The following is a 49,488-nucleotide window of genomic DNA, read 5'->3' as shown; positions in this document are numbered from 1 at the left end:
TTACATGGGGATTAACTGCCCGTATAAGCCCGATTGGTGAACACTAATAATCAGTGGGGATAATGCGTCCCCACTGATTAAAGTTTCACTTTATCCCGCTTTAACGGGCAGTACTACTCCAAACTTTAACATTAAGCTATAGCGAAGTAGTTACATGGGGATTAACTGCCCGTATAAGCCCGATTGGTGAACACTAATAATCAGTGGGGATAATGCGTCCCCACTGATTAAAGTTTCACTTTATCCCATTAGTTCTTTCATTACATTTTTATATGCTGTTAAAATATCATTTTTATGAACAGTATCTTGCCCTACATACTGTTCAACTAGCTCCCCTAATGTTTGAGAAGTACTTGTATACTGCTTTTCCATGATTTCAAATTTTAACAGACTTTCATAATACTCGATTACTTGTGGATTCATGTGTAACACTCCTTCATTTTTAGCATAAAAAAACATCTTTCTCTCTACAGAAAGATGTCTAATATGACAAATACACGACATAATACGGTGATTGCCACCACGAATCAATTACGCCTTGGCGTAATTGCGTCCGGATTTTGAATTGTGCCCGCACAATTCATTCCTTTCAAAATCCGTGACATCCGCCGGAGGCTTATCTTCATTCAATAGGTGTTTGGTAACCCATTAAAAAAGATCTTATCTGCATTCATTCACCACCTTCAAAGGTGAGAGTCTTCTGAATGAAGATAAGGCTTTCTATTAATAATAGAAGCTTCCTTTTCAGCAATCATCGTACTATGAGCATGCAGGAGAAGTTCTCTAGTCACACTCAACACCCCCTATCCTCGTAGGTTTTTTGGTTGTACTAGATAAAGGCAGGTCTCCTGGCTTATGTTCATCACACTTTTCACCTTCCCATTACAATGCGTAACAGTGGTCCTTTGAAACGTGCTCCCATTTACAGTTGCGGGACAGCGTCGGATTTGCACCGATCTTCCCTTTTAAACAAATCAAAATATGATTTGTACCTCTATCTTATTATTCCGTTTTTATTATTATACCATAGTGGTTTGTGTTCATTGACCTATCCTAATAGATTACTAATAACGAATGTAATGGAGTCAATTTATGACCTTTCATTAAATTAGAGTAATCTAGACAGGTTTTCTCTGTATTTCATCTTGATAAATAAAGAATAAGGTTCTATGGTATTTAGACGCTATCGACTCGCTTCGAGATAATGGTCAATCTCTTTCAATGCACATTTACCATTTATCTACCAAACAATACTTTCCTATGGTATCATTTCTACATAAAAAATTTTTCATTTTAAAAATAGCAATATAGGAATACTTTTATAGGAGAGATTCAAATGGAGAAAAATACTAGTATAGCGATTGTTTTATCAAGTATTATAATTGGTGGCTCTTTAATATATAGCACAACTAAACTATCAAATAGTATAGATTATGCAGGGAGCACTATTACAAATTCAAATCTTCAAATGGCGAATTCAATAAATAATAGGGAAAATGAAAATTATGAGTTAGTTGTTATCGATGGATGGTTATATTTATACGACTCAACAAGTGGACAGATTTGGAAAAAAATAGATAATGATAATCCTGATGAAACATGGAAAATTGTAAAGCATTTTGGTGAGTAACGGGTTATTATCAACTTTTCATCAATCCAAATAATAGCCCATCACTCATCACTCTAAGGACTTGTGCGTATGATGACAATTCATTACACACAAGTTCTTTTGTTATGCTTTCACAACCTCTCCTGTAGCTCCACACTTAAATACACCGACTAAATAGAAAAGGATGGGATAAAATTGAAATTCAGATATTTTAGTACCCTGTTTATTACGTTGATCTTGCTTTCTGCTTGCAATACTGGATTAGAACCAAAGGAACATTTAGGAGAAATATATACAATTGCATTAGATTCAATTATGGAACAAGATGAAGCATTAAGTAGTGATATGAAATACATAGCTATTGATATGAATAATTTTGAGGGAGTAGATGAAGGTGGTAAAGAAGAAATTTTAAGCTATTTTAAAGAAAAATACAAAGTAGATGTAATGGATGCAACATTTGAACAGCTGAAAGAAAAGGGATTGTATAATCGAGATACATTATCTTTAGATGGCGTACTCCTTAGAATAGAAAAAGTTGAATTTAAGTTCAACAATGACATCTTTTTTGAAGGTTCTATGTATCGTTCGGGTTTAGGGGCAGTTGGAGTAAAAGTTACAGTTCATTACAAAGACAATAGATGGAAAACCAAAGAAGTGAAACAGACTTGGATTAGTTAATTATTAATGTGTTCACGAGGATTTTAGTTTAATAAGAATAGGACTTGTGTTTATGATTTAACCTCTTACACGCAAGTCTTTTTTTATGCTTTCACAACCTCTCCTATGGCACCACACATAATGTGTATCCACCAATGTCAAAAACACACTTGTAAATTAAGGAATATTTTGCTATTTTATAGTTAGTTATTCAACTAACTAATAATTAAGGAGGTGAAAATGAATGGCAAAACCTACTGGTATCGAAAAGTCAGATTTAATAACGGCTGCTAAGCAAAGTTTAGTAGAAAAAGGGATTGAAAAATTCACATTAAAGGCTGTTGCTGAGCAGGCTGGTGTGACACAAGGAACTATTTATTATCATTTCAAATCAAAAGAGCAAATAATTCTCGAAATTGTCCAAGACATCTGTGAAAATTCTTGGAATGAGATGGTGACGATTGATCAACAGATGATTCAATCTGCACTTCTCTCTGCAAAAAGCCGATATGAAAATGATGCCTTTTATCATAAATTATTTTTCACCTTAATCGTCTTCGGCTTTACTAACCCGGCTATTAGACAGCAAGTTGGACAAATTTTAACGGCTGAAAATGAACATTTATGTCACGTTTTAGAGAAATTATGGGATACATCACCAATTGATGGTGTCTCAGTGGAAACTTGGAGCATTTTTCTCAACGCCCTTATTGATGGTTTAGCCATACAAGTGATGATGCGGGACGATTTCGATGTAGATGCATTCTATCAACAATTAGAAAAAATCCTTCAAACACTGTATCGTCTGGGAAAATAATTTGAGGAGGAAACACAATGCCATTCTTTTTATGTTGGGGGTTTGCGATTTGGCTTGTAGCAAGTGCTGTATTCCGATTAATGGGGCATTACTTTTTTATCCTTGAAAAACCTTTATTCATGATAGCCGCTTTCATTTTAGCCATTCCACTCATTTGGATAGCGACAATACCTATTTATTCTTTGAAAAAGATAATGGGTACAGAGCGATTACTGGCTGCTTTCTGTATCGTATTACCTGGAATGCTCATTGATGCAGTCGTATTATTTTTTTTCGACGATGTTTTTCCGAATTTATCAGCTGATGTAGATCGTTATTTCGCTTCATGGCTTCTATGGGCCTATTCCCTAATACTTATTACTGGTTTTACAAAGGCTTCATTCGTGAAGAAAAATACTATTCATTCGTGAAAATCAATTATGCCTCGGCATAATTGCGTCCGTAATCGGCTTTGTGCTTAGTACTGCAGATGTTTTTTGCGCGAAAGCGTAGCGGCAGGAACAGCATGATGTTGCTCACTCAGTCGTTGCCACAGGACGTGGCGTTCTTAGACTGAGTTCCTCTATTTCAGCGAGTGTTTAGACACCCGCTGAAATAAATTAAAGGATTTTCCATTATTATCCTAGAAGTAAGTATTGATTAGAATTAAAGGAGGAGAAAAAATGGTTATAGGCTTACATCACGTTCAAATAACAATTCCAAAAGGTGAAGAAGAAAAAGGGAAACATTTTTACTGTCAAGTATTAGGATTAAAAGAACTTGAAAAGCCTGATTCGCTTAAAGGACGCGGTGGATTCTGGTTACAAGTCGGCAATAAAGAGGTACATGTAGGGACAGAAGATGGCTTTGATAGATTAACGACTAAGGCTCATATTGCCTATCAAGTTGAAAATATAGAACAGTGGAAAATGACATTAGCCGAACATCATATAGAAATTTTCGACGCAGTTCCTATTCCTCATTTTGAACGCTTTGAATTTAGAGATCCATTCGGTAATAGAGTGGAGATGATCCAGGAAATTTAAAAAGAAACAGTTGAATAGAAATTAAATTCTATTCAACTGGCATGTTGTCAAAAGATGACTATCACATGACAGACGTTTTAACAAATGTCATCCAACTTTTTAATTTTATCGGATTACTTTTACGTTTTATTGGCCAAATGTTTTGTTTTATCGATTAACTTTCGCGTTTTATCCCCCAACTTTCTGAATTTTATCGACATCTGCCTAGTCTGATTATCGCTAAGTATTACATGCTAATTGTATCGTCGTTTCCCCCACCGTCATGTCTTTCAAGGCCTCTATGACCTTTCGTTTCTATCAATACTTCACCCAACTGAAACATTTGTAATAAAACTGTAAATTAAGGCGATGAAGCCTTTTATATCAGGTGTTTACAGCGAATTCCCATTCGTCGTGGTAACAATTACCTCCAAGAAGCCTTACTTTTTCATGCTACGATTAATTCCAGTGGAAAGCCAAAACAGGTTTAATCTTAACAAATAGCTTCAGGAGGAATTTAACAACATGAATAAACGATTTTTAACAACAACATTAGCATTGACGATAGGTTTTAGTACATTGGGAGTGGTACAACCAACTGTCCATCCAATAGAAGTAGAGGCTGCAACAACTAATGCTCAAAATAACGCACAGGCTGTTGCTGCGAAAGCAGAGCAATTAATTAAAACTGGAAAAAGCTTAATTGGTCAAGCGACATACAGTAATACTACCTACAAGGCTACATATCCTTATAAATTTTCTTGTGCATCATTTATAATGTATATTTTCGAGAAAAATGGTGTCGATCTTGCGACTTATAATGAAGATTATATGATACAGCAAGGAATACCCGTTAACAGAAATCAATTACAAAAAGGTGATTTACTTTTCTTTAAGAGTAAAAAAACAGGAACAGATCCTGATCATGTGGGAATGTATATTGGCAACAATCAAATGATTCACATGGCTGATACGAAGCAAAATATCGTTATTTCGGATTTAAACGGTAAAGCATATTATACAGATAATTATGTAGGTGCCCGAAGAGTATTACCTACACTACTTTCAGCAAATCCTGCCACGAAAGGCGATAAAATAGTTGAAAACGCCTTTAATTATAAAAATAAAGTAACGATCAGCTCTACTAATAACGAAGCTAGTCTTCGCTTTACAGCACCAGGATTTGTAGACTTTGTCTATCGTAAGAGTGGAGTTAAACTTGGTACAACTACTTTAAAAGAACAAATGAATGTTGGCACAACGGTTTCACGTGCCAATTTGAAAAAAGGTGATTTAGTGTTCTTTAATAGTGTTATAGGCTCTAAAACTCCTTCACTAGTAGCTATCTATGCAGGCGATCAACGTATTATCATTCCAAGTTCTAGTGGTATAACTACAAGAGTACTTATGGTTGACTATTATAAAGAGCATTATATTACAGCAAAACGAGTTTTTTAAGACAGCTTTAAATTGGATATAGAAAAAAGAAGCTTTCCTTAAGGAAGCTTCTTTTTCTATTATATATTTTTTAACTGATTCGCAAATTCAATCATAGATTTGCTGGACATTGGACCTTTAATAAGAACAACGGTTTCACTGCCAAGCTTAGGCTTTAGTACATCTAAAACTCCTGTAACATCTTGAAAAATATGAACATCTGCCTTTGTACCTTCCTTCAACGCTTGGTTCGCGATATTTTCTGCTCTTTTGCCAATTGTAATAAGCGTATCAATGTTTCTTTTCGCGACCATTGTGCCAATCTCTCGATGATATTTTTCTTCGAAACTACCTAATCGCTTAATGTCACCTAAAATTAGAATTACTTTTTTCCCTATTCCAATCGTATCTAAAACCTTTAGTGCTGCTTCAACAGAAGTCGGGTTGTTTGTCCATGTATCATCTACTATCGTACTTTCACCGATACCAGTAGAAATCTCTAAGTGCCGTGCCATCGCTTTGAACGTTCTTAATTGCGAAATAGCGACAGCAATGGAAAGTCCCATTTCCTTTACGGCTGCTATAGCCGCTAATGCATTATATACTTGGTGTTCTCCGTATCCTGGAACAAATACATTGTACTTGTCATTTGACACTTTTAGTACAAATTTCATGCCGCCTTTTGTGAATTGGATATTCGTAGCTTGATAATCTGAATTTTCGTGAACGCCAAAGGTAATGATCTTCCCATTAAATTTACGCAAGGGGATCTTCTTAGTGTTTTCATCATCACCATTAATGATTAACGTGCCATCTTTTTTTATTCCTTCTAAAATTTCTGCCTTTGCTTTTATATACCCATCAAGATTAAGACATCCGTCTAAATGATGGACACCGATATTCGTAATAATACCAATCGTAGGCTGATAGATCATACACTGGTGTTTAATATTCCCACTATTCCCCAAACCTAATTCAAAGATAGCTGCTTTTGTTTCCTGATCGATTCCAGTCAAGTACGGTAAGGATTGCCGTGGCTCGTTTTTACTGCTTACAGATGCTTGAACATTCCATTCCTTACTAGCTATGTGTTTAATCATTTCTTTCGTAGTAGTTTTGCCACATGTTCCGGTCAAAGCGACGACGGGTATTTGAAATAGATTCCTGTAATATTCAATGAATTTCCAATAGGCCTGCACAACACTCTTGACGCGAATAACGGTCGTATTCTTCAGCGATTTTTTCAATTCTTCTGATGATTTATCCGAAATGACTAGAGATGGGCCCTTTCGATCTATCTCGTGCCAGTTGATTGTATCACTTTTACTAACAAACATAAGTGTATGATGTTGTGTCAGTTCATGTCGGTTATAATAAATTGCATGTTTTACAGACCAGAGTTCAGAACCGCTTATTAATTCTCCATGCAATAATTTTCTTATATCGCTAACACTTATATGTTGCAAGTTAACTACGCCCCCTTTCTATAAAGTATATTTCTGTATAAGTGAGTTAATATATGACCACGCTTCTGCATTTCTTAGCAATTGGCTATTGGCATGCTCAATCTAGTAAATGATGGAAAATAACATTTATTTAGGTGAAAAGATGAATCTATTCAGAAGTAGATGATTTTTTTATTTTTAAATCATCTGCCAACTTAGAAACTTCTTTACTATACATATCACCTTTAATGAAAAGAACCGTATTTTCATCTACAATATCTTCTAACAACTTATAGACGCGCGTACTATTTTTAAAAATATACACAGGTGAACTCAGTCCTGCCTCAATGGCATGAAGCGCCATAATGCTTGCATGTTCCCCTATCGTAATAAGTACATCGACCCCAATTTCACTAATTAATTCTCCCGCTTGCTCGTGAATAATATATCCCCAAGACCCTAAATCTGTAATCGTTCCAAGAACGGCAATCTTTTTCTTGCCTTCTCCGAGAGCATTCAAAACCTTTAATCCTGCCTCCAAAGAAGTGGTCGTAATATTCCATGTATCATCTAATAATATGGAATTATTAATACCCTTAAATACTTGAAGCTGCTTATTCAATTTTTGGAATGATGGCAGTCGTTTTGCTGCCAACGAAATCGGCAAATCCATTTCATCAATAGCTGCAATAGCAGCAAGGGCATTATATACTTGGTGCTCGCCAAAACCTGGTACAAAGATTTCATATAGTTTCTTCTTGTGATGAACGTTGAACAACATACCATTTTTGTGGTAGCGAATATCACTTGCTCGAAAATCACAAGATTCATGCTTCCCTACTTTTATGATATGTCCTTGAAACTTCGATAAATCTAATTTATTTGTGTTGATATCTTCAGCATTAAGGATTAATGAGCCTGTGGGACTAATAATGTCCAACATTTCACCCTTTGCTTGGATATACCCCTCTAAAGTTTTACAATAATTTAAATGATGTGCTCCTATATTTGTAATAATCCCAATAGTCGGCTTGAAATATTCCCCCGCAAGTTTGATGTCCCCCGGTGAACCAACAGCAGTTTCAAAAACGGCTGCGTCGGTATGATCATCTATATTCAGTAAATATTGTAAAGAAGCAGTTCTAGAATTACTACTAAGTGGCGTGGATGCTACATTTTTTTCTGCTGAAAGTATATGTTTGATCATCTCCTTTGTCGTCGATTTACCAGAAGTACCAGTAATAGCTACGATAGGGATATCAAATTGATTGCGATAATAATTTACAAATTTCCAATATGCCTCATCTATATTATTTACTTTAATGATGATGATTTGCTCAGGTATTTCCTTTTGACTGTATAGTCTATCTGTTACAAGCACTATAGGATAAAGCGTCTCCATGTCTTTCCAGTTGACAATACGCTTATCTGTAAAAAGGGCGGTATTTGGTTTTTTCACTTGCTTCAGTCGATAAGCTCCATGTTGAATCAACACTTCCTCCGACCCTTGCACTAAATGGCCTGCAGTAATGACTGTTAAATTCTGCACCGTAAGAGGCTTCATATTATTTTTCCCTCCTTTCCACTCTAGTATATGTACCTTCTTAAAAGTTGCTTGGATGTATACGAGATACATAACTAGAGGAAATCTATTTTTACGCATATATATATAGTTGATAAAGCATCTAAGTACCAATAGAAGGAGTGATATACCTGAAAACGATTATATTTATCGGCACAAACAAATCCGGGTCAAGTCGTGAAGCAACAAGAGCAGCAGAAAAATTAGGTTATTTTACCGTCCTATTTACAAACAACGAAAAGCAGTTACAGCAGAGAAAAGCCTACCCAGATATTCATAAAATGATTCTTATTGATACTTCGAATATAGAAGACATGAAAGATGAAATTTATAATTTAACTAAAACTGGGTTAGAAATAAAATCTATTGTTAGTTTTGTTGATCCTTTTGTCCATATAGCCTCAATTTTATGTGATGAATTTTGTGACAACTATACATCTTCAACAGCTATTGAAATGATGGAGGACAAAGAAAAAACTAGAAATTTTTTAAAGAACCAGCCTTATTCTCCTAAGTTTTTTCTTCTCAAGCCAAATGAGTCCTTCTCTAATAACATGGCATTTCCACTTATTGTGAAATCTCCAAAATCAACAGGCTCCAAAGATGTTTTGTTAGCAAACGACTCAGACCAACTGGAGAAACACTTGAGCCATCTGCGAAGCAAAAATCCTCGTGAAACAATAATGATTGAAGAATATATCGAAGGTCCGCAATATTTAGTAGAAGCACTTGTCTATAAACGGCAAGCTAATATCGTCGGTATGATTGAACAAGAAATTACTCAAGGTAAACGTTTTATCATTACTGGTTATGGTGTTCTCGTTAAAGCTCCAAAAGAAATTCAAGCTGGTCTTGAGGAAGTTCTCCAATCTATTGTAAAAGCGTTTAACATCGAAAATGGTGCTCTGCATTTAGAGCTTCGTTTAACAAAGAACGGATGGAAGCTTATTGAGATTAATCCACGAATCTCAGGGGGAGCAATGAATACTATGCTTCACGCCGCTTTTGGATTTAATTTAGTGGAAGAAACACTTAAATTATTTTTAGGTGAGCGCCCCGATATCAATCCAAGGCATAGAAAGTTTGTCTATACAAAATACGTCATTGTTGAAAGTAAAGGTATTTTAGAAAAAGTTATTGGAAGAAATAAAGCAACGAATTCACCGGGAGTTGTGGATGTATATGTGAAGCCGAGAAGAGGGACATTTCTAACCCCTCCTTTATCGATGGGACATCGTTATGCATATGTAATTGCGGAAGGTGCGACATTAGCTGAAGCTAAAAGTAAAGCGATTAACGCCGCGAAAGAAATAAAGTTCATTCTAAAAGTATCATAGATTTAAAATACCTCTGATAATGCTCTCATTATTTAGCTACAAAAAATATCCCGAATAATTGTCCCCTTTCAAAGGTCAATTATTCGGGCTTTTTATTTATTCTTTAAATGTTTGATCTAAAAATTTTACCGTATCAAACATATTGGTTTTACTAGCACCTTTTACTAAAATGGTGTCGTGAGGCTTTATGACTTTTTCTAAGAGTACATGCAAGTCATCCTTATTAAGGAAATGATAAATCTTAGAAGGATCCATCCCTATAGCCTTCGCTGCCGCACCCATTTCCTCCGTTCTAAAGCCATAAGTGATGAATAAATCTATGTCTTGCTCATAAATGTATTCGCCCAATTTACGATATTCCTCTTCTCTCAAATCGCCTAACTCTCGCATTTGACCGATAATAGCAACTTTACGTTTCTTTGCTATATTTGTAAGAACATCAATAGCCGCACGTACGCCCTGAGGATGAGAGTGAACGGTATCGTCAATAACCGTAATGTCATCGCTACAGTTATAAATGGTTAGTCTTCTAGGTGGTTTTTTGAAATTTAGTCCTGCTTGAATATCTGCTGGGGTAAATCCTAAATAATCTGCAACCGCAACGGCATTCAGCGCATTATAAACATGATGCTCTCCTAAAATCGGGATATACATGGCCATTTCCTGTCCTTGTAGCCTTATTCTAAAGGTCATACCGATGTCTTTATATTGGATATCATACGCTTTATAGTCCGCATTGCCATGAATACCAACCGTTAAGATTTTTCCTTTAAACTGCTGCGTCTCTAAATATTTCGAATTTTCATCGTCCTTATTTACGATTAATAAACCATTTTGGTCCATGCCATGTATTAATTCCGATTTTGCCTTGGCCACTCCTTTAATATCTCCATCAAAGTTGCCCACATGAGCTAAACCGATATTCGTGATGATACTAATATTCGGTTGAATAATGCTACAGTGATTCGTTATGATACCTGGATAAGCCATCCCATACTCAAGCACAACAGCCTCATGCGAAGCATTAATTTCTTCTTTATGTTTCATCGTATGCTCTGTTGTATTCCAATAATCTTTTGACTCAAAAATATTCCATTTTTCCGATAAAATAGAGGCAAGGAACGCTTTTGATGTCGTTTTTCCAGCACTGCCGGTAATCGCTATAATCGGTAAAACCTTTTCTTCGACTACAGCCTTATTTATCGTTGGAATTTCACTTTTAACTTCGACTACATCCTTATTTATCGTTTGTTGTGCAATTTCACTTTTAACTTCAACTACATCCTTATTTTTCTTCCGTTGATTAATTTCCCTTTTAATTTGCTTTTTGTTTTTAGCAATGTACATAGCGTACCTTATCGTATTGATGACCACATCTAATTCTAAATAAAAAGCAGGAGGGCAACCTGGTCGCCAGTTTACTTCATACATCCAGATTTTTTGATTCTCATCTAGGCCTATATCAATGCCAATTTCATCAATAACTTCTCCAAATTGCGCCATCTGAATTTCATCTAAATGTTGAGCTAGGGACAAGGAAAAATGCTCTAACATACGCCGAATATCATAAGCATCATCTTTAAATTCCTGCTCTAGAAAAGGATCTAAATAATTCGTAAATCCACCATTGTTAATATTCGGTATGATTGAGCCATTTGGTGCAACTCGCGGATAAATCGTCGTTATAATCCATTTACCTTCACCATTTTTTTGAACGTGAAGACGAAAATCATATATTTGACCTGATTTTGTTTTGGATTGGATATAAGGCTGCACGATAAAGGTGCCTGTAGAAAGTTGCCCTCTAATTAGTTCATCTAGCTGGGACTTTGAATAAACAGTAATATCCCTATCCTTCTTTACCTCAAAGTTAGTTCTTCCTACTTTCGAAATAAAATAAATCCCTTTTCCCTTCCGGCCATCTATCGGTTTAAATACGACTTTTTTATGATAATCCATAAATTTGTGGAGTAAATCAACATTTTCCACAATTTCAGATGGAATTAAATACTTATCGAATTCCTTCGCTTCTTTCAGTCGCTTCATCACATTCCATTTATTCCCTATAGAATAGGTTGTAAAAGGGATTTCCTTTTTCAATTTCTCTATAATGTCCTTTGATACTGATAATTTTTCTGGACTTCCTGCATTATATATCACATCTGGAAAGGGCATCGTTCTTTCATTCCAATCACCATTTTCATATACCTTTCCTCTAATAGAACGTTTATCGAAGTCAACACTTTTTGGTGTAAAGTAAAAAAATTGAGCCCCTTCTGCTTTTGCAACGGCCGCAAATGCATAAGACTTAATAACTGTTCGAGGATCTAGACGATGATGCAACATTCCAATAATTGTCATTCATTTATCTCTTCCCTTCATACGATTCTCTATCTAATAAATTCAGTGATACAACGTGCATATAGACAGATGCTCTAATTATTAGTAGTTTAATATTTCATCACCATTTGGGCTCAATGATAAATTTCCCTTTTAACATGTCAGGCTTTAGTAATTGAATCGCAGAAATTCCACTTAATTCAATGGATTTTACTGTGGATGTTCGCTCTAACCTGACAACCTCTGCAATCAAATTCGTATCATGCCCTTCATAATCATAAGCACGCAAAAGTGAAACAGTTCCTCGACAACGTTCTCTATCAATAGCCTCTATACGAAAAAACTCTGTTTCAAACTGCTTTACAGTATCCATCAACCTTAAATGAGTACCGTTTTGTGAGATTAAAAAAAAGGGAATTGTATCACTTCCCACTATTTTCTCTAGCAGCTGACCAAAGTATTTAGAATGAAAATCCTTTATCACATCTTGGAGTGCTTTTATGTCGTAGAGCGCTTCACATAGAAAATGGTTTCTTTTGTTTTCATTATTCATTTCCCCCAGCCCCTCCCAAGTCTTCATGAGCCATTCGTCCAGGACAGTAAGACTATCCATTCAAGGTTTACGTGTAAACAAAAATATAAGTGGGAGTACAACTATCCGTAAAAGCCCGATTGGTTCAATCAGCGGGGATGAGAAGCTCCCATTTCACTTTATGCAACATCCTCTCTTTATCATATGTACAGACAAGAAATATGACGACTTTTTTCGATTTACATATAAAATTGGTTTTTTATCTTGAAAGCTAAGGGGAAATAGTTTACCGAATACAGATTATGTTAACCTTAATTTGGAGAGTTAATATGAAGAAGTTCTGAAGATACTTGCAGATGATTTTAAAAACAACCATGAACGGGCAGTAAGACTCCCTAAACAACAGCAAAGAAGTTAGGTGGAGTTCAACTACTGCCCGTTAAAGCTCGTTTAATGAAGATTGATTATTAATAGAGAACTCCACGTTTCACTTTATTGAACACTATGTTTATCTCCCTGATTTAGCAAAATAACGCCACCAATAATCAGTGTAATGCCGATTGCTGAGTATAAATTAAAAATATCTCCCCATACAACGATTCCGACAATTACTGTTAATGCTGTACCTATACCTGACCAAATGGCGTATGCAAGGCTTAATGGCAGCGTTTTTAAGCATAGAGACAAAGAATAAAACGAAATTCCATATCCTAATACGACAGCTATGGATGGCCCTAGAATTGTAAATGCCTCTGAAAACTTAAGCATTGTTGTTGCAATTACTTCACTGACAATCGATAACGCTAAAAATAGATAACCCTTCATTTACAAATTCCTCCTTAATGTCCGCTACCAGCAAGGTTAAGTATAACTACACCAACAATAATAAATAGAATGCCCATAAGCTTTTTTGTATTAAATAATTCCTTATAAAAGATGACACCGATTAGTGCCGTTAGCGCCGTTCCTATTCCTGCCCATATCGCATACGCAGTGCCAATTGCTATAGATTGTAATGTTAGAGAAAAGAAATAAAAAGCTGTTCCATATCCAACCACTACACCAATTGACGGGAATAATCGTTTAAAGCCATTTGTAAGTTTCAGCATCGAGCTTGCAAAAACTTCTGCGATAATTGAAATAAATAAAAAACCTAAAGCACTCATGTATGTTAGTCCTTCCTTGTCATGTGCATTAATTGTTCAAAGACACCGTCTGTTGCCTTTGCGGATATCGGTGCGATATTTAATAGTTTTGAATAATACAATCCATCAATCGTTAACCGAATCAAATGAACAATAGAGGCGTCTAAGCCATCTAGAAACAACTCTTCTAATAAACATTCATAAACGGTTGAGATGGATGAATGGTCATTTTGCAATATTTGAATCGCAATATTTAAAGATGCCCCATTTGCAAGATCTTTTTGAGAAGTTAAAATAAATGCTCTCGACAGTCTCCCAGTCCCTTGCTCAAAACTTGCCAGATGCTCAAAGGATTGTATAACCTCGTTTAAAATCGTTTCAGCAATTGCTGTTTGAAGGGCATCCTTCGTATTAAAATGATACAGTAAACCACCTTTACTAATGTTCGCCCTTTCGGCTACCCTTTCTAAAGTTAAAGTGCTTAATTCATTGTCCTTTAAATACTGTATCGCCGTATGAATAATATGTAATCGTTTTAAATCTGCTTTTGATGACACACAATCCCCCCTATCAAAGCGTAAAAAAAACCGTCTGGACGGTCTTTTTTATTTTACAGTTCTTAGTTCACATCGTCAATTACCGTGCAAAAAAAAAACGAGACCCGAATAGCATTCACTCTTCGGGCCACTGTTATTCTTCATCGTCTATATACTCCAAAATATCTCCTGGCTGACAGTCCAATGCCTTACATATTGCATTCAACGTAGAAAACCGCACAGCTCTAACCTTTCCAGTTTTTAAGTTGGATAGATTAACAATCGACACATCTACTTTTTCTGCTAGCTCACTTAGCTGCATTTTTCGATCAGCAAGCATTCGATCTAATCGAATAATTATCGTCATTTTTTCACTTCCTAAGCTGTTGCATCATATTCATCTTGCAAAAACGCACCATATCGGAATACACGTGCTATCGTCCATATGACTAATCCACATAATAATAATGTCCAATTAATTCCGGCAAAGTGAAAGCTTATCTCTTTTATCAAACCTGTACCTACTAACAACTCACCTAATTTAATTTGTTCAGTAACTGTATAAGCAATGTACGTTCGAAATGTATCTACTGTCATGCTTAATACAACTACAGCGTAAGCGATCCATTCTATTTTTCTACTATTCTTTTCCGAAAAAATAAGTCCTTTACTTAAATTACTTAACAGATTCCTTACTTGAACAACGATAAATAATAATAATCCTATGTAGATTGTAGCAGTAAATAGTAATTTCACGACATTCATTTTCGTGTACTGAATATTTTCCGTTACCTTATCTGCTAATTCAATTTGAATCCCTTCTAAATGAATGGAAGCTGTTATATTTCCCTGTTCCAGAAAATTATTTACACTATTCTCCGGCACAAAAATTACACCTGCACATAATACGCCTATCATAATAAGTCCAATAATGATTAAAACCATCATGATTGTAAAAATTGAACGTAACCCTTTTGTTAAAAATCGAAATTCTTTACTTTGGATTATTTGTTCCATTCCAAGCATCCCCTCTCTTATTGTTAATTATACATTTCACTTTACCCTTTTCAATAATTAATTAATGTTTATCATTAAAAAATATTGTTCAATATTAGTTCCATCATGCACACTGAATTAGGTATACTATGACAAAAGGCAAAAACTACAGCTTTGAAAGGGATGAAATAATATTGGAATCTTTACATACATACCGAACGATCTTGCAAATGGATCAAAAAGGAATCTCTCAAACTACAATTAACTTTTTAGTTGAGAATATTGAAGATGACTTTGAAAAGTTCCGCAGAAAATATAAATTTTTATCGATTGCTAAAGGATTTTTGAGGAGCTATTACTCACTAAAAGAAATGGAATTAAAAGTAGAAGTATCAAATTTAGAACAAACTGGTGAGGCGGAACCTTTAAAGAAACTTGAAAGTGATTGGTACTATGCAGACATTATCAATAAACTACCGAATTATTTAATGTTTGAGAATTTCTATCTGATTAAAGAGCTTACCAATCATGAATATTTTGTACTCAGTAGAGTTAGTGATGAAATTCTCTTAATTGACTACAGCAATTTTGAAAACTTAGAACGCATCTATGTAAATTCATCAATAGAGACTTTTTGTCATTCTTTAGCGGCATATAAACGGTGCGTCAATAAAATTGTGAAATACTATAATAATTTTCGAGATAAAGAGGAAATGAAGTTTAGTGATGAAATACTAGCCATCCCTCATCAATTAAGGACTACATTACGAAAAATTGATCCTACTATACTTCCTTTACATTATTGGGAGAAAAAATGTGATGAATGGGAGGAAAAGCTAGTGATGCTAGAATCGTCCCATCGCAAAGGATTAGGTCTACAAGGATGGTAAATTTAAAATACGCCCTCTCAATTGTGAGAGGGCTACTGCAATTTATTTTGGTAATGTAAATGTTTCTTTTTTACCTTTAGAAGTATCCTCTGCTCCTTTATTTCGGATAGGACCCAATTCAATGTCAAAGGCTTTATCTTTCCAAATTTTTTCATACTGCTCTTGGTCTAATACGAATACTTGTAATAGCTCGCCATTTTCACCAGCTTTAATAACGTCATTAGACTTATAATTTACTAACATACCTTCGCTTAATAAATATTGCATGCCATCATTAACTGTTAATTTTGAAGACATAGAAGATAAGCCAATTTCACTAGTAGCTTTATTTTTAAGCTTAAATTTCACTGTTAATAAAGTGACACCATTTGTGAAATTCGAGAAACGAGGAGCTTCTACCTCATTAGGTGTAAATTTTGTAAACTGATACCCTTCTAAAACAGCATTTACATCGCCTATTTTTTCACTTTCATTGATGTCGCTTTTTTCCTTCAGAATCTTCTTTTCACCCATATTGTCCATTGTTACTTTATCTTGATAAAATGTTGAATTACTTGATACTTTTTTCGAACCATCGGTATTTAAAGCAAGATTAAATCTTCCTTCTGTTCCAATAGTAGCGTCATATTTTTCTTTTTCAGCAAGCGGTACTGGAATCATTACTGATACTGTGCCCAATTCATTGATTTTTGCTAAATCTGTTTCACCGAATGGATAAGCGATATACCCAGTTACCTCATCCCCCGCTTTTATCAAATAATCTGTTTTGAAGCCTAGTTTTGTTGGTAATTGATCTTCTTCCGGAATCAAATACTTATCATTCGTATAATATTTACTAGCACCCGTAAATGTAACGTCTAAACTAGGCATGTAATAAACATCTTTATCCATATCATTCTTCACTGTGTATTTAGCTAAAATGACACCACCGTTATTTTCTTCACCAAATGGAATATTAAAATCTGTGTGGAAGTCCTTTAACTCTACTACTGAATATGCATCAATCGAAATTGAAACATTCTCCATTTTATGTACTTGTGATTCATTATTTTCAAAAAGAATTTTAGTTTTCCCTTGAGTTTCCTTTTCCATATAAGAAATTAAGGAAGCGAAGTCAGCTGAACCTTTAGTTGATTCTTGATCTTTTTTAGGTTCTTCCTTTTGGACTTTATCTTTTTCTTTATCTTGTCCTTTTTCCTCCTGTGTTTTCTTAGGTTCATCGTCTTTCTTTGTTTCGTCCCCATCTTTCCCACAACCACTAAGAATGATTGAAGTCGATAAAATTAGCGAAGACATTAAAAATAAACTCTTTTTCATTTCTTCCTCCAAGTTGTTTCTTTATAATTTTATTGGCTCAACTGTAAAAACGAATGATAAAAGCAATTTTTTGAGCTAATACCCATTTTAATCCACATTTAGATCCAAAACAACTTACGCTGGAAGAAATTGTACTATTGAAGCAATGAACATCCAAATATTGTTTATTGAATAATTCAATCTTATTTTTCAATTTCCATTATTTTTCATATTCAATCTTTTTCAAGTTATTTTCTTTGAATAATAATGCTCAATGTACTAAAAAAGCTATATAACTCTTAGTTATCGGAAAATAAGTACAATATGCCCAAGAATATAGTCGCATGTAAGATCACGTTTTTCACCTTCGTGTCATTGCGGTCGACGCAGATATACATTGCCACTGTCACTTATCATCAGCTCTTTATCCGTAATAAAAAAAGCTAGATAAAAGATAAGCATCTCTTTTCTAGCTACTTGTACGCTATGATTTTCGCTTACAGATTTTCCGAATGAGAAAGCCCATGCAGGGTGTAGCCCGTCTTTAGACATGGGATGAAAGTGAGGTCAGACAAGAGATAGCTTGTGCTACCTTAATTGTCTGAAAGGGTGTTTTACTTCATGTATAGACAAGTAAAAGTCTTTAATACACTTTCGTTCATTGAAAATTGGATATTGTATAAGGTTCGATAGCCTAATTCACGCTATCGGTAAAACAATATGTGTCGTCATGAAAAAGACGCTAAAACACATCGAACGAAACCAACTATACGCTATATGCACTGGATAGGGAGGGGTAATGGGATACCCCAATCTTGAGAGCTGTTCAAAACAGAAATGGACTGCGAACGCTTAGTTACTCAGGAATCCCACTAACATTAGTCAGCTTGTCCCTTTAGGGGTGGGAATCTCAAAACAATCCTGCTTTTATTAAATATTCGCGTGCCACATCTTCTATCTTTTGGCCTTCAACATTTACTCGATAATTCATTTCGCGCATCTCATCATCTGTTATTTGATTTGCCAGCTTATTTAAAGCTGTTTCAATCTCAGGATATTTTTCTAGCGTTTCTTTCCTTAGTAATGGAGCTCCTTGATAAGGTGGAAATAGTTGCTGATCGTCTGCCAAAACTTGCAGATGATATTGACGTATTTCACTATCCGTTGAATAAGCGTCTAATAAGTCTATATTTCCTGATTCGATAGCCTGATATCTAAGCTTTGGTTCCATTGTTGTTATGTTAGAAAGTGTTATACCATAACTATTTTGAATGCCCAAATAACCATCTTCTCGATCGTTAAATTCCAATGTGAAGCCAGCTTTTATCGTTTCTTGAATAGACTTAATGTCAGAAATTGTTTGCAAATGATAGGCTTCAGACATTTGCTTTGATACTGCCAATGCATACGTATTGTTATATTTCATCGGACGAAGCATCACCATGTCAAACTTGTTCAGCATTCCATCTTTCGCCTGATGATAAACATCTTCCTGATTATTATTAATGGCTTCCTCTTTTAAAAACTCTGAAATTGCCGTTCCAGTAAATTCTGGATAAATATCGATGCTACCAGATTTAAGAGCATTAAATACAAAGGAAGTCTTTCCAAGCCCAGGTTTTAATTGCACCTTTAAGTCTGTTTCATTTTCGATAAGCAATTTATACATATTAATTAGAATCTCTGGCTCTGAGCCAAGCTTCCCTGCAATGACAATCTCTTCTTTCTCTTTGAAGTTTAGTAGTGGGAAGATAATCATTACAAATGCCACAACACTAATCATACTCAATGCTATAATTGTTTTTTTAAACGATAGTGATTCTAGCTTTTTCAATAAGAAGTCGAACACTAATGCTAAAATCGCGGCAGGAACAGCCCCTATAATAATGAGAGCTGTATTATTTCGGTCGATACCAAGCAAAATGATATCCCCTAATCCCCCAGCTCCGATTAATGCTGCTAAAGTTGCCGTTCCAACGATTAATACCATAGCTGTTCTAATTCCTGCCATTATAACAGGCATTGCAAGGGGCAACTCCACTTTCATTAATCGCTTTCGCGTATTCATCCCCATAGCCATCGCTGCCTCTTTTAAAGATGGATCTACTTCGTTGATCCCCGTAAACGTATTACGTAAAATCGGAAGAAGTGCATATACAACTAAGGCGATAATTGCCGGTACTTTTCCGATGCCAAACAACGGAATCAATAAGCCTAATAACGCTAATGAAGGAATCGTTTGTAAAACTGCACTCATACCAATAATCATTTCTGCTATTTTCTTTTTATTCGTTAAATAGATCCCTAGAGGAATAGCAATCACCACTGCAAAAAATAGTGCAATGAAGGAAATTTGAATATGCTCTAATAAAGATGCCAATAGCTGACCTTTTCGTTCGCTAAACACTTCAAAAAAATTAGCCATTTATAGTACCTCTTTCTAAGGAATCCTGCGCTAAATACTGAAGCATGGATGCTCTTGTGACAACGCCTATTATTTCCCCTTTATCTTCCACACCCAAACATTCATCATGAGCTAATTTTTGAAGAATGGTCTGTAAAGAATCCTTGGAAGAAATGGTGTTCTCTGGACCTCTTTGATTATTCTCATCTGCAATTGGTTCAATTACAGCTTGGATATGGAAAGTATTCATCCCATACTCTTTTACCCCAATAAATTCTCGGACAAAATCATTGACTGGATTTTCAATGATTTCATGTGGAGTACCAATCTGTACAATCTCTCCGTCTTTCATTACGCATATTCGATCACCTAATTTTAAGGCCTCTTGCATATCATGCGAAACAAAGACTATCGTTTTTTGTATCGTTTTCTGAAGCTCAAGAAGATCATCTTGTAGTTTTGTGCGGCTAATCGGATCTAAAGCACTAAAAGGCTCGTCCATTAAAATGATTTCGGGATCGGCTGCTAACGCACGAACAACACCGACCCTTTGTTGCTCACCACCAGAAAGCTCTATTGGCTTGCGCTGACTATATTTATCTGGTTCAAGTCCTACCATATTTAATAGCTCACGAACTCGTTGCTGGATTTGCGGTTTACTCCATTTCTTCAATTCAGGCACAACAGCTATATTTTCTTCAATCGTCATATGAGGAAAAAGCGCAATTTGTTGAAGGACATAGCCGATATTCCATCGCAATTCATGAATATTGTAATCACTAATTCTTTTACCGTTAATTCGAATAGTTCCTTCCGTTAAATGAATTAATCGATTAATCATCTTTAATAATGTTGTTTTTCCACAGCCACTAGGTCCAATAAGCACTAAAAATTCTCCCTCATGGATCTCTAAATTAATAGCGTTCACTGCGACTTGGTCATTTACATATTTTTTTGTGACATTTTCAAATGCGATCATTGTATAAGCTCCTTTTTCAACTTTTTCAGCAAGTGTCTGTTGTACCAAAAGCGTAGCGACAGGTACAGAATTCTCCTCTTTAGGTGGTGAGATGAATGCGGTTTTAAATTACTTTTTCAGTGAGTGTCCAAACACTTGCTGAAAGAAGTTAAAGCCTCCGGCGGATGTCACGGAATCGGAAAGGAGTTCTTTGTGCTAGCACAAAGCCGATTCCGGACGCAATTATGCCAAGGCATAATTGATAAGGACATCATCTTACTTTCTATTATTCACCGACTAAATGGATCTTCGGCAAAACGAGGGGTTGATTTCCGTTCCGGCCGGGCGCTTATCCTGGGGACGTCCAGCCTCCACTCCAATCAACTTATCCACTTTGCTCGGATTCCTTGATCTTTTGAGAACACACATTGTCTATTGTTTAATGTTTATAATAGAAATAAACTACTATTTTCATCCTCTTCATTTCATATACGTTAAGCGTAGTAGGTCTAGAACTAACACTTTTTTAAGATACACCGTATTCCTGTATATATTTCACAGGAATGAGTGCTTTTTTCTTTACAGAACATATGTTATTGTATATTACGAATAATCAGATAAAAGGAGAGGTGACGGGTAATGACGAAATGGAAGAAAGATTGTTTTATTATAGAACTCAAGTTACTAATAGATACATGGCAAAAGGATATCCTATTAAAACGTTTTGAAATTGCCCGTACACTCTACAATACAACTTTGTCTTATGCAGTAAAACAATATACTATAATGCAAGAATCAAAACACTATCGAAAACAATTACGTTGCTACCAAAAAGCGAAAAAATCTAATGATTCGAAAGAATTAAAGCAGACTGCAAAAGAATTAGACAACATTCGTCAATCTTTTGGATTAAGTGAGTATCAACTGCATGTGTATATTAAAAAGCATCAACATAACTTTAAAAAACATATAGATAGCAATACTTCTCAAAAAATCGCCTCTAAAGTCTGGAAAGCGGTTCAAGATGTTCTATTTAAAAGAAGAAAAGCACATTTTAAACGTTACGGAATGGTTCATTCTGTAGAAGGAAAATCTAATAAAGCAGGAATTCGATTTAAAGGGAATATGGTCTATTGGAATGGATTAATCCTTCCTGTTCGTATTCGCAAACAAGATTTGTTTGTAAAAGAATCCCTTGCTCTTCATACCATTAAATATTGTCGTCTAGTCAAAAAAGTGATTCGTGGCAACCATACTTTTTACGTACAACTTGTGATGGATGGGATTCCTCCTGCAAAGAGAATTCCATCAACAGGAGCCTTTCGGCATGCCTATCAAAAACAAAAACGAGTAGGTATTGACATTGGTCCTTCTACCATTGCGGTTGTTTCAAAAGAAACAGTTTTCATCCAACAACTTGCTCCAGAAGTACCTTTACTGGAGAAACAAAAAAGACGTTTATTACGCAAGTTGGATAGAAGTCGTAGAAGTACCAATCCTAACAATTTCAACAAGGATGGTACTCTAAAACATGGCGTCAAACTCCATTGGACATATAGTAAAAACTATCAAAAAACAAAAGAACAAGTAAGAGAATTATATAGAAAGAAAGCTTCCTATATCAAAGAAAAACATGGTGTGTTAGCCAATAAAATATTGTCTCTTGGCGATGAGGTGTACATCGAAACCATGCATTTTAAAGGATTGGCAAAACGTACAAAAGAAACTAAGACAAATATACAGGGCAAAATCCAATCCAAAAAGCGTTTTGGAAAAAGCATCGGGAATCATGCTCCTGCCATGCTAGTGGAAATCATCCATCAAAAATTAGGTTACACAAAGAAAACGATACGGAAAGTAAATACGATCACCTTTAGAGCCAGTCAGTATAACCATGTGACGGATCGTTATGAAAAGAAAAAACTCCATCAGCGTTGGAGTCAAATTGGCAGTCATCTCGTACAACGAGATTTATATAGTGCGTTTTTACTGATGAATAGTGAACCAAATTTACAACAAACGAATCAAGACTTATGTAAAAAAACGTTTACTACCTTTTTAGAGTTACACAATCAACATATAGAAGACTTGAAACAAGTAAAGAAAACATTCCCTCTTAGCATGGGTATTAAACAAATCAAGTGAGGGGTATTCCTCCGTAGGTAGAGCTACCTGCCTTCGTTAAAACTTATTGCCAACACAACATCGGTTGTGTAAATAAGAAAGTCTTATGGAACAGAAGATAAATCAAAGATGTTGTACACAGGACATGGCAACACCATCTGTGGAGAGCTTTGTAACGCTTCTCTTAAGTATATAAGAACCCCACTGCTTTAGCTGTGGGAGTAGTCAGTATCTAAAGTCATTTCAAACTTATTTTTTGTTTTACATCAAAACGTTAGTCCTCTTGACGCTCTTCTCTATTTGTCTCATAATTTTTATAGAAAATCGTATACTGTTTTTGAGTACGTATAACTACTATTCAATAAAGTTGTCCTTGCAAAATGAATGGCTTCATAAATGTTGAGAATACCATTTTTGTTTTTTTGATTAATTATTGAAACTATCTTTTAATGACCTTTCATTTCTAAAAGGTGCTAGAAATTAAGGAACTAAATGAAGGGTTTTATCGTTCTATGAATGATATACTCTACAAAAGAAAACATGACTTTATTTCTATTAATGACTCTGGAATAATTAGAAATATATGAATTTCGTGATTGAAAAGAAAGGAGGAATGGAGATGTTGTAATCTACCAACATCAATGAACAATGAAATACTTAATTAATTTTTTCAAAGGACTTATGATTGCTATTGTTGTTATTTGTATTTCGTTTTTTATGGTGACGCAGCTATTCAATACTAATGAGACTGTAGAGCCTGCAGTTGTTGCTGATAATCCTAGTGTAGAAGAGTTTATTGGCTCAATTGCTGAAATTGCTCGGAAACTAGGTGCCGAAAATGACTTGTATGCATCGATTATCATTGCGCAAGCCGTTTTAGAAAGTGAGCATGGACAAAGTGGCCTTGGATCTGCACCAAATAACAATTTATTTGGTATGAAAGGTAGTTACCAAAATAACTCCGTAACATTTGAAACATCTGAGGATGATGGATCAGGTAATATGACAACGGTGATGGCTCAATTCCGCAAGTACCCTTCCTATGAAGCATCTTTACAAGATTATGCGAAATTAATGCGTACTGGGGTTTCATGGGATAAAAATTTCTATGCAGGCGTTTTTAAAAGCAATGCGAAGTCCTATACAAATGCTACAAAGTTTTTAACAGGCTCCTATGCCACAGATTCTAAATACAATGAAAAGCTTAATGCACTGATTGCAAAGTATGATTTACAACAGTATGACAGCCCTGTCAAAGATAAAAAGACAATTACCGTAGCTGATGGTGACTCTCTTATGCATATTGCAGAGGCTCATAATGTTAAAGTTACATCCATTAAACAATGGAATCAGCTTCGATCTGATACACTTGAAGCTGGTCAGCAATTAAATATTTATAAATATTAACGTAAAACCTCCAAGCTTAGTAGGATTTATCCTAGAAGCTTGGAGGTTTTAATATTAATAAAAGAACCTTTCTTTCACTAAACTAATTCTTCCAATGTTATTAATCATAAAACCCTAAAATCTTTCATACTTTCTCCAAGAATATAGTGTGAAAACCACATCAAATTCTGCTTCATAATAGCCACATTAATTCCTGGATGGTCAGAACTATATGCCATTCCTTTAAAGATAATTAATTCTGTATCAACTTCCATATCCGTTAATCCTTGATATAGCTCATATGCATTGGGAGTTGGGACTCTTGCATCCTTTTCGCCATGTTGGATTAAAGTAGGCGTACAGGCTGATTTAATATATGTCATTGGTGATGTTTTCGTATAGATCTCCGGATCATTCCATGGATTATTTCCTAAATACATCCTAATAAAGTAAGGGATATCTGTATTTACATAATGGCTACTCCAATTAGTAATCCCACCTCCAACTGAAATGGCTTTAAATCTACTACTAAATGTAGAACAGAAAGCTGATATATATCCACCGTTGCTCCATCCCATTACCCCTACTCTATCTTTATCTGCAATCCCTTTGTCAACTAGTTTATCCACACCAGATATAACATCATCGTAGTTAGCCATTCCCAGTTTTCTATAGTTTGCTTTTAAGAATTCATTACCATAACCCGAACTTCCCCTGTAGTTAGGTTCTAAAACGATAAAGCCTTTTTCGATAAACTGCTCAATAGGATATTTCTCATTAAAACAGTTTGAAAATATTGGAAAGGATGCCCAAGCCGGACCACCATGGATTACTACTAATAAGGGATATTTTTTACTTGCGTCAAAGTCGACTGGGGTTGATAAAACTCCCTCTATTTCAAGACCATCACTACTTTGCCATGAGATTATTTCTCTGTTACTTTTAAGCTTTCCTTTAAAAAAGCTATTTTCATGCGTTATTTTTTCATCGTCTAAATAGATTTCAAAGGTTTCATTTGTAATAGCCTTAGTATAGGATAAATGAATTCCATCCCTTGTTATAGAAGCATCCATTATAAAGCTATTTTCTGTTTCTCCTAACATTTCCACAGTGCCATTCTCACATAACAATCCAATAAGATAATTCGATTTATTCTGCCATCTAATTAATATTCCTTTAGCTGTCCACCGTAATGGAATAACCGTACTATCAAAATCTGTTAAAGGTTGAATTAGCTCTCCAGTATTAATATCATATATCTCTAACGTACTGTCTTGTATATGGATCTTATAGTAATCCTTCTCCCTTATGCTTGCTGAGTAACATATTTTGCTGCCATCAGGAGAAAAGCAAAAGCTCCCTCCCAACAACTTATCGATATTCATCTTTTGTAGCTTCCCAGCTTTAATATCTAGTATGTATAGATCTCCATTAATAGTATCTCCCATATTTGGGCTTGGTGTAGCCATTAATACAACCTTTTTCCCACAATTTGAAATATCAAATTCATGGACATGAAAATCCATACCATCCGTTAGTTGAGAAACAACGCTATTTTCGTGTTCATCTTTATCATTTTGTATCACTTTTTCTATTTCAATGTAATATAAACAATTATTCTGGTATTCCTTACCTACATGATGGAAATCTCCATATAGTTCCTTACGTTTCTTTATCGCCTCAGGTTCTTTTGACTGTGCAACATAATAAAAACCCTTGCCAGTAGGCTCCCATTTGAAATTACTGACCCCTTCTTTCTCATCAGTAATTTGAACCCCACTATCACCATCTATTGACGTAACAAAGATTTGATTTTTCTTATTATCCCCGTCACCAACTGGGCTAAGGTATGCGATAGCTCTAGAATCTGGAGACCATAATGGGTATGTACTATCTATATCCCTAGTTGTTAATGGGTAACACTGCCCCTTATCTTTTTCATATATCCATACTTGATTCTTATATTTATTGTCTTTCCAGTTAGCTGTCTTCTTGACAAATGCTACGTTTTTGCCATTTTCACTTATAGATGTACCTGATAAGGTTGCTAGCGAAATAATCTCTTCTATACTTAGATATGTTTTTTCATTCATTTCCATAAATCCCCCCCTTTGTTTCTTTAAACATAAAATATTTTGTTCCCCTTATATTCATTTACATTCCTATTACAAGATATTGAAAATGCCCCTTACTATATTTCTATAAAATGGGCAAAAATTCCTCCTCCCACTAACTAGCCCTATAACGAAAAGACACTCATTTTTACAAGAGTGTCTTCATTAAAGTTTATTTATTTTATTTCAAAAGTATTTACTATAAAAATCCTTTCTGCTTAACTGCGTATATATTTTGTAGTTTCACTCTTTTCATGCCCCAGTAAACTATTACTAGCCAAGATGTTTTTCAAACCAGTCGCACGCTTCTTGTTTCATACTATAAGTAAATTGATGATTAATAAAAGGCATACTAAGCTTAAATTTATCAGGTTGTTCAGAATACACCGGTAATAACTTCTTGTAGAGTTCCAATGAATAAAAGTACGGCGAATCAATGTCCTGGTCACCATTAATAATTAACAATGGCTTTGGAAAAAAACCGCTCAACTTATCGAAAGGGTCTATCATTTGAAAGTACTCAGTTCGTTTTTCGACTTCTTTCACCGCATCTTGAATCTGTGTACTCCATTGTTCATAGGTAGCAGTGGAAGTAATGGTATCAAGCCATGATTTTGTAAATGAAGGTTTACCTGCTATGGGAATAGCAACCTTTATATCAGGGTTATTTGCTGATATATAAAATGACGCATAGCCTCCCATGGAAAAACCAGATATACCAATTTTATTTGTATCAATTCTCTCTTTACCCTTAAAGTATTCAATTAAATTCTGTATATCAATTGCTGATTGTTCAATAACTTCGTGCATATGGACGTAGGTATCCAAACCAGTATCTCGTGGAAAAACTTGATGGAATTTATTGCTCTCATTTTTCCCCTTTCTTTCCCCATGTCCTTTACAATCCATACTTACGTAATAAAAGCCTTTCTTTGCAAGCATATATCCAAAGTCGATAGCTTGTTCACGATCCGCCCCATAACCGTGAATAAAAAATACCAACGGACAACTATATAATTTCTCCTGAAAAATACTTAAAATCGGAATATCATCTACTACACTTGTCTCCATTATTATTTTTGTCATAAGTAATCCCCCCATATCGCCTTTATTATTTCAAACAAAAATCCCGTTCGCTGTATTACTTATAAATGTTTCATCATGTGATATAAAAATGACATGCATCGTCGTCTGTTGAACAAAGAACTTTTCCTTCAAAAGTACAATAATCAGCAATCAATTGTTCATCGTAAATGAGTTTTAATAATGTACTTTTTCCATTGCCCTCTTCACCAATGGTGACAATCTTGTCTCCCTTTTGAGTACTAAGATTAAAATTATCAATTAATATCCGGCAATCTTTCATCGTTTTGATTGTAAGATTGTGAATTTCAATCATGTAGACTCTCCTTTCTTTTTATTGGTTTAACCATTTGTCTTAGTTGTTCATATGCATCACCCCAAATTTTTATAAAAACAAAAAAGATGCCCCTGTTAGTAAACAGAAGCATCTCGCTCAACAAAAGTATTCACTCAATGTGGAAAAATCAAAGAGTGGTGGAATAAATATATGACAGGTGAAAATTAGCTTCTTGTTTATTTATTATGAGATTGGCTTTAATAATAAATAAACAATTGCTCAAATTTTTCACCCTCCGTTCATTCAAAATATTAGGTTTAATTTAACATAAACTTCTATTTTCCGCTAATCTTTTTAAAACTTTTAAAATAGACTCCCTACCGCTGTTATTGTTGTTGCTAAATCTTTTCGATATAGCGGGTGTAATTCATTCAGACTATTAATATTTACTTCATTCCCGCCAAGTGATGAATGGACATAAAGATCATCTCCTATATAGAGTGCAATATGACCTGGGAAATATAATAAATCACCCTTTTGCATGAGCTCGACAGGTATTTGTTTTATTGGAAACTCATCAACAATTTTAGCATCTCGGTAAATCAGTACACCATTAAGCATATACGCCATTGAACATAAACCTGAGCAATCAATACCGAGTGGCGATTTTCCTCCCCAGCGATAGGGTGCTGCTAAATAGCTAAGCGCTGTTTGGACTACATTTTCTCGTATTTGTTGCTCAGGCAAACTGTTTTCTGGAACTTTTTCTTGTAGCCATTGCCTACGTACATAACCAGTCTCCCCCGACACTAATTGCACTGCTGCCCATTCTGGATCTATCTCGGCCATAGCAAGCGAACTGATGATTGAACCTTTAACGAGCGTCGTCATTTTCGCACTTTGAATCAGAGGCTGTTGCAAAACATCGGCAAAGCTTTGGTTAATAAAATGGTTTGCTTCTTGTCGCCAAGTATCTGTTTTTGTTTTATCAACTATTAAGTTAGCCTTTTGGCAATAACCTTCATAGCGATAAGCGGTTTGTATGCGTACCCAGCTCTCATCTATGTCTTCTATGATTTGAACCGTCATACCATATAATACCTCATCCTCTAATTCTGAGACTTCATCTGGCTTTGCGTGTAAGTTTGCGAGCATGGATTTCACAATGGCATTCATTCAATCAGCTCCTTCCGCTTCACCAAGTACTCGTAAACAACTTTGGAAATACGACCGATTAGTTGCCTCGCATAATCATTATTTGTAACCTCTGTTACGAAAACGCCAATGAGATAATCTCCAGAGATGCTGTACACAATCCCAGCATCATGATCTACTGTTTCAAGACCACCTGTTTTATGAGCAAGTTTCACATCATCTACTAAATAACGACTTAATGATTCGTGTATACGTTGACGACTTAAAATATCTAGTGTTAGTTCACTAAATGCTGATGACAACAAATCTCTACGATAAATTCGTGAAAATAGTAGTGCCATATCACTTGCCGACGTTGTATTATCGAAGCCTTGTTCAAGCCTTTCAAAATCCATCATCTTACGTTGAATGGTTGTTTGCTTAAGCCCAATTTGACGAAAATACTGATTGAGTGCATCCATCCCTAGATAATCGATTAATATATTAGTTGCTGTATTATCACTCGTAATAATCATCCATACTAAAAGCTCATAGATAGTACTTTGCCCTAGACGCTGCTCACTAATAACACTAAAATCCACCCATGCTTCGGGTGCTATCTTCATCTCTTGCTCTAATGATTGGTTGTTGCTTTCTAAATAATGCAGAACAGCTAGCAGTATAGGCACCTTAATTAAGCTAGCACTAGAAAACCTATCTTCTAGCTTTTCACTAATGAAAAATTGCTCAGTCTTACAATCTTTCACAAACATATGCATTTTATAGGGAGCATTTTGAAGAATCTCTGTTATCGTTTGCTTCATATTTCACCTACTCTATCACTTTTATCATCTGATTCTCCGTGTCCATTGTGATCGTTCGACCTAGTGGCAGCGACATCGTTGGTAAACAGTGACCGCAAGTAATGTCCTTCATAATAGGTTTATTGAGTGGAACTAAAATTTCTTGGAAAATTGTTTGTAGGGATAGGCTATGCTCTGGATGTTTTGGATTTTCTGGACCACAATTTGTCCAAGCTCCTAATAAGATACCTGCCACCTCATCTAGTTTGCCTGCTAATTTTAGCTGCGTAAGCATCCGATCAACACGTTGCTCATTCTCGTCTACATCTTCTAATAATAATATTTTGCCCTTTGTATCAATTTCATAAGGTGTCCCAAGAGATGCGGTAACTAATGTTAAGTTCCCACCAATAAGCTGCCCTGTCGCTTTTCCAGCTGCAAGCGTTGTCATTGTACGACCAGGTGAATTTTCAAGACAGTAGTCCGTACGTTCTGTTGCTGTCACACTTTCGATAAAGGAATTCCATGTATATTGATCCATCTCTGGCCGAATAAATTCTGTAGAGGGCATCGGTGTATGATACGTGACAAAGCCACATGTTTGGTTAAAAGCGATATGTAATGCCGTCACATCGCTATAGCCAGCAAATACTTTCGGGTTTGCCTTGATCATATCGAAATCTAAAAACGGTAAAATTTTCGTCGCTCCGTAACCTCCACGTATGCAGAAGATGCCGTCAATAGTAGGGTCTCTAAACATTTGATTAACTTCAGAGGCTCTTAGCTCATCAGATCCCGCTAAGTAGCCATGTCTTGCTCTACAAGTTTCCCCAGCAACGACCTTCAAACCTAGTTTTTCAATACTTTTAACTGCAGGGAGAAATTTTTCTGGTGGGGTTGCACCTGAAGCACTTATAAGACCAATAGTGTCACCTTTTTTCAATGCCTTTGGACGAATCATTTGCAACCCTCCATTGTTAGTGAAGTTCGGTACCTTTCTAATTCCTCTTCATTGGCCAGTACAAAATGACCTTCTTCTATTTCGATAAATGTCGGTGGCTGAATGTCATAGCGGTGCTGTGACGGATCATAGATTTCTACGACTTTATCACGCTCCTTATAAGGATTTGGCTCAGGTACTGCCGATAATAACGCCCTTGTATATGGATGAATTGGATTAGAAAACAGCTTTTCTGTCTCTGCTAGCTCAACAATTTTCCCTTTATAAATAACAGCCGTTCGGTCTGTAATAAATCGAACTACTGATAAGTCATGCGCAATGAATAAATAGGTTAAATCATTTTGCTGCTGTAGGTTTGCTAGTAAATTTAATACTTGTGCACGAATGGATACATCTAATGCTGAAATTGGTTCGTCCGCAATAATAAACTCTGGCTCCATTACTAGTGCACGTGCAATACCGATACGCTGACGCTGCCCTCCTGAAAATTCATGTGGGAAACGACTAGAAAACTCCGGTAATAATCCAACATTTAATAATGCATCGCGTACCTTCTGTTGACGATCAGCCTCATTTTTGACGTTTTTTGTATTAAGAAGTCCCTCGGAAATAATATAGTCTACTTTTGCTCGTTCATTTAGCGATGCCATAGGATCTTGAAAAATCATTTGGATTTTCTGCGTAATTTCTCGATCCCACTCTTTTGATATTTTGCCATTTAGTTTCTTACCGTGATACAGTATTTGTCCTTCGGTAACTTCATTGATACGCATAATAGCTCGGCCGATTGTTGTTTTCCCAGAGCCCGATTCACCTACTAAACCGAACGTTTCACCTTTGAAAATATCGAAACTGACATCATCAATAGCTATAAATTTATTTTTGCCTTTACCAAAAACAACCTTTAAATTTTTCACCTCAACTAACACTTCTTTATGACTCATGCGCGTATCGTCTCCCTTCTGCAAAAAAGGCTTGTAGTGCTTCAGGCGGCTCTACTTTCGGAGCAAGTGGATCCAATAGCCATGTACGAGCAAAATGTGTGTCACTCACCTGAAAAAATGGAGGACGTTCCACAAAATCAATCTTTAACGCATATTGATTGCGAGGTGCAAAGGCATCTCCTTTAATTTCTTGAAAAAGATTTGGTGGTGTACCCTTGATGGAATAAAGCTGCTGCCCTTTTGAGCTTAGTTGCGGCAATGATGAAATGAGTGCCCAAGTATAGGGATGCTTGCCATTAAAGAAAATTTCATGTGTCTTACCCACCTCGATGATATCACCCGCGTACATCACTGCAATTCGGTCGGCAACCTTCGCGACAACGCCTAAATCATGGGTTATATAAACCGTTGTTAGTCCATATTTTTGTTGGAGATTTTTTAGAAGCTGTAAAATTTGTGCTTGGATTGTGACATCTAGCGCAGTTGTTGGCTCATCACAAATTAAAACTTTGGGTTTACATGCTAGCGCAATCGCTATCACAATTCGTTGACGCATACCGCCGGAAAATTCGTGAGGATATTGCTTATAGCGCTTTTCCACATCATGAATGCCTACATCTTTTAACAATTTTAAAGTTTCTTCGTATGCGGCTTTCCCCTTTAAGCTCTGATGTAAATGGACACATTCCTCGATTTGCTTGCCAATTGTTTTAAGCGGATTTAATGATGTCATTGGATCCTGTGTCACCATTGCCACTTCTTTTCCACGAATGCTTAGCCACTCCCGCTCGGTTCTAAACTGCGCTAAATCCTGATCATTGTAGAGGATCTGCCCCTGATCAATGTAGCCATTTTTATCGAGCAAACCCATGATTGATTTCACAAGAACGGATTTTCCTGAACCTGATTCGCCAACGATTGCAAGACTTTCACCTTTGTACAAATCAAGGGAAATATTACGAATAGCCGTTAGCACTCTGCCACGAAGTGTAAATTTAATGACAAGGTTATGAATGGTTAAAATAGGTGATTTAGTTTGTGTCACTTCCATCATCCCCCTTTATACGTGATTTTTCGGATCTGCTGCATCTGCAAATGAATTTCCTATAATATAAAATGCAATTGTAATGACGCTTAATACAATACTTGGGAAAATGAGCTGATATCTTAATTCTGGAGACATCATGAGCACTCGACCTTCATTGATTAAATTTCCTAAAGACGGCTCACTAATCGGTAGCCCTAATCCGATGTATGTTAAAAATACTTCCGAGCCTATTGCAAATGGTATAGCTAGACTCATTCGTAACATAATGACAGAAATAAGATAGGGTAATAGATTTTTCATTATTATTCGGTAATCAGGTGTTCCTAAGCATTTCGAGGCTAAGTTATATTCACGATCGCGCAAAATCACGATTTGATTGCGTATAAACCTCGCCATTTCTACCCAGCCAGTAATACACATAGCAATAATTATGGTTGAAATACTTGGTCGCAAAATATAGGACATTAAAATAAGTACGATAGTCGTCGGTATGTTATCAACGACGTTGTAAAGCTGTGTGATAGGCAACTCTAATTTACGCGAAAAGCCCCAAAGTGTACCAATCGTAATACCAACGATAGCCTCTACTAAAGCAACGACACAGCCAATAAATAACGAGGTCCTTGTCCCTGCCCAAATACGTGACCATAAATCCTGCCCAATGGAGTTTGTTCCAAACCAAAATTCAGCGCTTGGCGCAATATTACGCGCTTGGAGACCTGTCTGCTCATCAAGATATATTTCAGTCGGTGATTTTTGCGCTGGTAAATACGGCTGTAAAATGGTAAAGGTTACGATAATAAGCACGCCAACTAATAAAAATACAGCAATGCGATTTTTCAAGAAGGATTTCCATGTTGAACGCCAATAGGAGTAATTAGAGTAGGCTGTTTCTTCAGCTTGCCGCTCATCTACTTCTGCAAATTCGAACAATGTTTCACGTGATTTGTTTGAAATATTATTTATTTCTTCTGAATACATTCCCATTAACGTACACTCTCCCCTTTCCCCAATTTAATCCGCGGATCAACAAGAGCCATTGCAATATCTCCTAAAATGAGACCGATAATTCCAAGTGAAGAGAAAACAAGCACTAAGCCTTGTACAATCGTATTATCCTGTCGTTGTATGGCATCTACGAGTAAGCCCCCCATCCCAGGAATAGAATATAAGGATTCTATATAGATGGAACCTGTAATGGTAAAAAGAATAGTTGCGGGTAAATATTGTGCCATTGGAATAAAAGCGTTTCGTAGTACATGTTTAAACATTAATGCACGCTCTTTAACTCCTTTTGCTCGCGCTAGCTTAATATAATCCTTGTTTAGTTCATCCACCATATAACGTCGCATCCACATGGCATAGGACGCAGTCGGCGCTAGTGCCATTGAAGTTAGTGGTAAAATCCAAGTAACGGGATTATACTCATCAAAAAGCATTGGTAAATGGAAAATTTCCGTTATATACATTTGAATGACTAAATAATAAACAGCGGCAGGCACTGCAACAACAATGACAATATAGCCAGTTCCCAAACGGTCCAGCCAGCGTCCCTTCATCTGTGCCATCAATATTCCGAGCGGAACCCCAACTAAAAGAGATAGTACAACCGCACCTAAACCAAATAGCAAGGAATACATGATCTTATCTGCAATAATCGTGACGACTGGTACATCTGTTCGATATGTAACGGATTTACCTAAATCACCTTGAAACAGATTCGTGTAAAAGTTCCCCAATTGTACAAGTAGTGGGTCACGTAAACCTAAATTCGTTAAATAGATTTCTTGTTGAGCAGGTGACATCTTATTCGCTGCTGCTCCTAAATAACCTTCTTCAGGCATTAAACGTAATAATGAAAAAACAATCGTAATAATAATAAACAGTGTTAAAACTGATTGTAATAAACGTTTACCTATATACCACAGCATCACTTCATCCTCCTTTTTCAGAAAGAAGAAAGGAGATCCCGACTTTTCTATTTCGGTATCTCCTTCATCAATACTTATTACTTTTGAATAGTTATCTTGAATGGAGCCATAATGTTTTTTTCAGCATTAACTACCTAAAGCTCGATTGATTCAACTAACAATCATCGGGACAAGGTTTCAAATGATTGATTTTTCAATTATTTCGCCGCTTTAGCTAACGCATCCGCACGTTCTTGCTCCCACTTCGCTAAAGCTTCTTTAAACTCCTCGTTACTCATTGGTTTCTCTAAAATTCGCTGCCCTTTAAATTTCTCGGCAGTCACACCAAATGGCGAGTATTGCGCCTCAAATGGATTCAATTTAGAAGCAACATAGCCACTACCTCCTACTGAATAAGGAATGACAAATGCCTCATCAATTAAGAACGCTTCCGCTTTAGCAAACAATTCGTAACGTTTGGCTGTATCGATCGTCGCTTTTGCTTCGTCCACTAAGTTTTGATATTTTGATTTTCCATTTGCTTCTGTATAACCTTCAGCTAGCTCCGGTTTATTATAAGTACCATCTGCAGTGAATGGATCCGTATACGTTGATGGATCGGCATAGTCTGGGCCCCAGTTTGCTTCGAGCAATGCAAATTTACCTGGTTTACGAACCTCTGATAAAAAGCCTGTTGATGGTCCGGCCTCTATAACAATATCTACATAATCAGTACCTAATAATTTTTCAAGCTGTTGTTCAACTACTTGTGAACGATTTGCCCAATCTGGGCCGCCAGAGTTATAAGGCATTAACACTTTTATTGGGAAAGTTACTTTTCCTTCTAGCGCTTTTTTCGCTTTTTCCTTATATTCCAATGCCTTCTCCTTGTTGAAGGAGTCGTTATTTGAAATATCAGCTAATGGTGCTAACTGTGTATAGTCAACCCCCTCCACATTGACAAAGTTTTTAGGAGTAATTGTGTTGCTAAGCAAATCTTTTGGATTATAAGGTTCTAACGTTAGCATTGCAGATACACGGTCGAGCGCATGGAACAATGATTTTCGGAAATCTTTATTATTGACCGCTTTCTTCCAATTTTCAGGCTCGTATTCCGCATCAAATTGTGGGTTAAAGTTTAATGCATAGAAATACGTATAGAAGTTATTTTGTGTTTGACGGATTTGTGATTTTTTCTTATCGTCTTTAAACCACTCATCAATAATAGAAGTTGGAATACTCGCCGAATCGACTTCTCCTCGTAAAAATAATTCTGGTTCTACTGTAGCCGCTTCTTTATTGTATTTATAGCGGATACGATCAATCAGTACATTGTCTTTATCCCAATACTTATCATTTTTCACAAGTACTCGTTCATTTTGAGGTTCAAATTTATCTAAAATAAAGGATCCGTTATAAAGGAAATTTTCACGAGTTGTACCGAAGCTTTCACCTTTTTCCGCTATAAACTTACCATTAACCGGGAAGAAGCAGACATAGTTCAACATAGAAAGGAAATAAGGTGTAGGCGTTTCTAACGTGTATTCTACGGTATGTTCATCTATTGCCTTAATGCCAACCTTCGAAAAATCTGTCATATCACCGTTATAGAAGGCTTCCCCATTTTTTACGACAGTCGCAATCCAAGCTGTCGACGATTCATTTTTTGCATCAAGCACATAATGTAAGCCATCTACAAAATCTTGAGCAACTACATTTGCATACTCTTTACCGTCATGTGTCATCCACTTTGCATCATCACGAAGCTTAAATGTCCAAACGGTAGCATCCTCATTTGATGACCATTCTTTGGCTATGCTTGGTTGCACAACACCATACTTATCATACTCAATTAATCCATCAACCAAGTTCGCTGCTACAGCAAACTCATTCGTTTCAGAGGTCTTTAAGTAATTTAACGTTTTTATTTCCCCCGAATAAACAACCCGATACTCTGATTTTTTTTCACTTGAAGAATCGTCACTACAGGCTGCACAAAGCATTACAACTAGACACGCGAAAAGCAACCAATACCTTTTCATCATAAGCATCCCCCTAGCAATCTTTTTATCTCGCATAAACGGGTAGCGATTTCTATGTACCGTAAGCGAAAGCGCCAGGTACAAGATTCCCACTTCAAGATTCAAAACATATGAGTGGGGAGATCAACTGCCCGTAAAAGCCCGTTTTGTTAATCAGTGGAGGATGAAACCGTTCCACTGATGAAGCTTCATTTTATTATGAAAATCCTAGCCCAACCTCATCCGTCATCCTAATGCGATCATTTTCAAATATTGGACCACTGGCAATAGGATCCTTCAAACATAAACTAGGTCCATCTAAATCTATCATCGTGATATTTTTCTGTGATGCGGCAAAATGTGCAGCAGCACTTACGCTAATTTTTGTCTCTAACATACAGCCAATCATACATGGTATGTCGTTTGCCTCCGCAATGTGGCAAATTTTCTGTGCTTGATAAATGCCTCCTGTTTTCATGAGCTTAATATTAATCAAATCCGCAGCTCGCTTTTCAATAATTGTATAGGCATCTTTTGCAGAGAAAACACTTTCGTCCGCCAAAATATTTGTCAATGTATTAGCCGTCACGAATTGCATTCCTACTAGATCATGGCAATGAACAGGCTGCTCAACCAATTCAACATTCGTACCTGCATCTTCAAGTGCACCAATAATTTGTACAGCCTGCTTCGGTGTCCAGCCCTGATTCGCGTCCACTCGTAATGTTATAGCGTGTCCAACTGCATCACGAATAGCCATAACTCGCTTTACATCACCTGCTGGATCTTTCCCCACCTTTATTTTTAAAATTTGAAAACCTCGCTGTACGGCGGCAATACTATCCTTCACCATTTCTTCAGGATCGTTTACACTTATCGTAATATCTGTTACTAATTCTTTCCGATAGCCCCCTAGTAATTTATACAGAGGTGTTTGATAGTGTTTCGCAACTAAATCATAAATCGCCATATCTACGGCGGCTTTTGCACTGGTGTTTTGATAAATACTGCTGTCGATTCGCTCCATGATTTCTGTCAATTCTTCAATATCCATCCCGATAATGGCTGGCTTTATATACTCTTCTATAGCGTACGAAATAGACCCTAGTGTTTCGCCAGTAATGGCTGCAGTCGGTGCCGCTTCACCGATACCTATGCGCCCATCATCAGCATGGACATAAACAGCAATATTGTGAATGCTATGCACTGTTCTTAAAGCTGTTTTAAACGGTGTTATAAGTGGTGCCTCTATCTTCCCCAAGGTAATATTTTTTATTTTCATTCATTCACCTACCTTTTAGTTGTTTATGTTAAGAACTGTAAAATTCGAAGTACCTCATAAAAATCATCCGTTACGAATTCCACTGTATTATGTGGTTTAAACGTAGCATTCGGATAGAACGAGTTTCGATATGCACGCGTATGATCACGATAAATGATTTCCACTACAAAGCGCTCAGGTAATGGTACTTGCAAATCTTCCCGAGACACTTTCATCGAATCCTCAACAAGTCGTTTCGTTTCTTTAATCGTCAGCTGTGGACTGACACTAATAGTCGCATTTCCTATTCCTTCTTTTGTGGCAAATGTAATGATATGATCATTGATCGATTGAATTTCCTCTGTTAACCCCACATCTCCACTAACAAATGAAACTGGAACACCATGTAAAGCAGACGCGTACGTATTAATTAAAAATTCACTCGCGTACTCACCATTAATTTTCACATCCGCAAAAACACAAAGTGTATGTGCTAAAGGATTCCGCGCACTTCCCCCTTTACTGTGATAGCCAATAAAAATCGCGCGATCAAAGCTCTTATCAAGTCCCGCAACCATACACATCGGGTCATACGTCCAACCTCGAATAACCTTGCAGTTTACTGGTAAATTAGAAATATCAAGATTACGTGCTGAATCATGAGCATCCTTTAGTAAAATTTCGGTTGCTCCACCACGAATAGCCCCCTCTATAGCGGCTTCTACTTCCTTTGTCATTTGCTTTTGGAAAAACTTATAATCTGGCGCGTTTAGCTCCGTCTCACTCCAAGCTGTTGTACCAGTAATCCCTTCAATATCTGCACTAATATAGACCTTCATAGTAATCGAAACTCCTTTACTTTATTGTCTTGGATCATTGCTTCCACAGCTCCATAACTAGCTTCTTGCGCACCTACACGTCTTGCCCATGAAGCATTATTAAAATCAAAGTGCCACCATTCCTCTGAATAATTCGTAAACCCAACCATTGTCATACAGTTATATAGTAGACGTCGATGAACACAGGCTTCCCAATTTTCCTCCGGATGTTGTTCAAAATAGCGTGTTGCAGACTTTTCACTTATTTCATCAAATGCTGAACCTAAATTTAAAGCATTGCCATCTAAATCTCCTAGCGTCACATCAATCGCTCCACCTGTTAAATGCGGGGCAAGATGAGCTTGATCCATGCTAGGAAACGCAACATACTTACGCGTTTCTCTTACAACCTCTTGCTCAGTAAAATGGGGAAAAAGCTGTGCTATTTGCTTTGAAAAATTCGCAAACAAAAATTGTTGCACTCGGAATGGACGATAACCATCATATAAAATAAGACTAAAATTTTTAGGTAATAATAACAGCGCTTGCGTTAATCGCTCATATACACCCTGACGTAAATAAATAACTTGTAAACTATTTGGTATTTTTTGATGATAGTAAATGGGCTCACTAAAAATCCTTGAGTGTTCTTCTCGAACTTGAATGATTGGCTCGCCATTTTCACATATTGCAGGTGTTGATTCCCTCATTGAAGTTTTATCTACCTCAATGGGTTGAAAAATGGTGTCATGTATAGTACACACCTCCAATTTCAAGTTTCGATAAAATTTTTAGATAATTCAGTTTTATCGAATGTATCACACCTTAAATTTATTGACCAGAAAAAAAAGAAATATGACAGAGTAATAGCTATTCTCTGCTTTTTTAACAAGGTACGCCAAATGATCGGTGCAAGAAGTCGGAAAATGATGTTTTTTCACCTATTTAGGAATTTTATTCGTGGATAGGGTAGAAGATTACCGAAATAAAATAAAAAATGACCGATTTAAGCCTCTTCAAGGATTTCTCAACCACAAAGTGAGGTTGATTTCCGTTCCGACTGGGCGCTTTCCTGGGGGCGTCCGATGAGCCGCTTCGCTTCGCTGCAGGGTCTCGGGCCAACACGATGTTGGTCACGGAGGCGTTATCACAGGATGTGATGCTATTAGCCTTCGTTCCTCTATTGCTGATCCCCGAGGAGTCGCCCAGTCTCCACTCCAATCAACTTATATAAATATGAAATGACATCCACCTGTGATGATCCTTAGTTAATTGAATCAAATTTAATTGGTTATAAAAAAAACTCCATTTTGATTAATATCAAGATGGAGGTTAACTCTTATAATTATTTCGAAGCTACTAAATAGGCCAACTATATAGTATTTTTATTAATATTTCGAGCACTAAATATATAGTATTTTTATTAATATTTCGAGCACTAAAACTAAAGAGATTTCATGTCTATTAATAAAGCTAGAATTGATAGGCTTCAACTTTATGACCATTTCGACCAACAGTAGTCTGTGCCTGTGATAGTGAATTTAAAATGGCTTCCTCTGTTGCTTCTGCAGCAGCTGCAAATAATTGATTCATAATAGGATGATCTTCACGTAGTTGTGTACGTGTTTCGACGAGTTGGTCTGATAGATGAGCGATATGATGGGCTGTTGTAAAGCCAATGACTATATCTCCGCTGCCATGTGAAAAATGACTGCCTGTCCGTCCCAATCCGATACCACAGCGTTTAATGACACGTGTTAGTTGACGACTACTAAGCGGGGCATCGGTGGCAAGTACGATGATAATGGAGCCATCTGTCGGAGATAGTGTCGATTCACATTGAACGTTTGAAGCACTATATCGATGTGCTAAAAACTCTGAGCTTTGCCCGAAATTACTAAGGACCATACATCCTATCGTATAGTTCGTTGACGCATGTGTCACGACTCGGGAAGATGAGCCAATCCCACCTTTATAGCCAAAGCACATCATTCCTTTTCCTGCACCAACTGCCCCTTCCTCCGCAGTTTCATTTGTGGCTTTGTGGATCGCTTCCATAGCATGCTCGGGTATGATAGGACATTCTCGAATAGAATTTAAATAGCTATCGTTACATTCCCCGACTACGATATTAATAGTTCCTGTTGAAAGTCCTATTTCACTATTCGTATCTAGCATAAATCGCAGCGTTCCTTGTGTTACAGCCGGAACGCCAAATGTATTCGTGAGCATAATTGGAGATTCAATTACCCCTAGCTCATTCACCTGAACGAGCCCTGTCGTTTTCCCAAAACCATTTATCACATAGCTTGCAGCAGTAACTTTTTGCTGAAATAAATTACCATCATGCGGTAAAATCGCGGTTACCCCTGTACAGGCATAAGCGCCGTCTTGATTCATGTTCTCATCGAGGGTTATATGACCTACACGCACGCCAGCTACATCAGTAATACAATTTTTCTCACCTGTTGATAGTGTTCCAATTACAATCCCCATTTCTCGTACTTTTCTTGGCATCTTACTCCCCCTTATGAATGGCCATATTTACAGCAGCCTTTGCATGTAGAATTGTTGTATCAAAAACAGGTACATTAAGATCTTCCTGTTTAATAAGTAATCCAATCTCTGTACAGCCTAATATAATTCCTTGTGCTCCCGTTTTCACAAGGTTCTCAATCACCTGTAAATAATATTCCTTTGATGTTTGTTCAATTTGGCCCAAGCATAATTCTTCATAGATGATACGATTGACCTCAGTACGCTCGTCAGCAAGCGGAACAAGCACTTCAATGCCAAATCCCTCTACTCTAGCTTTATAGAAATCTTGCTCCATCGTGTACTTTGTCCCAAGAAGTGCAACTTTCTGTAAACTAGCTTTTTCTATTTGATTGGCAGTCGCATCTGCTATATGTAAAATCGGTATTGTGATCTTTGCCGCAATGATATCTATAACTTTGTGCATTGTATTTGTACAGATGATAATAAAATCTGCCCCTGCACTCTCTAGAGATTGCGCTGCTTCTCCCAACACTTGTCCAGCCTTCTCCCACTCTCCCTCAGCTTGATAATGCTCAATTTCTTGGAAATCTACACTATACAAAATACATTTGGCTGAGTGTAAGCCTCCTAATTGTTTCTTTACCTCTTGGTTCATAAGACGGTAATACTCAGCTGAAGACTCCCAGCTCATACCACCAATCATGCCAATAGTTTTCATACAAATTCCCCCTCAAATTTGGCTGATTACACATAACGTAAGGTTGATATCTGTTTTGACCGGGCGCTTTCTTTGTGGCGTCCAATCAACTTATATACTGGGTATAGGTTTAACAGGTTTCAGACCTAACTTTAGATGATGTGCCTTTAATTTTATTATTATACTAAAAATCCCGGATGAAATAAGGGAATTTTCAAAAAATAAACATTACAAGCTTTAACATCGTTCTTCCATTTCGTCAGCTTTTCAGTAATAACCAATCGAAAAGACCTAATATATGTACTAGGAATAATATAGCCTTTTAACTTGATCAATACTTGAACAAATATCAAGTAAATAAGTAAAGAAGCTTAGTGTAAGTTTATAATAAGGATTGATTAAAAATGCTCTAAAAAAGTTGATTTTATATATAGAAGAAACCCACACGTTGCGTTCTACGCAATGCTTTAGAGAATTTTTATGGTTATCCGCCATTTGAGAAAGCTTCGTTTGGCTATCATTCAGATACCGGCCAAACAGATATCCTCGCTAGGTAAAATATTTAAGCTTTCAGTCAATGAATCATTTTTTGTATGAGAATAACCGGTTCAATTACAAACTGATAGTAAAACTTACTTCGCTAAACCCCATTAGAAAAAAGGCATTGGAAGGGGGTTAAATACCCGTTAGTTTCCAATGCCAGTTTTTATTTATGTTATTTTTTAATCCACCATCTGCGAATAGAGTAATCCCGGTTACATAACTAGCTTGGGATGAAGCAAGCCATGCTGCTACAGAAGCAATATCCTCTGGTTTTCCGATATACCTCATCGGAAACACGCTTTCTATAAACAGCCTTTGCTACACCACAACCACGCTGATTAGCTACCATGGAGCAAACACCAGCACCTGCTGCACCAGTAACAAAGCAGATACACATTTCTACTTCAAAACAACAAGTGCCCTGCCGATATTAAAATGCTTGAACTTGTGGACTTTGCTGTTGACCAATTGCGTCAAATGGAACCAGAAGAGCTTTCGACTAAATTAAAGGCTTTTTTAAATAAATAATAACCAAAAAAGTCCCCTTAAATTAAAAAATGACTTTTTTTATGTTTAGACAGCTTTTCATGCTTATACTTGTAACGCCACAATTGTTTGCGCTACTTTCTCTTCTGTTAAATTGTGACGCACGATGTAGCGGTTTTGCGCATGCTTTGTACATTCGATTGTACAGCCACCTAAATGCTTTGCTTCATTTTCTTCAGATGCGATGATTTGCTTGTTACATTCAGGGTTTGCACAGTTAATGTAACGTTCACAAGGTTCGCCGTCATAGTGATCACGACCGATAATAACATGCTCTACTTGATTGATCGGCATCGTTAAACGCTCATCAAATACGTACATTTGACCGTCCCATAATTGGCCTTTCGCAACAGGGTCTTTTCCGTATGTTGCAACACCGCCGTGTAATTGACCGACATCGCCAAAGCCTTCACGTTTCATCCAGCCCGAAAACTTCTCACAACGAATCCCGCCCGTGCAGTATGTTAAAACATTTTTCCCTTCGAATAGCTCGCGGTTTGCACGTACCCATTCCGGTGTATCGCGGAAGTTTTGTACATCTGGTCGAATCGCGCCACGAAAATGGCCGACATCGTATTCATACGTGTTACGCACATCTAATACTACTGTATTTTCATCTTGCATTTCAGCAAGGAATTGTTCTGGTGACAGGTAGCGACCTGTTAATTCATGTGGGTTTACGTCTTCTTCTAAGCCTAAGTTTACTAACTCGGGACGTGGGCGTACGTGCATTTTTTTGAATGCATGCTCATCTGCCGCATCAATTTTGAAGACAATGCCTTCAAATAACGGGTCTGCTTGCATGTTTGCCATGTATTGCTCTGTTTGCTCAATCGTACCTGAAACAGTACCGTTAATGCCCTCATTGGCTACTAAAATACGACCTTTCAAACCGATTTCTTTACACATTGCTAAGTGCGTTGCTGAAAACGCAGCTGGATCTTCGATTTTCGTGTAATGGTAATATAATAAAACTTGATAATTCATTGTTTCCACCTATCATTTCATATATTTGCAGGATATACCTGATAGTGTCTTTTACGACCTATTAAACATAAAGGATAATCATTTAATATGCTATCGGTAATTAGGCTGAAATGGGTATACAATATTGTTTTTAAAGAACTTGTGAAGTGGTCAGAGGATTTGAACTAACAAGAAATAGCCGATCCAGCCATCTCGTTTCAAATCCAACATTCAGAAGTTTTTAATCTTATTTATTATGTTTTCTATTGCAAAAAACCCAAACCTTGATACAGCAAAAACTACTCTGTATCAAGGTTTATTTTAGTGTCGCATTATCTTATATTTATATAACAAATATAACTATAAGATGTGACAGTATTAGTTATAACTCACACTAACTTACCCTGGCTCAAATAAAACAGTTTTCTTATAAAATGCCATATCAATGTTTCAGTAATGTAAATATCAGCATCTACTTCTTCTATTGCTTGCAAAATGCGTTCATAAAATTCAAGTGGTTCAATATCCGAACTTATATTTATTAAATATGAGCTGCATATGCAACTCAATGATCTTTAATTAACGCTCCTGTTAGACATTAATCAGACTTGGAATATTCTTTTTCAATTCCTTCTTCCTTTAACCTCCCAATTACTTTAAGTGCGTTTCTTCACAAAATCCCATACGTAACCGCCTTTTTATCTCAATATGTATTGTTCTTTCGTGTCATTATATTATTTTTACCCTGAAAAATTTCGACAAAATAATCCATACTAAACAACATCTAGGGATAGGTGTATCAAATATTGTAAAAACATTACACCACACAAAAAATTAATGCAATTCAGTATTTTCAAAAAACGGATATATTACAAAAAAACAGTGTAGACTAAAGCGTATTGAGATTGGAGGTAAGTAAAATGGAATGGATATCGAATATTGTAAGTGATACTAATGGTATTTTATGGACATATTTCATTATCACATTATTATTAGTTGCAGGATTGTATTTTTCCTTTGGCACAAAATTTGTGCAAATTCGACTTTTCCCTGAAATGTTTCGTTTAATAGTGGAAAAAAGAGAGGGCGAGTCAGGTGTTTCACCGTTCCAAGCCTTTACGATTAGTGCAGCTTCACGTGTAGGTACTGGTAATATCACAGGTGTTGCATTAGCAATCGGAGTAGGTGGACCTGGAGCAGTATTCTGGATGTGGATTATCGCTATATTGGGAATGGCGACTGCCTTTATTGAAAGCACGCTTGCACAGGTGTACAAAGTAAAGGATGGCGATACGTTCCGTGGTGGACCAGCTTATTATATGGAAAAAGCATTAGGTCAACGTAAATTAGGGGTTATTTTTGGTATTCTTTTAACGTTAAGCTTTGGCTTTATATTTAATGCGGTACAATCGAATACGATTGCAACTTCTGTAGGTGAGGCATTTAATATTAAGCCTTCTATCATTGGTATTATGTTAGTTGTGTTAACGGCCATGATAATTTTTGGTGGCGTACATAGAATTGTAAAAGTTACGCAAGTACTTGTACCCGTGATGGCGATTTTCTATTTAGCTGTAGCCCTTTTTGTTGTTGTAACGAATCTGACTGAAATACCAGCTGTCTTCAAACTGATTTTCACAGAAGCGTTTGGTCTTCAGGAAGCTGCTGGTGGTGCGATTGGAGCTGCTATTATGCAAGGTGTACGCCGTGGCTTATTTTCCAATGAGGCCGGTATGGGTAGTGTTCCTAATGCCGCAGCTACAGCAAATACCTCTCACCCTGCAAAGCAAGGATTAGTGCAAAGCTTAGGTGTATTTTTTGATACAATTATGATTTGTTCTGCAACAGCGTTTATCATTATTTTAGCGGGTCTATATAATACTGGTGAAAGCAATGGAATTATTCTTACACAAAATTCCTTAGCTGTACATGTAGGTGATTGGGCTCCTTACTTTATCGCTATTTCTATTATTTTCTTTGCATTTAGTTCTATTGTCGGAAATTACTATTACGGTGAATCTAATATTGAGTTTATGAATGCTCATAAAGGTTGGATGTTTGTCTACCGTATTTTAGTTCTTGCTATGGTTATGTTTGGTTCTCTTGCGCAAGTAGAGCTTGTTTGGAACTTAGCAGACTTATTCATGGGACTAATGGCTATCATCAATATTACGATCATCCTGTTACTTGGTAAAATTGCCTTCCAAGTGTTAGACGACTTTACAATGCAACGGAATGCAGGCAAAAATCCTGTATTTTATGCAAAATCAATCCCAAAATTGAAAAATACTGATTGTTGGGAAGAAGATCGATAATTATTCAAAAGCGCCATTCCTCAAACGGAATGGCGCTTTTTTTTATTGTTGAAAAACAAAATGAATAAGTAAATCTCTGCGTATGTTTTTGGCGAAGGAGTTTTCCGTTCCAGGATGCATAAAACTTATTAATTTTATACATTTTAAAAATGAACGCTAATCTACTTACCTTAATCGAATATAATAAACTTTTAATAGTTGTACGTCCGTTGCTGCTGTTTTGCTTTCGTAATAAAACACATCTTGCTAAAGTTTCATTTAATTACTATAAATTAGAACGACATGCCAGAAGATACACGCTATGAGAAGTGGTTGATTGGAGTGGAGGCTGGGCGACTCCTCGGGGATTAGCGATAGGGGAACGAAGGCTAAAAGCATCACGTCCTGTGAAAACGCCTTCGTGACCAACATCCTGTTGCCCCGACGCCCCCAGGAAAGCGCCCAGCCGGAACGGAAATCAACCTGTCGTTTTGCCGAAGGGCCATACTTTATTTAATATGACACCTTAAGTTTTCCAACACCATGAAACGCCATTCCTCAAATGGAATGGCGTTTTTTGTTATGCAGATTCTATTAATATTTAAATTGACTAACTAGCTGTTTGAGCTCGTCTGCCATATGCGCAAGAGCTTGTGCAGACGCATTAATTTCTTCCATCGAGGCTAATTGTTCCTCTGTAGATGCTGCAACGTCCTCAGAAGCAACTGCATTTCCTTTTGCTGAGAACGCCAAATCCTCCGTAATAGCGGTCACCTCTTGTACACTTGCTGACATCTGTTCAGAGGCAGAAGATACCTCTTCCATTTTAGGAGTAATTGCATCCATACTTGTCATAATCACTTGGAATTTAGTAATGGCTTCATCCGATACTTGTAGTCCATTTTGAACATCCTCTGTAACTTTTGCCATGATGCTAACAGATTGTTCTGTTTCTAACTGAATACCATGGATTAGCTCGAAAATTTGCTTTGCAGATTCCTGCGATTGCTCCGCCAGCTTTCTTACTTCATCAGCAACAACAGCAAAGCCTTTTCCGTGCTCCCCTGCTCTTGCTGCCTCAATCGCTGCATTGAGAGCAAGTAAGTTCGTTTGATCTGCAATACTTGTAATCACATCTAAGATGGACGTAATTTGCTTAGAGCGTTCATGTAATGATTGAATTTTCGTATTTGAGTCGGTCACTGATACATGAATAGAATGCATTTGATCTTTTGTATTTCGGACTGCCGTTCCACCTTCATCTGCCTGTAGCGTTGCATGCTGTGAAAGATCCGTCACAGTAGATGAGATCTCCGCGATATGAAGAATGGCCTTGGAAAGCTCCTGTAACGATTCTGCATTCTTAGTGGCACTCGTCGTTTGCGTGTCTGCGCTCGACGCGACATCTTGAATCGAAATGGCCACTTTTTCTGTAGCAATGCTCGTTTGATTAGCATTGGCTGTTAGCTCTTCTGCCGACGATGCCACCTCTTCAGCATTTTTTTCAATTTTTTGAATAAGAGTTCTTAAACTGTCTTGCATATCGTTAAAGGCTTGTCCTAGCTGTCCAATCTCGTCATGAGAAGTGATTGTCACTTTTTCTGTTAAATCACCTTTACTAATAGTTACTGCACTATCCTTTAGTAATCTAATCGGTCTTATAATTGCCTTCATGACAAAAAAGAATACAATCGAACTGATTACAATCGCAGCAATTAGGACCAGAAACGTTTTGTTCAAAATGGGTGATGCTGATTCATCAATCTCCTTTGCAAAAATTGTCCCTGTGATTTTCCAATTTGTCAGTTCATTCGTTGTAAAGAACATAATACGGTCATCACCGTCAAAGACATAATCATACGTGCCAGATTTGCTGTCATACATTTGATTAAGGAAGCTCTCATTTAATTCCTTACCTGCTTCTAATGTAGGATGTGAAATGACTAAGTTATTTTCACCAAAAATAGAAGGATATCCTTTTTTTCCTATTTTTATAGAGTCCGAAAGTTTTTGAATGTCTGTCAATTTTAAATCAATTGCCACAACCCCAGATTGATCTTTTACCTGACGAGCTATTGTTACGACCATATCTCCAGTTGCTACATCTTTATAAGGATTCGTTATTAAAGTTTCCCCCTTCAAAGCCATAGCTTCTTTATACCAATCTCTTTCCAAAGGATTGTAATCAGCACTATTCGATTTTGGTTCTACAAATACTTCTCCGTCATTTGTTCCAACATAAATACTTAAAACATCTGGACTCAGCTTCATATATTCATGAAAATTTGGTAGTATTTTAGTTTCCTTCTGTTCGTACTTAGAGGAATTTATTTCCTCGCTAAAGGTAGCGACTTCATTTATTTTTGTGCTAATAGCACTATCAATTAACGTATTCAAAATTCCAACACTTTCATCCGCACTAAAAAGTATTTCTTCTTTTATCGAGTTTTTTGCTGAAAGATACGATAAGCTTCCTACAGAAATAACTGGTATTAGTAAGATAAGAGCAAATAATGTGTAGAGCTTACCTTTAAAGCTTCCAAATAATCGTTTCATGCAACAGCTCTCCTTTTGTCTTTCCTAGTTCTTAAAATGTGTTTTGTCTCATTTCGTGGTTTCTTTTTAGACTCAAAGAATCCCCCAACACACAACCTCCCCTTCTCATATCGATTAAATTTCCTTCTTCTATTTTTATCGGACGAAATACTTAAATTCAAAGACCTTATTTCATTTTTTTGATTTTCTCGACATAAATCGAGCTCTCCGCGCCACTATCCACTAAACATAGAACCCCTATGAATCAACCTTTATGAGATTCATAGGGGTTCTTGTGTTAGTATTTAAATGCTTGAATGGATTCTTGTAAGTCAATCGCCATTTTTGCCAAATGTGTAGAGGCTGCCGCTACTTCTTCCATCGCTGCATTTTGTTCCTCAGAGGATGCTGCAACACTTTGAACATTGCTACTCGATTTCATGGATACTTCGCTAATGTAGTCGATTTCTTTTACAAGTTTTTCAATATCTTGATGGATCGTTCGAATAGCCGCTGTAACTGATTCGGTTTGAGCT

The 49,488-nt window shown here is 36.6% G+C and carries 43 protein-coding genes, 1 pseudogene and 1 riboswitch (1 of these 45 running past the window's edge); of the genes and pseudogenes, 11 read left to right on the top strand and 33 right to left on the bottom strand.

Features of this window, described 5'->3' with window-relative positions; genetic code table 11:
• Positions 1-240 precede the first annotated feature (240 nt).
• Positions 241-423 carry a hypothetical protein gene (locus ACQKN2_RS00770; RefSeq protein WP_323646399.1) on the bottom strand — a complete coding sequence of 61 codons (183 nt, stop codon included), beginning with the start codon at positions 421-423 and terminating at the stop codon, positions 241-243.
• Positions 424-821: 398 nt separating this feature from the next.
• Positions 822-1,011: riboswitch (cobalamin riboswitch) on the bottom strand.
• A 325-nt stretch (positions 1,012-1,336) separates the two neighbouring features.
• Between ACQKN2_RS00770 and ACQKN2_RS00765 the strand changes: the two genes are divergently transcribed.
• The 6 genes from ACQKN2_RS00765 to ACQKN2_RS00740 all read left to right on the top strand — a co-directional run bounded on the left by ACQKN2_RS00765 (position 1,337) and on the right by ACQKN2_RS00740 (position 5,548).
• Positions 1,337-1,630: a hypothetical protein gene (locus ACQKN2_RS00765; protein WP_427413217.1), complete on the top strand. Its 294-nt coding sequence runs from the start codon at positions 1,337-1,339 to the stop codon at positions 1,628-1,630.
• Between the two features lie 174 nt (positions 1,631-1,804).
• Positions 1,805-2,290 (top strand): peptide ABC transporter substrate-binding protein, encoded by a 486-nt coding sequence (locus ACQKN2_RS00760; protein WP_427413216.1) that lies wholly within the window; start codon positions 1,805-1,807, stop codon positions 2,288-2,290.
• Positions 2,291-2,513: 223 nt separating this feature from the next.
• Entirely contained in the window at positions 2,514-3,086 is a 573-nt protein-coding gene (locus ACQKN2_RS00755) for a TetR/AcrR family transcriptional regulator (RefSeq protein WP_427413215.1), read from the top strand.
• 17 nt (positions 3,087-3,103) lie between these two features.
• The gene (locus ACQKN2_RS00750) at positions 3,104-3,496 is read left to right on the top strand and encodes a DUF5367 domain-containing protein (protein WP_427413214.1); all 393 of its coding nucleotides are present in this window, start codon (positions 3,104-3,106) and stop codon (positions 3,494-3,496) included.
• Positions 3,497-3,748: 252 nt separating this feature from the next.
• Positions 3,749-4,111 carry a VOC family protein gene (locus ACQKN2_RS00745; protein ID WP_427413213.1) on the top strand — a complete coding sequence of 121 codons (363 nt, stop codon included), beginning with the start codon at positions 3,749-3,751 and terminating at the stop codon, positions 4,109-4,111.
• Positions 4,112-4,615: 504 nt separating this feature from the next.
• The gene (locus ACQKN2_RS00740) at positions 4,616-5,548 is read left to right on the top strand and encodes a C40 family peptidase (RefSeq protein ID WP_427413212.1); all 933 of its coding nucleotides are present in this window, start codon (positions 4,616-4,618) and stop codon (positions 5,546-5,548) included.
• A 59-nt stretch (positions 5,549-5,607) separates the two neighbouring features.
• Here the strand turns inward: ACQKN2_RS00740 and ACQKN2_RS00735 are convergent, their stop codons facing one another.
• Both ACQKN2_RS00735 and ACQKN2_RS00730 read right to left on the bottom strand, forming a co-directional pair.
• A complete protein-coding gene (locus ACQKN2_RS00735) occupies positions 5,608-6,993 on the bottom strand; it encodes a UDP-N-acetylmuramoyl-tripeptide--D-alanyl-D-alanine ligase (RefSeq protein ID WP_427413211.1) in 1,386 nt (461 codons plus the stop codon).
• 148 nt (positions 6,994-7,141) lie between these two features.
• Positions 7,142-8,536 (bottom strand): UDP-N-acetylmuramoyl-tripeptide--D-alanyl-D-alanine ligase, encoded by a 1,395-nt coding sequence (locus ACQKN2_RS00730; RefSeq protein WP_427413210.1) that lies wholly within the window; start codon positions 8,534-8,536, stop codon positions 7,142-7,144.
• A 149-nt stretch (positions 8,537-8,685) separates the two neighbouring features.
• Here ACQKN2_RS00730 and ACQKN2_RS00725 point away from each other — a divergent pair, with 149 nt between their 5' ends.
• Positions 8,686-9,891, top strand: coding sequence for an ATP-grasp domain-containing protein (locus tag ACQKN2_RS00725; protein WP_427413493.1), 1,206 nt, complete (start codon positions 8,686-8,688; stop codon positions 9,889-9,891).
• 96 nt (positions 9,892-9,987) lie between these two features.
• Here ACQKN2_RS00725 and ACQKN2_RS00720 read toward each other — a convergent pair whose 3' ends face one another.
• From ACQKN2_RS00720 to ACQKN2_RS00690, 7 genes are all read right to left on the bottom strand, one after another.
• A complete protein-coding gene (locus tag ACQKN2_RS00720; RefSeq protein WP_427413209.1) occupies positions 9,988-12,252 on the bottom strand; it encodes a YheC/YheD family protein in 2,265 nt (754 codons plus the stop codon).
• A gap of 100 nt (positions 12,253-12,352) precedes the next feature.
• A complete protein-coding gene (locus ACQKN2_RS00715; RefSeq protein WP_427413208.1) occupies positions 12,353-12,784 on the bottom strand; it encodes a hypothetical protein in 432 nt (143 codons plus the stop codon).
• Positions 12,785-13,255: 471 nt separating this feature from the next.
• Entirely contained in the window at positions 13,256-13,588 is a 333-nt protein-coding gene (locus ACQKN2_RS00710) for a DMT family transporter (RefSeq protein WP_427413207.1), read from the bottom strand.
• Positions 13,589-13,602: 14 nt separating this feature from the next.
• Positions 13,603-13,929 (bottom strand): DMT family transporter, encoded by a 327-nt coding sequence (locus ACQKN2_RS00705; protein ID WP_427413206.1) that lies wholly within the window; start codon positions 13,927-13,929, stop codon positions 13,603-13,605.
• 5 nt (positions 13,930-13,934) lie between these two features.
• Positions 13,935-14,465 carry a TetR/AcrR family transcriptional regulator gene (locus ACQKN2_RS00700; RefSeq protein ID WP_427413205.1) on the bottom strand — a complete coding sequence of 177 codons (531 nt, stop codon included), beginning with the start codon at positions 14,463-14,465 and terminating at the stop codon, positions 13,935-13,937.
• Between the two features lie 133 nt (positions 14,466-14,598).
• On the bottom strand, positions 14,599-14,811 hold the full coding sequence (locus ACQKN2_RS00695; protein ID WP_376072085.1) for a helix-turn-helix domain-containing protein: 213 nt from the start codon (positions 14,809-14,811) through the stop codon (positions 14,599-14,601).
• Between the two features lie 11 nt (positions 14,812-14,822).
• A complete protein-coding gene (locus ACQKN2_RS00690) occupies positions 14,823-15,461 on the bottom strand; it encodes a DUF2975 domain-containing protein (RefSeq protein WP_427413204.1) in 639 nt (212 codons plus the stop codon).
• A 173-nt stretch (positions 15,462-15,634) separates the two neighbouring features.
• Here ACQKN2_RS00690 and ACQKN2_RS00685 point away from each other — a divergent pair, with 173 nt between their 5' ends.
• The gene (locus ACQKN2_RS00685; RefSeq protein ID WP_427413203.1) at positions 15,635-16,330 is read left to right on the top strand and encodes an SUKH-4 family immunity protein; all 696 of its coding nucleotides are present in this window, start codon (positions 15,635-15,637) and stop codon (positions 16,328-16,330) included.
• A 42-nt stretch (positions 16,331-16,372) separates the two neighbouring features.
• Here ACQKN2_RS00685 and ACQKN2_RS00680 read toward each other — a convergent pair whose 3' ends face one another.
• The 3 genes from ACQKN2_RS00680 to ACQKN2_RS00670 form a co-directional block, all read right to left on the bottom strand.
• Positions 16,373-17,647 carry a DUF5068 domain-containing protein gene (locus tag ACQKN2_RS00680; protein WP_427413202.1) on the bottom strand — a complete coding sequence of 425 codons (1,275 nt, stop codon included), beginning with the start codon at positions 17,645-17,647 and terminating at the stop codon, positions 16,373-16,375.
• Between the two features lie 889 nt (positions 17,648-18,536).
• On the bottom strand, positions 18,537-20,051 hold the full coding sequence (gene opuFB / locus ACQKN2_RS00675; protein ID WP_427413201.1) for an osmoprotectant update ABC transporter permease/substrate-binding subunit OpuFB: 1,515 nt from the start codon (positions 20,049-20,051) through the stop codon (positions 18,537-18,539).
• Positions 20,044-21,009 carry an ABC transporter ATP-binding protein gene (locus tag ACQKN2_RS00670; RefSeq protein WP_427413200.1) on the bottom strand — a complete coding sequence of 322 codons (966 nt, stop codon included), beginning with the start codon at positions 21,007-21,009 and terminating at the stop codon, positions 20,044-20,046. The genes opuFB and ACQKN2_RS00670 overlap by 8 nt, the downstream gene beginning before the upstream one ends.
• A 618-nt stretch (positions 21,010-21,627) precedes the next feature.
• Between ACQKN2_RS00670 and ACQKN2_RS00665 the strand changes: the two genes are divergently transcribed.
• Both ACQKN2_RS00665 and ACQKN2_RS00660 read left to right on the top strand, forming a co-directional pair.
• Positions 21,628-23,133 carry a hypothetical protein gene (locus ACQKN2_RS00665; RefSeq protein ID WP_427413199.1) on the top strand — a complete coding sequence of 502 codons (1,506 nt, stop codon included), beginning with the start codon at positions 21,628-21,630 and terminating at the stop codon, positions 23,131-23,133.
• A gap of 660 nt (positions 23,134-23,793) precedes the next feature.
• The gene (locus ACQKN2_RS00660) at positions 23,794-24,519 is read left to right on the top strand and encodes a glucosaminidase domain-containing protein (protein WP_427413198.1); all 726 of its coding nucleotides are present in this window, start codon (positions 23,794-23,796) and stop codon (positions 24,517-24,519) included.
• Positions 24,520-24,623: 104 nt separating this feature from the next.
• Here ACQKN2_RS00660 and ACQKN2_RS00655 read toward each other — a convergent pair whose 3' ends face one another.
• The 18 genes and pseudogenes from ACQKN2_RS00655 to ACQKN2_RS00570 all read right to left on the bottom strand — a co-directional run bounded on the left by ACQKN2_RS00655 (position 24,624) and on the right by ACQKN2_RS00570 (position 44,144).
• Positions 24,624-26,597, bottom strand: a complete 1,974-nt coding sequence (locus tag ACQKN2_RS00655; protein ID WP_427413197.1) for a S9 family peptidase — start codon at positions 26,595-26,597, stop codon at positions 24,624-24,626.
• A 288-nt stretch (positions 26,598-26,885) separates the two neighbouring features.
• Positions 26,886-27,698 (bottom strand): alpha/beta hydrolase family protein, encoded by an 813-nt coding sequence (locus tag ACQKN2_RS00650; protein WP_427413196.1) that lies wholly within the window; start codon positions 27,696-27,698, stop codon positions 26,886-26,888.
• Positions 27,699-27,771: 73 nt separating this feature from the next.
• Positions 27,772-28,011, bottom strand: coding sequence for an ATP-binding cassette domain-containing protein (locus tag ACQKN2_RS00645; RefSeq protein ID WP_427413195.1), 240 nt, complete (start codon positions 28,009-28,011; stop codon positions 27,772-27,774).
• A 324-nt stretch (positions 28,012-28,335) separates the two neighbouring features.
• Positions 28,336-29,148, bottom strand: coding sequence for a C40 family peptidase (locus ACQKN2_RS00640; protein WP_427413194.1), 813 nt, complete (start codon positions 29,146-29,148; stop codon positions 28,336-28,338).
• The gene (locus tag ACQKN2_RS00635) at positions 29,145-29,930 is read right to left on the bottom strand and encodes a serine hydrolase (protein ID WP_427413193.1); all 786 of its coding nucleotides are present in this window, start codon (positions 29,928-29,930) and stop codon (positions 29,145-29,147) included. The genes ACQKN2_RS00640 and ACQKN2_RS00635 overlap by 4 nt, the downstream gene beginning before the upstream one ends.
• Before the next feature lie 7 nt (positions 29,931-29,937).
• On the bottom strand, positions 29,938-30,870 hold the full coding sequence (locus ACQKN2_RS00630) for a S66 peptidase family protein (protein WP_427413192.1): 933 nt from the start codon (positions 30,868-30,870) through the stop codon (positions 29,938-29,940).
• Positions 30,867-31,814: an ATP-binding cassette domain-containing protein gene (locus tag ACQKN2_RS00625; RefSeq protein ID WP_427413191.1), complete on the bottom strand. Its 948-nt coding sequence runs from the start codon at positions 31,812-31,814 to the stop codon at positions 30,867-30,869. Before ACQKN2_RS00625 ends, ACQKN2_RS00630 begins: the two co-directional genes overlap by 4 nt.
• Positions 31,804-32,868 carry an ABC transporter ATP-binding protein gene (locus tag ACQKN2_RS00620; protein WP_419150375.1) on the bottom strand — a complete coding sequence of 355 codons (1,065 nt, stop codon included), beginning with the start codon at positions 32,866-32,868 and terminating at the stop codon, positions 31,804-31,806. Before ACQKN2_RS00620 ends, ACQKN2_RS00625 begins: the two co-directional genes overlap by 11 nt.
• A gap of 6 nt (positions 32,869-32,874) precedes the next feature.
• Entirely contained in the window at positions 32,875-33,849 is a 975-nt protein-coding gene (locus ACQKN2_RS00615; RefSeq protein ID WP_427413190.1) for an ABC transporter permease, read from the bottom strand.
• Positions 33,849-34,793: an ABC transporter permease gene (locus tag ACQKN2_RS00610; protein WP_427413189.1), complete on the bottom strand. Its 945-nt coding sequence runs from the start codon at positions 34,791-34,793 to the stop codon at positions 33,849-33,851. Before ACQKN2_RS00610 ends, ACQKN2_RS00615 begins: the two co-directional genes overlap by 1 nt.
• A 197-nt stretch (positions 34,794-34,990) precedes the next feature.
• The gene (locus tag ACQKN2_RS00605) at positions 34,991-36,814 is read right to left on the bottom strand and encodes a peptide ABC transporter substrate-binding protein (protein WP_427413492.1); all 1,824 of its coding nucleotides are present in this window, start codon (positions 36,812-36,814) and stop codon (positions 34,991-34,993) included.
• A 196-nt stretch (positions 36,815-37,010) separates the two neighbouring features.
• The gene (locus ACQKN2_RS00600; RefSeq protein ID WP_427413188.1) at positions 37,011-38,075 is read right to left on the bottom strand and encodes a dipeptide epimerase; all 1,065 of its coding nucleotides are present in this window, start codon (positions 38,073-38,075) and stop codon (positions 37,011-37,013) included.
• Positions 38,076-38,098: 23 nt separating this feature from the next.
• A complete protein-coding gene (locus tag ACQKN2_RS00595; protein ID WP_427413187.1) occupies positions 38,099-38,893 on the bottom strand; it encodes a M55 family metallopeptidase in 795 nt (264 codons plus the stop codon).
• Positions 38,890-39,582, bottom strand: coding sequence for a M15 family metallopeptidase (locus ACQKN2_RS00590; RefSeq protein WP_427413186.1), 693 nt, complete (start codon positions 39,580-39,582; stop codon positions 38,890-38,892). The genes ACQKN2_RS00595 and ACQKN2_RS00590 overlap by 4 nt, the downstream gene beginning before the upstream one ends.
• A 763-nt stretch (positions 39,583-40,345) precedes the next feature.
• Positions 40,346-41,389: a P1 family peptidase gene (locus ACQKN2_RS00585; RefSeq protein ID WP_427413185.1), complete on the bottom strand. Its 1,044-nt coding sequence runs from the start codon at positions 41,387-41,389 to the stop codon at positions 40,346-40,348.
• 1 nt (position 41,390) lies between these two features.
• Positions 41,391-42,089: an aspartate/glutamate racemase family protein gene (locus ACQKN2_RS00580; protein WP_427413184.1), complete on the bottom strand. Its 699-nt coding sequence runs from the start codon at positions 42,087-42,089 to the stop codon at positions 41,391-41,393.
• Positions 42,090-42,743: 654 nt separating this feature from the next.
• Positions 42,744-42,914 (bottom strand): annotated as a pseudogene (locus tag ACQKN2_RS00575) (SDR family oxidoreductase); the annotation flags it as partial.
• Between the two features lie 288 nt (positions 42,915-43,202).
• A complete protein-coding gene (locus ACQKN2_RS00570) occupies positions 43,203-44,144 on the bottom strand; it encodes a rhodanese-related sulfurtransferase (protein ID WP_427413183.1) in 942 nt (313 codons plus the stop codon).
• A gap of 899 nt (positions 44,145-45,043) precedes the next feature.
• On the opposite strand from ACQKN2_RS00570, the gene ACQKN2_RS00565 reads away from it, so the two are divergent.
• Positions 45,044-46,438, top strand: a complete 1,395-nt coding sequence (locus tag ACQKN2_RS00565; protein WP_427413182.1) for an alanine/glycine:cation symporter family protein — start codon at positions 45,044-45,046, stop codon at positions 46,436-46,438.
• A 573-nt stretch (positions 46,439-47,011) separates the two neighbouring features.
• Here ACQKN2_RS00565 and ACQKN2_RS00560 read toward each other — a convergent pair.
• On the bottom strand, positions 47,012-48,973 hold the full coding sequence (locus tag ACQKN2_RS00560; RefSeq protein ID WP_427413181.1) for a methyl-accepting chemotaxis protein: 1,962 nt from the start codon (positions 48,971-48,973) through the stop codon (positions 47,012-47,014).
• Between the two features lie 277 nt (positions 48,974-49,250).
• Positions 49,251-49,488: the final stretch of a methyl-accepting chemotaxis protein gene (locus ACQKN2_RS00555; RefSeq protein ID WP_427413180.1), read on the bottom strand. It continues 1,442 nt past the right edge of the window; the window shows 238 of its 1,680 coding nt (coding positions 1,443-1,680); its start codon lies beyond the right edge, outside the window; its stop codon occupies positions 49,251-49,253.

The sequence above is a fragment of the Lysinibacillus sp. NPDC093688 genome, assembly GCF_050280145.1.
Classification (GTDB): Bacteria; Bacillota; Bacilli; order Bacillales_A; family Planococcaceae; genus Lysinibacillus; species Lysinibacillus xylanilyticus_B.
This window is presented reverse-complemented; position numbering and strand designations above follow the sequence as displayed.

Excerpts from the sequence above, each read along its gene's own strand:
- opuFB (WP_427413201.1), bottom strand. The coding sequence starts at position 20,051 with ATGGCTAATTTTTTTGAAGTGTTTAGCGAACGAAAAGGTCAGCTATTG.
- ACQKN2_RS00580 (WP_427413184.1), bottom strand. The coding sequence starts at position 42,089 with ATGAAAACTATTGGCATGATTGGTGGTATGAGCTGGGAGTCTTCAGCT.
- ACQKN2_RS00600 (WP_427413188.1), bottom strand. The coding sequence starts at position 38,075 with ATGAAAATAAAAAATATTACCTTGGGGAAGATAGAGGCACCACTTATA.
- ACQKN2_RS00680 (WP_427413202.1), bottom strand. The coding sequence starts at position 17,647 with ATGAAAAAGAGTTTATTTTTAATGTCTTCGCTAATTTTATCGACTTCA.
- ACQKN2_RS00695 (WP_376072085.1), bottom strand. The coding sequence starts at position 14,811 with ATGACGATAATTATTCGATTAGATCGAATGCTTGCTGATCGAAAAATG.
- ACQKN2_RS00615 (WP_427413190.1), bottom strand. The coding sequence starts at position 33,849 with ATGGGAATGTATTCAGAAGAAATAAATAATATTTCAAACAAATCACGT.
- ACQKN2_RS00740 (WP_427413212.1), top strand. The coding sequence starts at position 4,616 with ATGAATAAACGATTTTTAACAACAACATTAGCATTGACGATAGGTTTT.
- ACQKN2_RS00720 (WP_427413209.1), bottom strand. The coding sequence starts at position 12,252 with ATGACAATTATTGGAATGTTGCATCATCGTCTAGATCCTCGAACAGTT.
- ACQKN2_RS00565 (WP_427413182.1), top strand. The coding sequence starts at position 45,044 with ATGGAATGGATATCGAATATTGTAAGTGATACTAATGGTATTTTATGG.
- ACQKN2_RS00595 (WP_427413187.1), bottom strand. The coding sequence starts at position 38,893 with ATGAAGGTCTATATTAGTGCAGATATTGAAGGGATTACTGGTACAACA.
- ACQKN2_RS00655 (WP_427413197.1), bottom strand. The coding sequence starts at position 26,597 with ATGGAAATGAATGAAAAAACATATCTAAGTATAGAAGAGATTATTTCG.
- ACQKN2_RS00660 (WP_427413198.1), top strand. The coding sequence starts at position 23,794 with ATGATTGCTATTGTTGTTATTTGTATTTCGTTTTTTATGGTGACGCAG.
- ACQKN2_RS00625 (WP_427413191.1), bottom strand. The coding sequence starts at position 31,814 with ATGAGTCATAAAGAAGTGTTAGTTGAGGTGAAAAATTTAAAGGTTGTT.
- ACQKN2_RS00715 (WP_427413208.1), bottom strand. The coding sequence starts at position 12,784 with ATGAATAATGAAAACAAAAGAAACCATTTTCTATGTGAAGCGCTCTAC.
- ACQKN2_RS00645 (WP_427413195.1), bottom strand. The coding sequence starts at position 28,011 with ATGATTGAAATTCACAATCTTACAATCAAAACGATGAAAGATTGCCGG.
- ACQKN2_RS00745 (WP_427413213.1), top strand. The coding sequence starts at position 3,749 with ATGGTTATAGGCTTACATCACGTTCAAATAACAATTCCAAAAGGTGAA.
- ACQKN2_RS00770 (WP_323646399.1), bottom strand. The coding sequence starts at position 423 with ATGAATCCACAAGTAATCGAGTATTATGAAAGTCTGTTAAAATTTGAA.
- ACQKN2_RS00560 (WP_427413181.1), bottom strand. The coding sequence starts at position 48,973 with ATGAAACGATTATTTGGAAGCTTTAAAGGTAAGCTCTACACATTATTT.
- ACQKN2_RS00620 (WP_419150375.1), bottom strand. The coding sequence starts at position 32,868 with ATGATGGAAGTGACACAAACTAAATCACCTATTTTAACCATTCATAAC.
- ACQKN2_RS00640 (WP_427413194.1), bottom strand. The coding sequence starts at position 29,148 with ATGAATGCCATTGTGAAATCCATGCTCGCAAACTTACACGCAAAGCCA.
- ACQKN2_RS00750 (WP_427413214.1), top strand. The coding sequence starts at position 3,104 with ATGCCATTCTTTTTATGTTGGGGGTTTGCGATTTGGCTTGTAGCAAGT.
- ACQKN2_RS00610 (WP_427413189.1), bottom strand. The coding sequence starts at position 34,793 with ATGCTGTGGTATATAGGTAAACGTTTATTACAATCAGTTTTAACACTG.
- ACQKN2_RS00710 (WP_427413207.1), bottom strand. The coding sequence starts at position 13,588 with ATGAAGGGTTATCTATTTTTAGCGTTATCGATTGTCAGTGAAGTAATT.
- ACQKN2_RS00755 (WP_427413215.1), top strand. The coding sequence starts at position 2,514 with ATGGCAAAACCTACTGGTATCGAAAAGTCAGATTTAATAACGGCTGCT.
- ACQKN2_RS00650 (WP_427413196.1), bottom strand. The coding sequence starts at position 27,698 with ATGACAAAAATAATAATGGAGACAAGTGTAGTAGATGATATTCCGATT.
- ACQKN2_RS00605 (WP_427413492.1), bottom strand. The coding sequence starts at position 36,814 with ATGAAAAGGTATTGGTTGCTTTTCGCGTGTCTAGTTGTAATGCTTTGT.
- ACQKN2_RS00665 (WP_427413199.1), top strand. The coding sequence starts at position 21,628 with ATGACGAAATGGAAGAAAGATTGTTTTATTATAGAACTCAAGTTACTA.
- ACQKN2_RS00705 (WP_427413206.1), bottom strand. The coding sequence starts at position 13,929 with ATGAGTGCTTTAGGTTTTTTATTTATTTCAATTATCGCAGAAGTTTTT.
- ACQKN2_RS00690 (WP_427413204.1), bottom strand. The coding sequence starts at position 15,461 with ATGGAACAAATAATCCAAAGTAAAGAATTTCGATTTTTAACAAAAGGG.
- ACQKN2_RS00630 (WP_427413192.1), bottom strand. The coding sequence starts at position 30,870 with ATGATTCGTCCAAAGGCATTGAAAAAAGGTGACACTATTGGTCTTATA.
- ACQKN2_RS00635 (WP_427413193.1), bottom strand. The coding sequence starts at position 29,930 with ATGAAGCAAACGATAACAGAGATTCTTCAAAATGCTCCCTATAAAATG.
- ACQKN2_RS00570 (WP_427413183.1), bottom strand. The coding sequence starts at position 44,144 with ATGAATTATCAAGTTTTATTATATTACCATTACACGAAAATCGAAGAT.
- ACQKN2_RS00670 (WP_427413200.1), bottom strand. The coding sequence starts at position 21,009 with ATGATCGCATTTGAAAATGTCACAAAAAAATATGTAAATGACCAAGTC.
- ACQKN2_RS00765 (WP_427413217.1), top strand. The coding sequence starts at position 1,337 with ATGGAGAAAAATACTAGTATAGCGATTGTTTTATCAAGTATTATAATT.
- ACQKN2_RS00730 (WP_427413210.1), bottom strand. The coding sequence starts at position 8,536 with ATGAAGCCTCTTACGGTGCAGAATTTAACAGTCATTACTGCAGGCCAT.
- ACQKN2_RS00585 (WP_427413185.1), bottom strand. The coding sequence starts at position 41,389 with ATGCCAAGAAAAGTACGAGAAATGGGGATTGTAATTGGAACACTATCA.
- ACQKN2_RS00590 (WP_427413186.1), bottom strand. The coding sequence starts at position 39,582 with ATGAGGGAATCAACACCTGCAATATGTGAAAATGGCGAGCCAATCATT.